The sequence below is a fragment of the Candidatus Villigracilis saccharophilus genome (genome assembly GCF_016711665.1).
This window is the reverse complement of sequence record NZ_JADJSO010000022.1, coordinates 57,672-104,448: the sequence shown is the minus strand read 5'-3', so window position 1 is coordinate 104,448 and position 46,777 is coordinate 57,672. Positions and strand designations below refer to the sequence as shown.

The 46,777-nt window shown below is 49.9% G+C and carries 42 protein-coding genes, 1 pseudogene and 2 riboswitches (1 of these 45 running past the window's edge); of the genes and pseudogenes, 22 read left to right on the top strand and 21 right to left on the bottom strand.

Annotated features, from left to right (window positions below):
• On the top strand, positions 1–1,132 hold a 1,132-nt coding region (locus tag IPL17_RS09445; protein WP_345306838.1), incomplete at its 5' end, for a methyl-accepting chemotaxis protein.
• 19 nt (positions 1,133–1,151) lie between these two features.
• Here the strand turns inward: IPL17_RS09445 and IPL17_RS09440 are convergent.
• The 10 genes from IPL17_RS09440 to IPL17_RS09395 form a co-directional block, all read right to left on the bottom strand.
• Positions 1,152–1,523, bottom strand: coding sequence for a hypothetical protein (locus IPL17_RS09440; protein WP_345306837.1), 372 nt, complete (start codon positions 1,521–1,523; stop codon positions 1,152–1,154).
• 235 nt (positions 1,524–1,758) lie between these two features.
• Entirely contained in the window at positions 1,759–2,658 is a 900-nt protein-coding gene (gene lipA / locus IPL17_RS09435) for a lipoyl synthase (protein WP_345306836.1), read from the bottom strand.
• A complete protein-coding gene (locus IPL17_RS09430; protein WP_345306835.1) occupies positions 2,613–4,091 on the bottom strand; it encodes a nodulation protein NfeD in 1,479 nt (492 codons plus the stop codon). The genes lipA and IPL17_RS09430 overlap by 46 nt, the downstream gene beginning before the upstream one ends.
• A 51-nt stretch (positions 4,092–4,142) precedes the next feature.
• Positions 4,143–4,901 (bottom strand): sulfite exporter TauE/SafE family protein, encoded by a 759-nt coding sequence (locus IPL17_RS09425; RefSeq protein ID WP_345306834.1) that lies wholly within the window; start codon positions 4,899–4,901, stop codon positions 4,143–4,145.
• A 135-nt stretch (positions 4,902–5,036) separates the two neighbouring features.
• Positions 5,037–5,792: a phosphate ABC transporter ATP-binding protein gene (locus IPL17_RS09420; protein WP_345306833.1), complete on the bottom strand. Its 756-nt coding sequence runs from the start codon at positions 5,790–5,792 to the stop codon at positions 5,037–5,039.
• Positions 5,793–5,834: 42 nt separating this feature from the next.
• Positions 5,835–6,695: a phosphate ABC transporter permease PstA gene (gene pstA, locus IPL17_RS09415; protein WP_345306832.1), complete on the bottom strand. Its 861-nt coding sequence runs from the start codon at positions 6,693–6,695 to the stop codon at positions 5,835–5,837.
• A complete protein-coding gene (gene pstC / locus IPL17_RS09410; protein WP_345306831.1) occupies positions 6,695–7,687 on the bottom strand; it encodes a phosphate ABC transporter permease subunit PstC in 993 nt (330 codons plus the stop codon). The genes pstA and pstC overlap by 1 nt, the downstream gene beginning before the upstream one ends.
• Positions 7,684–8,004: a hypothetical protein gene (locus IPL17_RS09405; protein WP_345306830.1), complete on the bottom strand. Its 321-nt coding sequence runs from the start codon at positions 8,002–8,004 to the stop codon at positions 7,684–7,686. The genes pstC and IPL17_RS09405 overlap by 4 nt, the downstream gene beginning before the upstream one ends.
• On the bottom strand, positions 7,940–8,686 hold the full coding sequence (locus IPL17_RS09400) for a substrate-binding domain-containing protein (RefSeq protein ID WP_345306829.1): 747 nt from the start codon (positions 8,684–8,686) through the stop codon (positions 7,940–7,942). Before IPL17_RS09400 ends, IPL17_RS09405 begins: the two co-directional genes overlap by 65 nt.
• Before the next feature lie 99 nt (positions 8,687–8,785).
• Positions 8,786–9,241: an Rrf2 family transcriptional regulator gene (locus IPL17_RS09395; RefSeq protein ID WP_345306828.1), complete on the bottom strand. Its 456-nt coding sequence runs from the start codon at positions 9,239–9,241 to the stop codon at positions 8,786–8,788.
• A 761-nt stretch (positions 9,242–10,002) separates the two neighbouring features.
• On the opposite strand from IPL17_RS09395, the gene IPL17_RS09390 reads away from it, so the two are divergent.
• The 8 genes from IPL17_RS09390 to IPL17_RS09355 all read left to right on the top strand — a co-directional run bounded on the left by IPL17_RS09390 (position 10,003) and on the right by IPL17_RS09355 (position 14,034).
• A complete protein-coding gene (locus IPL17_RS09390; RefSeq protein WP_345306827.1) occupies positions 10,003–10,323 on the top strand; it encodes a class E sortase in 321 nt (106 codons plus the stop codon).
• Between the two features lie 10 nt (positions 10,324–10,333).
• Positions 10,334–10,501, top strand: coding sequence for a hypothetical protein (locus IPL17_RS09385; protein WP_345306826.1), 168 nt, complete (start codon positions 10,334–10,336; stop codon positions 10,499–10,501).
• 266 nt (positions 10,502–10,767) lie between these two features.
• Positions 10,768–11,103, top strand: a complete 336-nt coding sequence (locus tag IPL17_RS09380) for a TfoX/Sxy family protein (protein ID WP_345306825.1) — start codon at positions 10,768–10,770, stop codon at positions 11,101–11,103.
• Positions 11,104–11,193: 90 nt separating this feature from the next.
• Entirely contained in the window at positions 11,194–11,343 is a 150-nt protein-coding gene (locus IPL17_RS09375) for a hypothetical protein (protein WP_345306824.1), read from the top strand.
• Between the two features lie 94 nt (positions 11,344–11,437).
• On the top strand, positions 11,438–11,638 hold the full coding sequence (locus tag IPL17_RS09370; RefSeq protein ID WP_345306823.1) for a hypothetical protein: 201 nt from the start codon (positions 11,438–11,440) through the stop codon (positions 11,636–11,638).
• Between the two features lie 51 nt (positions 11,639–11,689).
• Positions 11,690–12,835, top strand: a complete 1,146-nt coding sequence (locus tag IPL17_RS09365) for a cation:proton antiporter (RefSeq protein ID WP_345306822.1) — start codon at positions 11,690–11,692, stop codon at positions 12,833–12,835.
• A 40-nt stretch (positions 12,836–12,875) separates the two neighbouring features.
• Entirely contained in the window at positions 12,876–13,268 is a 393-nt protein-coding gene (locus IPL17_RS09360) for a hypothetical protein (protein ID WP_345306821.1), read from the top strand.
• Positions 13,269–13,431: 163 nt separating this feature from the next.
• Positions 13,432–14,034: a hypothetical protein gene (locus IPL17_RS09355; RefSeq protein WP_345306820.1), complete on the top strand. Its 603-nt coding sequence runs from the start codon at positions 13,432–13,434 to the stop codon at positions 14,032–14,034.
• A gap of 1 nt (position 14,035) precedes the next feature.
• Here the strand turns inward: IPL17_RS09355 and IPL17_RS09350 are convergent, their stop codons facing one another.
• From IPL17_RS09350 to IPL17_RS09300, 11 genes and pseudogenes are all read right to left on the bottom strand, one after another.
• Positions 14,036–14,263: a hypothetical protein gene (locus IPL17_RS09350; protein WP_345306819.1), complete on the bottom strand. Its 228-nt coding sequence runs from the start codon at positions 14,261–14,263 to the stop codon at positions 14,036–14,038.
• 184 nt (positions 14,264–14,447) lie between these two features.
• Positions 14,448–16,235 (bottom strand): M23 family metallopeptidase, encoded by a 1,788-nt coding sequence (locus tag IPL17_RS09345; protein WP_345306818.1) that lies wholly within the window; start codon positions 16,233–16,235, stop codon positions 14,448–14,450.
• Between the two features lie 260 nt (positions 16,236–16,495).
• A riboswitch (cyclic di-GMP riboswitch) is annotated at positions 16,496–16,586 on the bottom strand.
• A 79-nt stretch (positions 16,587–16,665) separates the two neighbouring features.
• Positions 16,666–16,756: riboswitch (cyclic di-GMP riboswitch) on the bottom strand.
• A gap of 243 nt (positions 16,757–16,999) precedes the next feature.
• On the bottom strand, positions 17,000–19,261 hold the full coding sequence (locus IPL17_RS09340; RefSeq protein ID WP_345306817.1) for an InlB B-repeat-containing protein: 2,262 nt from the start codon (positions 19,259–19,261) through the stop codon (positions 17,000–17,002).
• On the bottom strand, positions 19,225–19,899 hold the full coding sequence (locus tag IPL17_RS09335; RefSeq protein ID WP_345306816.1) for an InlB B-repeat-containing protein: 675 nt from the start codon (positions 19,897–19,899) through the stop codon (positions 19,225–19,227). Before IPL17_RS09335 ends, IPL17_RS09340 begins: the two co-directional genes overlap by 37 nt.
• A gap of 52 nt (positions 19,900–19,951) precedes the next feature.
• The gene (locus IPL17_RS09330) at positions 19,952–22,051 is read right to left on the bottom strand and encodes an InlB B-repeat-containing protein (protein WP_345306815.1); all 2,100 of its coding nucleotides are present in this window, start codon (positions 22,049–22,051) and stop codon (positions 19,952–19,954) included.
• 45 nt (positions 22,052–22,096) lie between these two features.
• Positions 22,097–23,289, bottom strand: a pseudogene (locus IPL17_RS09325) (InlB B-repeat-containing protein); the annotation flags it as partial.
• Between the two features lie 321 nt (positions 23,290–23,610).
• The gene (locus IPL17_RS09320) at positions 23,611–23,847 is read right to left on the bottom strand and encodes a hypothetical protein (RefSeq protein ID WP_345306814.1); all 237 of its coding nucleotides are present in this window, start codon (positions 23,845–23,847) and stop codon (positions 23,611–23,613) included.
• Complete coding sequence (locus IPL17_RS09315; RefSeq protein ID WP_345306813.1) at positions 23,810–24,277, bottom strand: MBG domain-containing protein; 468 nt, start codon at positions 24,275–24,277, stop codon at positions 23,810–23,812. Before IPL17_RS09315 ends, IPL17_RS09320 begins: the two co-directional genes overlap by 38 nt.
• The gene (locus IPL17_RS09310; RefSeq protein ID WP_345306812.1) at positions 24,219–27,758 is read right to left on the bottom strand and encodes a right-handed parallel beta-helix repeat-containing protein; all 3,540 of its coding nucleotides are present in this window, start codon (positions 27,756–27,758) and stop codon (positions 24,219–24,221) included. The genes IPL17_RS09315 and IPL17_RS09310 overlap by 59 nt, the downstream gene beginning before the upstream one ends.
• Positions 27,691–30,747, bottom strand: coding sequence for an Ig-like domain-containing protein (locus IPL17_RS09305; protein WP_345306811.1), 3,057 nt, complete (start codon positions 30,745–30,747; stop codon positions 27,691–27,693). The genes IPL17_RS09310 and IPL17_RS09305 overlap by 68 nt, the downstream gene beginning before the upstream one ends.
• 160 nt (positions 30,748–30,907) lie before the next feature.
• The gene (locus tag IPL17_RS09300) at positions 30,908–31,183 is read right to left on the bottom strand and encodes a hypothetical protein (protein ID WP_345306810.1); all 276 of its coding nucleotides are present in this window, start codon (positions 31,181–31,183) and stop codon (positions 30,908–30,910) included.
• Positions 31,184–31,957: 774 nt separating this feature from the next.
• Between IPL17_RS09300 and IPL17_RS09295 the strand changes: the two genes are divergently transcribed.
• From IPL17_RS09295 to IPL17_RS09235, 13 genes are all read left to right on the top strand, one after another.
• Positions 31,958–32,671, top strand: a complete 714-nt coding sequence (locus tag IPL17_RS09295; RefSeq protein WP_345306809.1) for a response regulator transcription factor — start codon at positions 31,958–31,960, stop codon at positions 32,669–32,671.
• Positions 32,672–33,271: 600 nt separating this feature from the next.
• Positions 33,272–33,781: a transcription termination/antitermination NusG family protein gene (locus IPL17_RS09290; protein WP_345306808.1), complete on the top strand. Its 510-nt coding sequence runs from the start codon at positions 33,272–33,274 to the stop codon at positions 33,779–33,781.
• A 47-nt stretch (positions 33,782–33,828) separates the two neighbouring features.
• Positions 33,829–35,511 (top strand): hypothetical protein, encoded by a 1,683-nt coding sequence (locus IPL17_RS09285; protein ID WP_345306807.1) that lies wholly within the window; start codon positions 33,829–33,831, stop codon positions 35,509–35,511.
• 56 nt (positions 35,512–35,567) lie between these two features.
• Positions 35,568–37,025, top strand: a complete 1,458-nt coding sequence (locus IPL17_RS09280; protein ID WP_345306806.1) for a hypothetical protein — start codon at positions 35,568–35,570, stop codon at positions 37,023–37,025.
• 2 nt (positions 37,026–37,027) lie between these two features.
• Positions 37,028–38,611 carry an oligosaccharide flippase family protein gene (locus IPL17_RS09275; RefSeq protein WP_345306805.1) on the top strand — a complete coding sequence of 528 codons (1,584 nt, stop codon included), beginning with the start codon at positions 37,028–37,030 and terminating at the stop codon, positions 38,609–38,611.
• The gene (locus tag IPL17_RS09270) at positions 38,604–39,278 is read left to right on the top strand and encodes a hypothetical protein (RefSeq protein WP_345306804.1); all 675 of its coding nucleotides are present in this window, start codon (positions 38,604–38,606) and stop codon (positions 39,276–39,278) included. Before IPL17_RS09275 ends, IPL17_RS09270 begins: the two co-directional genes overlap by 8 nt.
• Before the next feature lie 92 nt (positions 39,279–39,370).
• Positions 39,371–40,474 carry a glycosyltransferase gene (locus IPL17_RS09265; RefSeq protein WP_345306803.1) on the top strand — a complete coding sequence of 368 codons (1,104 nt, stop codon included), beginning with the start codon at positions 39,371–39,373 and terminating at the stop codon, positions 40,472–40,474.
• Positions 40,475–40,476: 2 nt separating this feature from the next.
• Positions 40,477–41,688 carry an O-antigen ligase family protein gene (locus IPL17_RS09260; RefSeq protein ID WP_345306802.1) on the top strand — a complete coding sequence of 404 codons (1,212 nt, stop codon included), beginning with the start codon at positions 40,477–40,479 and terminating at the stop codon, positions 41,686–41,688.
• Positions 41,688–43,130 (top strand): hypothetical protein, encoded by a 1,443-nt coding sequence (locus tag IPL17_RS09255; protein WP_345306801.1) that lies wholly within the window; start codon positions 41,688–41,690, stop codon positions 43,128–43,130. Before IPL17_RS09260 ends, IPL17_RS09255 begins: the two co-directional genes overlap by 1 nt.
• 12 nt (positions 43,131–43,142) lie before the next feature.
• The gene (locus tag IPL17_RS09250) at positions 43,143–44,297 is read left to right on the top strand and encodes a glycosyltransferase family 4 protein (protein ID WP_345306800.1); all 1,155 of its coding nucleotides are present in this window, start codon (positions 43,143–43,145) and stop codon (positions 44,295–44,297) included.
• Positions 44,294–45,556 (top strand): glycosyltransferase family 4 protein, encoded by a 1,263-nt coding sequence (locus IPL17_RS09245; protein ID WP_345306799.1) that lies wholly within the window; start codon positions 44,294–44,296, stop codon positions 45,554–45,556. The genes IPL17_RS09250 and IPL17_RS09245 overlap by 4 nt, the downstream gene beginning before the upstream one ends.
• The gene (locus tag IPL17_RS09240; RefSeq protein ID WP_345306798.1) at positions 45,553–46,488 is read left to right on the top strand and encodes a hypothetical protein; all 936 of its coding nucleotides are present in this window, start codon (positions 45,553–45,555) and stop codon (positions 46,486–46,488) included. The genes IPL17_RS09245 and IPL17_RS09240 overlap by 4 nt, the downstream gene beginning before the upstream one ends.
• A 25-nt stretch (positions 46,489–46,513) precedes the next feature.
• Positions 46,514–46,777, top strand: partial view of a hypothetical protein gene (locus IPL17_RS09235; protein WP_345306797.1) — the start only. Its footprint extends 264 nt past the window's final position; only the first 264 of its 528 coding nucleotides appear in the window; its start codon is at positions 46,514–46,516; the stop codon falls past the right edge of the window.

Below are 46,777 nucleotides of genomic sequence, written 5' to 3'. Positions count from 1 at the left end.
GCAATCTTTGATCCAGATGGTGGCTCAGAGCGCGAATAATTTAACTACAGCCGCAGGGCAGCTGGCTTCAGCTTCGGGACAGTCCGGAGAAGCCACCCGTCAGATCGCCATCACCATTCAGCAGGTGGCGCTCGGCATCGCCCAGCAAACCGCAAGCGTGACCAGAACTTCGGGTTCTGTCGAACAAATGGGACGCGCAATTGATGGCGTTGCCAGAGGCGCACAGGAACAAGCCAAAGCCATCACCGTCGCATCCCAGGTGGCTACTCGGATCAATAATGCCATTGAACAAGTCACAAATAATGTGCAGTCAGTCACTCGTGATTCAGCCCAGTCTGCCAGCCACTCTCGTGACGGCGCGAAGACCGTCAAGGAAACCATTGTAGGAATGGAAGCCATCCGCACCAAGGTCGGACTTTCAGCCGCCAAGGTTGAAGAAATGGGAGCACGTTCCGAAGAGATCGGCGCGATCGTCGCGACCATCGAGGATATCGCTTCGCAGACAAACCTGTTGGCGCTCAACGCGGCCATCGAGGCTGCGCGCGCCGGTGAGCAGGGTAAGGGATTTGCGGTGGTGGCAGGCGAAGTCCGCAAGCTGGCGGAACGCTCCAGCCTCGCGACGCAGGAGATCGCCGCTCTGATCAAAGGCATCCAGAAAACGGTCAGCGAGGCAGTCAGCGCCATGCAAAATTCGGCGCTCGAAGTTGAATCCGGGGTGACACGCGCCAATTCCGCCGGCAGGGTGCTTGAAAGCATCCTCAGCGCGGCTGAATCAGTGTATAAACAAGCGGAAGATGCGGGGAATGCCGCGGCAAAAGTAAGCGCGGCCGCCGGAGAACTGGTCGAAGCCGTTGATTCAGTCTCAGCTGTGATCGAGCAGAACACTGCCGCCACCGAACAAATGGCCGCCAATTCATCAGAGCTGACCCAATCCATCGAAAACATCGCCAGCGTCAGCGAAGAGAACAGCGCCGCTGTCGAGGAAGTCTCCGCCTCCACCGAGGAAGTCTCCGCCCAAGTCGAGGAAGTTTCTGGTTCAGCGACATCCCTCATGGAAATGGCGAAAGGCTTGCAGAAAGTAGTGGCAAAATTCAAACTGCCCGTGGAATTTGACAGGCAAAATAATATCTAAAAAATTATGCGCCACAGAGTTATTGGAGCAGCCATGCAATTGCGGGTTCGCGATCTCTGAAGATCCGAACCTGGAATCCCCTATTAATGCCAATGGTTTCCCAAAAATTTATCTTTTCGATCCATGAGGCAAAGGATGGAAGTAGAACAGCTTCCTTTAACACCTCTAAATTAGCCGCAATCGAAATTTCCCTTGCCAGGAAATAAAGATCGAAGATCGTATGACCGCCTGTGAGCGTTGTACAATCCGCGAGAAAACGCGTCCTGTTATGAGCATGGCCAAGATCAAGAGTTTCATGAGCCGCGCCAAACAGGTCAGTTTTGGTCATAATGCCCGAGTAGGATGTCTCAATGATCGGAAGGTCTGTGTGAACAATGATTTGCCATGGCATATAAGCACCTTTTTTGAACCCGCATCGAATTATGAATACTATTGTGGAACCAATCCCCACCAATATCGTGAAATATACAACCAACTCAAACTTTTGGCAATAAAAAATCCCTCCGGCCAAACGGCAGAAGGGATTTACTGATCCTGAACTTTTTTACTTTGTATCCGCTCCTTCCCTCTTTAAAGCCCCCATCACATGAAATTTCACAGTATTGTCAATTCCGTTCATCAGTATCTTAAAATATTCCCCGACCCTCTCTTGCACACTGAAAGCTACAATGCCCTTCTCCATACAACTTGCGATGCACCACACTCAACGCGCGGACCTGCTCCGCAGCATGATACGAAGACCGCACCAGCGGGTTCGACTCGACCCACTTGAAGCCGATCTCCATGCCAAAGGCTTTCAGCTCGGCGAATTCTTCCATCGTGTAATAGCGTTCCATTGCCAGATGCTTTTTACTTGGTTGTAAATACTGGCCGATGGTCAGAATGTCCACACCCCAACTGCGCTGGTCACGCATCACCTGTTTAACTTCATCCATTGTTTCACCCAAGCCAAGCATGATGCCAGATTTGGTCAACACTTCGGGGTCAAGTTTTTTGGCGTTGGATAATGTCGCCGCGGCCCAATCGTAATTATCCTGCGGCTGGACTGTTTTGAACAAACGCGGAACGGTTTCCACATTGTGATTCAAAATTTCAGGGCGCGCATCCATGACGATCTTCAAGGCTTCCACTGAACCTTTGAAATCGGGGATCAAGACTTCAATCGAACAGCCCGGCAGCACTTCACGAATCCTGCGGATGACCATTGCGAAGATCGGCGCACCGCCATCACGGCGTTCATCGCGGTTGACCGATGTGATGACCGCGTGCTTCAACTCCATCGATTTCACGGCTTGCGCCACACGTTCGGCTTCGCCCCAGTCCATCAGGCCGGGCTTGCCGTGTTTGATATCGCAGAAGGCGCAGGTACGCGTGCAAACATCACCAAGCATCAGGAAGGTCGCTGTTCCGCTGCCCCAGCACTCGCCGAGGTTCGGGCACATCGCTTCTTCGCACACGGTATGCAGCTCTTTCGAGCGCATCAACACTTGTAATTTTTCAAAGGTCTCGCCCGATGGCGCGCGCACCTTGATCCAATCCGGGCGGCGCAATGGGCGTGACTCTGTTTGGGCGGAGACTCTGTCTCTCGTAGGGGTAGCAGGCATAAGGTCCTTTTTGATCCGTAGGGGCGCAACAGTGATGCGCCCCTACGACATATTTTTTTCTTAACAATTAATCTTAATCCGCGTACTTCGACAACTTCAACTGAATCACCCTTACTGATGGATTCCGATTCAGCGGATTTTTCCGCGCTCCATAATTCGCTTCCCAATTGGACTTGCCCCGCCTCGCCTACAGACGTTCGGGCTGTTCCTGTTTTCCCATGCATTGACTCAACTCCGGTCTGGATCGGATTATGCTGTACACGCAGTGCCAGCAGGAGAATGCCGAAAAACAACAAGCCGAGAAAGATACCCATACCGATCACAAGCGGAACAGACACGCGCTGGAACTGAGGCGTGCCCGGTGAATTGAACAACACCAAAGCGCCAACAATAAAGGAAGCCACGCCCGCCGTGGTAAGCGCACCATGTGTCGGCGCTTTGATATCAAGGATGAACAGCACAAAAGCGATAAGCAGGAAAATGATACCGAACCAATTAACGGTCAGTACGCCCATGCCATAAACAGCCAGCGTCAGGCAGACCGCGCCGATGAAGCCAGCGAACCATCCGCCGGGGCTGGAGATCTCGATCAAAATTCCCTGCACACCGATGGCAAGCAAAAGGAAGGCGATGTTCGGGTCGGTGAGCATGAGCAGTAACTGCTCGATGAAGCTGATGTTCAGGTCTTCTGTGCGAACATCCTCTGTGTTGAGCGTACGTTCGCCGCTGTCCATTTGGACAGTAAAACCGTTAAGCGCCTGGAGCAGGTCTTCTGTATCGTCGGAAATAAAATCGATCAGTTTTACTTCAAGCGCTTCCTTGGCTGTGACCGCTTTCGCATCTTCGATCATGGCTTGAGCAAGCTCAACTGCCTGCGCGCCGCGCGCCTCCGTCAGGGTGCGGACCCGGGCTTTCATGATCTCTTTGATCTTCGTTTCCAATGTGGATTGGATATCGGAGCCGGAACTGTCGATCGGGCTGGCCGCGCCGATGGCGGTTTTGGGAGCCATGGCAGAAGCGTGTCCCGCCATGGTGATCAACGCGCCCGCGCTGCCCGCGATGGCGTCATTCGGTGAAACATAGATCACAACCGGCACAGTGCTGGCGCGGACCGCTGTGATGATCTCCAGCATGGTATCCACGCTGCCGCCCGGGGTGTTCAACTGAATGACGAGCACTTCCGCATTGCGCTGTTCAGCGGTCTCAATGCCGCGCTGAAAATATTCCAGCATGGGCGGCATGATCGGTCCGTCGGCGGTCATGATGATCGCCAGAGGTTGATCACTTTGCGCGCTAACCGATGAAAAGGAAATCAGTATCGTTAGAACAAGCAATATCTTGCGCATCTGTTTCATAATGGAAGATTATAACCCCAAAGAAAAAGCCGCCTTTCGGCGGCCTTCATTTCATGGAAATATTGTCATATAAAGCGTTCGCAAGCTTAGCGCGATGATGATGATGCCGACCGTGATCATCAAGGTCTTGACAGGCAGTCTTTGCGAAAGTTTCGCAGCGATCGGCGCCGCGATCGCCCCGCCGATCAGCAATCCCAGAATGATCTTCCAGTATTCACCAAAACTCAACGCAAAGATAAATAAAATGGATTCAGAGAATGTGACGAAGAATTCTGTGAAATTCACCGAGCCAATGGTCATGCGCGGATTCTTGCCATGAGCAACCAGTGTGGAAGTGACCACCGGTCCCCACCCGCCGCCGCCGATCGCGTCGCAAAATCCGCCAAACAAACCGAGCAGGCTGACGCGCGGTCCATGATATGCATCCATTTTGTGACGCGGCTTCAAGGTCAGCGCTTTGTAAATGATGACTCCGCCCATGACCAGCAGATACAGCGCAATATACGGCTTGATGATGTTCCCATCTATGGCTGTCAGGATGTACGCTCCAGCCACACCGCCGATGATGCCGGGCACAAGCAGGCGGCGCACCAGTTTCCAGTCCACATTGCCGAGCTTCCAATGCGAAAAGCCGGAGATGCCGGTTGTGACCACTTCAGCCATGTGTACACTGGCTGAAGCCGCGGCGGGTGGAATTCCCAAACTCAATAAGAAGGTGTTTGAACTGACGCCATACGCCATCCCCAATGCGCCATCTATCATTTGAGCGATAAAACCTACCAGAACAAATACCAGAATACCAAGGTCCATGAAAATGCGTCCTTCTCAAAATTAGAGGTTCAACTTTCGTGATGCGAGTCTCAGCGATCAAGAGGAACACATTTGTGTTCAACAGGGGGAGATTATAACCGCAAAGCAAAGGCGGCCTCTCCCGGCCGCCTAATTTTAAATCTGTCCTTCGAGATATGCTTTTGTACGCTCATGCTGCGGGTGATTGAACACTTCCTTTGCAGGACCTGCCTCTATAACCTCACCGAGATACATATAGATGACATAGTCCGCGAGGCGTTTTGCCTGCCGAAGTGTGTGCGTGACAATAACCGTTGTATATTGCTGTTTCAGGTCAAGCAAACGGCTTTCAATATTCTGCGAAGAGATCGGGTCCAGCGCGGAGGTCGGCTCGTCGCCAAGGATGATCTCCGGCTCGACAGCCAAGCCGCGGGCGAGGCAGAGGCGCTGCTGCTGCCCAATCGACAGGCTCGTGGCGGGATCGTGCAAACGCTTCTGGACTTCCTCCCATAACCCGGCGATCTCAAGATAATGACGCACCGCGGCTTTATACTCCCTGCGGTCTTTCTTCATCCGATGGATGTTCATTCCATAGACGACATTATCATAAATTGACATTGGCAGCGGCGAAGGTCGCTGGGCGAGCAATCCCACCACCTTGCGGACTTCGGTCACATCCACATCGCGGTCGTAGATATTCTGTCCATCCACCAATACTTCACCTGTCAGGCGTGTGCCGTCATTCAATTCAAGAAAACGATTAAAGGTTTTCAATAGGGTGGTCTTGCCGCAGCCGGAAGGTCCCATGATGACCGTGATCTGGTTCTTGGGAATCTCGATATTGATATTTTTTAAGGCCTGCTGTTTACCGTAATAAACGTTGAGGTCTTTTACTTGAATATGAGCATCCATAGATAGTTTATCCTTGTGTAGGGGTGAAGCAATGCTTCGTCCCTATTTGATCGTGTATTTGTTCAACCTTGCCGACAGCCAGCGTGAGCCGAGACTGACCGCAAGGACAATGATCGTGAGAATTAACGCGGCGGCGTATCCGCGCTGCTGTACCTCGGGATAAGGCGAACCGAGTTGAAAGAAAACGGCCAAAGGCAATGATGCCGTTGGGCGCATCAAAGATGTGGGAATGCGGTCTGTGTAGCCGGCGGTAAATAAGACCGAAGCCGCGTCGCCAATTCCGCGGCCAAAGCCTAACAAAATGGCTGTTGTAATTCCGGGCAGCATCTGACGCGTGACCACGCGCATTGCCACTTCGAATTTGGTCGAGCCAAGCGCGAGCGCGGCATGCTCCAGATCAACAGGCATGCGGCGGATGATTTCGTCCATGGCGCGGGTCATGATCGGAAGTTCGATCAATGCAAGGATGATGATGCCGGCCAATAGGGAAGCGCGGATGCCGAGCGCGATCATCAACGTGAATCCGAATGCGCCATACACAATGGATGGGATACCCCAGAGCACATCCAGAGACAGGCGCACATAATGTCCCCATTTTGAATCTCCTAGATAGGTTTTGAGATACAGAGCGATTGGCACACTGAAGATCATTGCCAAAAGGGTACCGCCTGATGCCAGATACAACGAGCCGAGGATGGCATTCAGGATCCCGCCGCCCTTGCCCATGTAGTACCCGCCTTCGGGGATCTTCGTGACCATGTCCCATGAAAGGGACGGCAAACCGCGCACTACAACGATCCAAAGGATCAAGCCGAGCGCGGCGGTCACAATGAACAGGGAAACCTGCATGATGATCTTCATGAAGGCTTCCACCAGATGGCGTCTTTCCCATTTCTTTTTCATTAAGCCCATTTTCGACTCCTCATTCTCTGGATCACAAGAATGGAAAGGATGTTGAAGATCAGAATAACCACCAATAAAACCAGCGCGGCGCTCAATAACGCCGCATCATACAGCGGAATGGACATCATCTCGCCGTAATTATTCGCGATGAGTGCCGGCAATGGATACGCTGAATCAAAAATTGAAGTCGGCACTTGCGGGATGTTGCCCACCACCATCAACACGGCGATGGTCTCACCAAGCGCGCGTGACGCTCCGAGCACGATGGCGGCGAGAATGCCCGGTGCGACTTGCGGCAGGACGATATTGCGAATGGTCTGCCATTGGGTCGCACCGACCGCCAGGGATGCATGCCGCAAGTCATTGGGGACGGTGGAAAAAATCTCGTACATGACCGAAATGATCAGCGGGGCGATCATGACCGCGATCACGATGCCGGCCGCGAGGATGCCAAATCCTGTCGGCTGGTTGACACTGAAGATCGAAACAGAGCCCAGCCAACGGTCAGAAAGAGGCGCGAGTACTTTATCCACAAAAGGAACAATGGCCACCAATCCCCAGACGCCATAGACCACAGGCGGGATCGCAGCAAGCAGATCCAATACTGGTTTGGCGATGGAACGCAGCCGGGCATGGGCATACTCTGCCAGATAGATCGAGGTTAATAAACAGGCTGGAACGGCAAGAACCACGCCGACGGTGGTGACCCAGAAGGTGCCGAGGATAAAAGGCCAGAAACCGAATTGCCCGTCGCTTGGCCGCCAGATATCCCCAAAGAGCAAGTCGCTTAATGGGTAGGCTTGCAGGATCGGCCACGAACGAAATAGCAGCGCAATTGTGACGATTAAAATAAGCAGGACAGGCAGTAATGTAAATGTAAAAAAACTGCGCCGCGCAAAATTATCCTGACGGGCACGGGCAACTACGGAAGGCCGGCTGAGCCGGCCTTCCGCTTTGTTTATGGGTTGGGGTGGATTGTCTATCAGGCTCATTTGAGTTTATCAAGCGACTCAGCTTGTTGTTCAGGGGTGAGCGGCACGAACCCGGCTGATTCGAGGTATTGCTGTCCATCGGTGAGGATCCATTTGATGAAAGCCAGGGATAATCCTTCGGGCTTGCCCAACGTGGCGAGGTTCTCAAAACGTGAGGGCGGCGATGGATACGTGCCGTTCGCAACTGCGCTGAAGGCATCCTCCTTGACCTTGTAAATTTCAACGGCATCGGCTTTCCCGTTGTTGTCAACATCAATGGGCGGAATGATGACGCCGGGCACAATGTTGCCATTCGACAGGTCGAAGATGCTGTTCAAATTGCCATATCCGATCGCCAGCGGATCCTTGATGACCGTATCCAAGATCGAAGGTTCGCCGTTCACGCCAATACCCTTTGAGGTCTTCCTGGGCTTTGCCGCCGGCGAATTTTGCCCATTGCTCAGCCGCGCCGGAAGAATCAGAGCGGGTGAAGACATGGATCTCATCCGTGATGGACGGGTCGCCGACCACTTCACCCCAGGTCTTGATCTCTTCGGTGATGTAGATCTTATTGAAGATCTCCTGTGTGATGCCTTTTTCGAGAAGCTGTGCCGCAACAGGGTTTTCCGAGCTGACGATCGGGAAGACCGCGTCCTTGGTGACGGATACCCAGAAGATGCCCTGCGCAGTCTCTTCATCCTTGATGGAGCGTGAGATCATGCCAATATCCACGGCACCTGCGATGGTATCGGTCATGCCCTTGCCCGCGCCGCCGCCCTGCACATCGAATTCAACATCAGGATGAAGTTTTGAAAATTCATCGGCCCAGACGGTCATCATCGGATAAAGCGCGAACGCGCCGGAAACAGAAATGACTCCGCTCAGTTGTTCTTCAGCAGGGGATTGGGCCGCGTCAGACGCAGGGACAGCTGCCGCTTCAGGAGCGGAGCTTCCGCACGCTGATAACGCCACAGCCAAAATCAGGAATACAGACAGCAATGTTAAAGTTTTTTTTCGCATATTTCATCTCCAATTTGTTTTATATACTATAAAGTCTATAGAGCTAGTATACTTTTGAAGTAAATAAAAATGCGTTCCCCATTACGCACTTCTATCTACTTATTTGATGCCGAGTTTTTTGCGGACGGCGCTTTGCCGTTTGGTTACATCCGCAAGGCTGGTGTTATCGAGAATACCGGCGATGGCATTACGCACATCACCCATCACCAGCCGCAGGCCGCAGGTCTGCTCATCGGGACAGCCGCATGGCTCATAAGACATCTGGCTGACACACTTGATCGGAGCAACCGGACCGTCCAGGACGCGAAAAATCTGTCCGAGCGTGATCTCACTGGAGGACCTGGCCAGGTAATACCCGCCGCCGACGCCCATTTTGCTGTGGAGCAAGCCCGCGTTCTTGAGCGCAAGCAGGATCTGCTCAAGGAACTTGGCTGAGATCTGCTCGCGTTGAGCGATCTCCTTGATCTGCACCACAGGCATGGCATTCTGCTCGACAGGTTCCGCCAGAACGATCATCGCCCGTAAACCGTATTCACCGCGTTTGGAAAGTCTCACTCAATCTCCTAGTAATACAATAGACTTTATTGGACATAATCATAATTCAGCGACTGAATTATGTCAAGAAGAATTAGCCGCCTGTGTTAGCCCAAAGCTGAAACCCATCCAGCAAAAAAATTTCTCACTTGAATCGCCACTTCCCTGCGGTATAATCCGCACGCTATGGCAAGACGAAAAGCGCCTGAAGAACTCTCCGTTGAAGAATTGCGCCGCCTCCTGGTGGAGAAACGGCGCGGCGCGCGCAAAGAACGTTTAGAACATTTTCGTCGAACCGGGCGTGTTGTGACAGTTGCGCCGGACATGTCTGATTTTGACTCACAGACACAGTCATCCGCGCCGGTAGTCGATACTGCAGATGCAGGCGGATCAGCGCTTGAACCAGCTCCCACCAACCCGCGCCGCAAATGGATGGATCGCATCCTGCTTGGTGTGGAAGTGCTGGCCGTCATTGGCTTGGTCGCAGTGCTATTGAATGGACTTTGTCTGCTTCGTACTCTTAACACAGAAGTCGCCGCTGCGCTTAACCCCGTAACCGCCACCCCCACTCCGTTGATCATGGCTGTAGTTTTGCCTTCGGGTCATGTGCCTCCAGACGAGCAGGGAAATACGCGCCCTAATGAGGCGGAAATCCCTGAACACCTGCGGCCGATGGTGCAGTCGCTCGCGAACATTCCCATCCCCACTGCGGCTCCAGATCAGGGAATCCGAATTCAGATTCCCGCCATCAACATTGATGCCCCTATCGTTCAGGGAGATGGATGGGAGCAGCTCAAAAAGGCGTCGGTCAATACGCAGGTTCCGCCGACCCTGGCACAGATGGAAATGTGGTACTCTCAGCGCATAATGACGTCTATGGTGAGATATTCCGCTACCTGGATAAACTCGCTCCCGGCGACCAGGTTATTATCTCTACCCGCCAACGCCAGTATGTGTATATCGTAGATCGAACAATATTGGTGGAACCAACCGCTGTGGAAGTGATGGCATCCACAGGCTCACCGACCGTGACTTTGATCTCATGTTATCCATATCTTGTTGATACACAGCGCATTGTTGTCTTTGCGCGATTACAAAACTAGGAGAAATAAAATGGCTAAGAAAAACAAAAGACCTGCAGCAGCCCGAATGGCGACACCCGCCGCGCCCGTGGAATTCAATCCCGATTATTCCAATGTCAAGAAAGACCTTTCCCGCATTGGCATTCTCGCAGGAACTTTCTTTATCGGCCTCATCGTTCTATCTTTCTTTGTAAAGTAGAAATTTTAGGGTGTACGCAAAAGAAGGAATATTCTGCGTACGCCCTAAAATGTTTCCATAATACTCGCAACGAAATAAAGCGTGTCGTCTATCTGGTTCGAATTGCGTGTTGACACCTATCTAGAGTTCAATAAAACCAGACAGAACGCGGTCAAACAGTTGTTCAAGGGCGGAGTCCAAGAATGCCATGTGGGAAAACATGGGAATATTGTGCCATATGTTTGAAAATCAGTCAGGGTGTGCGCATCATATTTCAGGAGCATAAAATGGCATCTGCTCAAAGCACTGTGGATTTTCTTGTCGGCCAAATGTTGGGGGCAGGAGAAATTTCCCATAAAAAAATGTTCGGCGAATACGGGATATACTGCAACGGAAAAATGGTCGCCTCAGTCTGTGATAACAAACTTTTTATCAAGCCGACTGCCCGCGGAAGAGCGTATATTGGGGAGGTCGTGGAAGAGTCACCCTACCCTGGTGCGAAGCCGCATTTTTTGATCTCCAACGAAAAATCAAAAAATGGGCATTGGCTGGGTGAGTTGATCAGGATCACAGCCGAAGAACTTCCCGTGTCAGTAAAAAAGAAAAAAGCCGGCACATCCTAAAACAACCACCCGCATGGGTGCTATAATGATAAACATACTTTCGTGAAGTTTCCCCATTAATATGGAATTAAATTCCAGAAGGATAAACCGATGCCAGCAGTGAATTATCAATACGAAAAACGCAAAAAAGAATTGGAAAAGAAAAAAAAGAAAGCTGAAAAAGATCGCCAGAAAGAGATCAAAAAGAACAGTAACAAACCCAGAGAGACTCCGCCCCCACCTGTGGCTCCTGAAAAATAGACTTGCAACATGAAGAGCTAACGAACAACCTCCCTCACAAACATCTGCAAGGGAGGTTGTTTTATTAAACGTATAATTCAATGGGAGCATCCCCATGAACAAAAAAATGATCATGATTGATTGGACCCATTCTGGCACAGGTGCAACAAAAATAGAACGAGCAATCGTTTGGACTTTTGGAATGTTTGGCGCAGTTATACTTGCTCAGGATGTACTGGAGGGTGTGACTGCCAACTCCCTGAATAACTGCAAACATTTTTATCATTCACCACTCAGCCTGAAGAAACAGGAGTGAATTGAATATGAATCGTGAAACTTCCCTTCTCGCAACGATGCCGTCAGCCTTGTGTTTGCCTTCGGCGGATTTATTGCGGTGCGCTGCGCTCCTGCGATTATTGGTTATCTGTTGGCCGGGATCATCGTTGGGCCTTTTACGCCGGGCTTTGTTGCTGATTCCAAATTGGCGCTTGAACTGGCTGAGATCGGTGTCATCCTATTAATGTTCGGGGTTGGGACTCATTTTTCAGTCAGGGATCTGATGGCTGTACGTGCTATTGCTTTGCCGGGGGCGCTCTTGCAGATCGTAGCAGCCACGATCTTTGGAATAGGCATATCCAGGCTGTGGGGTTGGACATTGGGAAGCGGATTAGTCTTTGGTCTGGCATTGGTTGCAAGCACGGTCGTTTTGTTAAGAGCCATCGAAGCACAGGGGAGGCTTGATCTGCAGGATGGTCGAATCGCGATTGGATGGCTTATCGTTGAAGATATTGTCATGGTGCTGGTGTTGGTGCTTTGCCGGTTTTCTCTTTTCGCTGGGGGTATTCCTTTAGAGACCATGGCGGCTCAAAATATCTGGGTCACCATTGGCGTAACATTGGGCAGGATCATTTTATTTGTAGCCATCATGCTTGTTGCAGGACGCCGTTATTTTCCCTGGTTGTTACAACGCGTGGAGAAACTAGGTTCTCAGGAACTATTTACGCTCGCTGTTGTCACACTCGCGCTCGGTGTGGCCTTTGGTTCAGCTTACTTTTTTGGTGTTTCTTTCGCGTTGGGCGCATTCTTCGCGGGAGTGGTCATTAATGAATCAGATCTCAGTCATCGGGCAACGCATGATCTGCAGCCCCTACAAAACGCATTTACCGCTTTGTTCTTTGTTTCAGTTGGCATGTTATTTGATCCTGCTATTTTGATCCGCGAGCCTTTGCAGGTATTGACTGTGCTGGCAATCATTGTGATCGGGAAATCGCTCGCGGCATTTTGGATCGTGCGCCTGTTGAAGTATCCTCTGGCTACCGCCTGGACCGTTTCGGTTGCCCTGGCGCAAATTGGGGAATTTTCCTTTATCCTGGCCGGGCTTGGCTGCAGCTGGTTTACTTTCTCAAGACGGGCAGAGCCTGATCGTTGCCGGCGCCTGCTTTCGATCACAATCAATCCACTGCTTTTTTATTTGGCATCCAAACGGAATCTAGTGACGACCAGATCATTATAAATAATCTGATTTGAAAGATCATATTTGATAGGAGTGATCTATGAAACGTTTGATCCTCATCTTTTCGATGCTCGCTTTATTTATCTTTCCTTCAGCAGTTCAAGCGGATGTGGCTCCGCCAATCAATCCACCGGGTTCAAATCTGCAGCCGGGCACAGAGTCCACCCAGGTGAGGATGGTGGCGGAAACTGTTCTGGTCGATGTGCAGAAGGATCTTGATCTTCGCAGTTTGGGCAATGCCATCGTCACCGCAGACTTCACCATGCGCAACCTCGGCAATGATCCCGAGAGCATGGCTGTCCGATTCCCGATTGCCGCACAGAATGGGCGTTTCGAGTATCCCGAGATCGCCGATTTGAAGATCTCTGTCGACAGGAAAAGATCGAGTATCGCCGCACCAGCTTTCCTGATGAAGGAGACCCGAGCCAAATGATCCCCTGGGCTGAGTTCGATATTACCTTCCCGCCCGGGCAGGACGTTTCCATTCAAGTCAAATACGAGTTGAATGGTTCGGGATATGCCCCTTACACCGCCTTTACTATATCCTCGAATCGGGTGCGGGCTGGAAGGACACCATCGGCAGCGCGGATATTATTTTGCGACTGCCTTATGAAGCCAGTCCGCAAAATGTGGTGATTGGGCTGCAGATCGGATGGGCGGAAACCACGTCCGGAGGAGTTTTTCAGGGTAACGAGGTGCGCTGGCATTTTGATAACTTTGAGCCTGGTCCACATGAAGCCATTCATAACATGGAGTTCGCGCTCGTAGCCCCATCAGTTTGGAACAACCTGCTGATCACACGCGCAAATGTTACCAAGTCTCCCAATGACAGCGAAACCTGGGGACAACTTGGAAAGGCTTACAAGTCCATATTCTTGATGCATAAATATTATCGGGAAGATGACGCAGGAAAGGAACTTTACAAATTGGCTATTGAAGCCTACGAAAAGTGTCTCGCGCTCAACCCCAAGGATGCGCAATGGCATGCCGGTTTTGCCGACCTGCTTGCCAATCATGCTTTCTGGAATTCTTTTTTGACCAACCCAACTATGGATGTTTACCGTGCATTCAATGAAATACATACGGCACTCGAGCTGGCGCCGAAGGATGCCAAGGTTCTGGAGATCGCAGAATCAATTTATTTAATGTTCCCAGAGGGAATGATAAAACTGAAAACGGATACAATTTCCCGTGGCTGACTCAAACTCCCACTCCGCTTCCTGTCACCCTGACAATTGCACCTGCTGAAAGTACAGTTGCCGCCTCGGCTGTAGATGCAACGGCAACTCTTGTTCCGCGTGTTACGAATACGCCCCTGCCCATCTCGAGCCCTAGTAAAAACGAAACCACACCTTCGCCAAAAGCAACCCCACCCTGCGGGGCAGCAGCACTGGCTCCGCTAACAGCGATTGGCGTATGGTTGGTCAATAAACGCAGGCTGCAGCATTAAACCAGAGTCTGCTTACGCTCTAATAGATATTTCAAAACTCATTCACGATAAGAAATAAGGCTTAACCACAAAGATCCAATATTTTAAGAGAATAGACATGGCTAGACCGAACAAAGGCGATAGCCATGTCTACTAATTCCTATAAATAATTATCCGTACTTGTTACTGAATCCCAGCCCAATTCCCGGAAATCGGCATGTCGCCAGGATTCCCCAGTGCGAAGACCAGGTCAGCAAAGCCAATCGTATTACTGTTCCTCAGCATAAACACCCCATTGCGATAGACCCCGATCGTATCAACCCCATCATTATTCCAATCACCAGTCACAGGTTGGTCGCCCTTCAACCCGTAATTGAGCGCAACATCCGCAAAGCCGCTGACGTTCGCGTTTTTCAGGAAAATCACCCCATTATTCGGACGAAATACTCCGGTGGTATCCAAACCATCGCCATTCCAATCGCCGACAATGCCCACATCACCCGGGTTACCAAGGAGAAAGGTCGTATCAGCATCTCCTGTGGAATTGCTGTTGCGCAACAAAAACTGACCGTTGTGATAGACCCCAATCGTATCAACACCGTCTCCATCCCAATCCCCGGCAATCGGTTGATCGCCTGCCTGGCCGAAAGAAAACACAATATCTGCGAAACCCAATGTATTTGAATTACGCAGGTAGAAAGTACCGTTTCGATAGACGCCGATCGTATCTGTTCCATTACCATCCCAATCGCCCACTACAGGATAATCTCCTCCCAATCCATAATTTATGACGACATTCGCGAATCCGTCAGTATTACTATTTTTCAAGTACAAGGCTCCATTGGCTGGCCGAAAGACTCCAGTCGCATAATTTGTGATGATTGGAGATGCAGGCAGTGCTTCGCTAAGCAGCAAATTGTTATTAATGTCCTTTTTTACGCCTGCTTTCTCGAGCCACATATAACCAGGATCCGTATCATAACTCCAACGGCCACTATGAACATACCATCCCGAGAGAGGCGTGCCATTAATCGCAACAAGCGCTCCATTGTGCTTAAGAGTGAAATGAACGTGAGGAACAGATGATGCACCGCCAGAGCATGTGGCTTCTGCAGGTGTATTTGCGACCACACCTATTTTGTCATTTTGTTTAATTGAACCTGAAAAGCTTTGTATGTTTTCAAGATGATAATAAGTTGTCTCCCACCCATCTGCATGTAAAATTTTAAAATAACACGCAGAAACTTGGATCGGAATTCCTGCAGCGCTTGCAACTATCCAGGTATTGCTTGTATCAGATCCCCAGGAAAGACCTCCAGGATAGAAATCCAAAGAAGAAGCATCCCGGAACGTGCAATTTGTATTAGTGATACATCCGCTGTTATCATGAACGCCCCCAAATCTCCATGATGTTCCCTGCAGATAGGGGAGTTGTAATAAGTTATCCGGTGCGACTGGCATTCCCGATTCCGCAGACAGGCTTACAAGGTTGTTTTCATCAAGCGGACTATTATTTCCAAATAATCTTGCATAAGTCTGGTAAAAGCCATTGGCTTGGCTGTTATCCAGTATCAATGATATGTTTTTTTCATTCATTGCGGCAAGTCCCGCGATGATCGCATAGGTCCCCGCATTGGTGCCTGATGCTACACTGACAGTATACCCATCCGAAGTAACAAAAGATTCCAGAGACCGCTGTGAAACAGACAGCGGAGAGTAGGAATAAAGATGCAAATAATAAGCCTCTGTCATTTTATTTGACAGGTATTCAACCTGAGAAATAAAATGACCGGCATCCAAACCAAAAGCATCTTCCAATTTTTCAGCATTGGGATTGGAAATTAATTGGGAATGAATTTCCAACAAGGTCAGATAAATTTTTGGGTTTATACTGAAATATTCCGAGCGGCCATATAGATCATCAGCATATACCAACAGGTGAGGAGCATTGGTGCTAAGGTAAGATTTCAAACTAAAATCCCCCACATTAGGTCCGTACACAAACTCGCCATCTGACAAAATTATGCTTGCAGCTAAACCGGAATTATCCTTCGCTTGAACCCCCTCAGGAACCGCAAATGCGCAGAACAAAATGCAAATTAATAATGAGCTGGTGAAAACTACATTTTTGAATTGACTGATTTGATTCCTGGATGTCATGAAAATATTCCTTCATATGAGCATCCAGATCTTTTGCATTTTTGAAATGTAAGCAATCTCGACTGCTCGTTTTCGGCAGCTTGGCGATCATGGCTGTGCGAACTCAGCTTTAGACCCATAGCTTTGCGTTCCTGCTTTTCAACAGGTTTGCGATTTATCGATACGATAGACTCTTAAAGTTCAAATAAAAACGGATCTGACTTTTGCCAGATCCGCGAATGGAAACACAAAACATGTGGTTTTCAGCGGTCTGGCGATCCTGGTTGTATGTCAACAACTTTAGACCCATGACTTTGCGTCCCTGTTTTTCAACAGGTTTGCGATTTCATTAACATTTATCTGTTTTTAGTTTAGCACATCCTTCAGGTTTTTCACTTTTCAAATCAGAAAAGTCACCCCATATTATTGTAAGGTAACTGCAGGCATAATCATGTTTGTGGAATACGTCTTGTAGAGGCCTCGATACACGCAGTCTCAGCCAAAAAAACTTTGAACTCACAATTAAAAAGAACATGGCTATGCTCCCCGACAGCATAGCCATGTTTCTCGTTTTTACAAAATTCGATCAGTATATTTTATGGGATCCCATCCCAGTTGCCTGAGATCGGCATATCACCGGGGATGCCCAAAGCGAATACTATATCTGCGAACCCTATCGTATTGGAATTCCGCAGGTAGAAGGAACCGTTTCGATATACCCCAATGGTATCAATTCCATCATCGTTCCAATCGCCGATCACAGGTTGGTCATTAGCCAAGCCATAATTTAGCGCAACGTCTGCGAATCCGCTTACATTTGTATTCTTCAGGAAGATCACACCATTGCTTGGGCGGAAGACCCCGGTGGTATCCAGACCGTCACCATCCCAATCCCCTGCAATGCCAACATCGCCCGGGTTTCCAAGATAGAAGCTCGTATCCGCTGGCCCCGCAGAATTGCTGTTGCGCAGCAGGAATTGGCCGTTGCGATAGACACCGATTGTATCAGTGCCATCCCCATCCCAGTCCCCAGAAACCGGCTGATCACCTGGAAGACCAAAGGCGAACTCCAGGTCAGCAAAACCAATGGTGTTGGAATTGCGCAGGTAGAAAGAGCCGTTGCGATAAATTCCAATCGTATCTGTTCCGTTACCGTCCCAATCTCCTGTTATAGGATAATCTCCTCCCAATCCATAGTTAATGGCGATATCTGCAAAGCCCGTTGTGTTGGCATTCTTCAGATACAAAAGCCCATTACTCGGCCGAAAGACTCCGGTTGTATCTCCACCAGAACCCAAGCCGCCGGAACCATTATTGATCACAAAGTCTCCAGCTGCCGCGTTGATCAGGCTATTGTAGTTGGCACTATCACCCGCCACGAAGTCTGCTGTGATGGCATATGTGCCGATAGCTGTTGGCACGGTTGCAGATCCATTATATTTAATATTGCCAACCGTACCCGCAACTGAGCCAGTCACAATCGCCGCTTGTGGAGTGGCATTAAAGACGACCGGCGAATTCGTTACAGATAATGTCGGCGTGGCTTTGTTGATTGAAAAAGAACCAGCAACGGCATTCGTCAGGCTGTTATAAGCGGTCGGATCGTTTGGCACGAAATTCGCTGTGACCGTATAGGTGCCGGCATTGGTCGGCACGGTTGCGACGCCATTATATTTAATATTGCTAACCGTACCCGCAACTGAGCCAGTCACAGTCGCCGCCTGTGGAGTCCCGTTGAAGATAACCGGCGAATTTGTTACAGACAAGGTCGGCGTAACTTTGATCAGCGTGTAATTGACACTAGCTGAATGAGCATGGGCAGGCATGGTGATCGTGTTTATGTTGGCAGTACTGGTGTCATTATTGGTGCCAGTCCAACTGCTGATCTGCCAACCGGAGGTTGGTACTGCCCCGCTCAAGCTAATGGATGCAGCGGTAAGATATTGACCTGCGGCACAACCGGTTGAGTTAGCGGGAGTTGCGACAGGATCTGTACCTTGCCCGGTATGGCTGAGAGCCAGCGCATAACATGTGGGAGGCAGAGCGGTCCACTTGGCATACAGTGTGATGTCTGCGCTGAAGGAGTAGCTCGCGCCATTAGCGTAGTTCGTGCCTGTGCCATTCGCGAGAGTGTTCCAGCCCGCGAAGGTGTAGCCTGTGCGTGTGAAGGTATTGAGCGTCAGGGCGGTCGGGACATTCGCAACCTGCGGAGCCATCGTGCCAGTCCCACCGTTGGCGTTGAAGGTCACCGTGTGCGTCGGCAGAGTTGTCCACTTGGCATACAGCGTGATGTTCGCAGCCGGCATGGTTGTGAAGGTGTATGCCGTGGTGAGACCTGCATCGCTGTACCAGCCGCCGAAGGTGTTGCCAGCCTTGGTCGGAGCTGTCGGAGCGCTGACCGCCGAGCCGAAGGGCTGGGTGATCGCAGTGACCGCCGAGCCGCCATTGCTGTTGAACGTGATGGTGTAGCTGTTGGCTGTCCACTTGGCATACAGCGTGATGTTCGCAGCCGGCATGGTTGTGAAGGTGTAGGCCGTGGTGAGACCCGCGTCGCTGTACCAGCCGCCGAAGGTGTTGCCAGTCTTGGTCGGGGCTGTCGGAGCGCTGACCGCCGAGCCGAAGGGCTGGGTGATCGCACCAACCGCCGAGCCGCCATTGCTGTTGAACGTGATGGTGTAGCTGTTCACTGTCCACTTGGCATACAGTGTGATGTCTGCGCTGAAGGAGTAGATCGCGCCGTCAGCGTAGTTCGTGCCCGTGCCATTGGCGAGGGTGTTCCAGCCCGCGAAGGTGTAGCCTGTGCGGGTGAAGGTATTGAGCGTCAGGGCTGTCGGGACATTCGCGACCTGCGGAGCCATCGTGCCAGTCCCGCCGTTGGCGTTAAAGGTGACGGTGTGATCGGCAGGTGTCCACTTGGCATAGAGGGTGATGTCTGCGCGAAGGAGTAGATCGCGCCGTCAGTGTAGTTGTGCCTGTGCCATTGGCGAGGTGTTCCAGCCCGCGAAGGTGTAGCCTGTGCGGTGAAGGTATTGAGCGTCAGGGCGGTCGGGACATTCGCGACCTGCGGAGCCATCGTGCCAGTCCCCGTTGCGTTGAAGGTCACGGTGTGTGGCAGAGCGTCCACTTGGCACGGTGTGTGCGGCCAAGGTGTGCCGTGGACCGCTGTACCAGCCCGAAGGTGTTGCCAGCTGGTGGGCTGTCGGAGCGCTGACCGCCGAGCCAAGGGCTGGGTGATCGCACAACCGCCGAGCCGCCATGCTGTTGAACGTGATGGTGTGCTGTTCACCGTCCACTTGGCATAGAGGGTAATGTCCGAAGCCGGCATGGTTGTGAAGGTGTATGCCGTGGTGAGACCTGCGTCGCTGTACCAGCCGCCGAAGGTGTTGCCAGTCTTGGTCGGGGCTGTCGGAGCGCTGACCGCCGAGCCGAAGGGCTGGGTGATCGCACCAACCGCCGAGCCGCCATTGCTGTTGAACGTGATGGTGTAGCTGTTCACTGTCCACTTGGCATACAGCGTGATGTCTGCACTGAAGGAGTAGCTCGCGCCATTAGCGTAGTTCGTGCCGTGCCATTGGCGAGGGTGTTCCAGCCCGCGAAGGTGTAGCCTGTGCGGTGAAGGTATTGAGCGCCAGGGCGGTCGGGACATTCGCGGCCTGCGGAGTCATCGTACCAATCCCACCGTTGGCGTTGAAGGTCACCGTGTGCGTCGGCAGAGTTGTCCACTTGGCGTACAGCGTGATGTCTGCTTCGAAAGAGTAGAGCGCGCCGTCAGCGTAGTTGATGCCTGTACCATTCGCGAGAGTGTTCCAGCCCGCGAAGGTGTAGCCTGTGCGTATGAAAGTATTGAGCGTCAGGGCGGTCGGGACATTCGCGACCTGCGGAGTCATCGTACCAGTTCCGCCGTTGCTGTTGAAGGTCACCGTGTGCGTCGGCAGAGCGGTCCACTTGGCATACAGTGTGATGTCTGCGCTGAAGGAGTAGCTCGCGCCATTAGCGTAGTTCGTGCCTGTGCCATTCGCGAGAGTGTTCCAGCCCGCGAAGGTGTAGCCTGTGCGTGTGAAAGTATTGAGCGTCAGGGCGGTCGGGACATTCGCAATCTGCGGAGCCATCGTGCCAGTCCCACCGTTGGCGTTGAAGGTCACCGTGTGCATCGGCAGAGTTGTCCACTTGGCATACAGCGTGATGTCTGCGGCCGGCATGGTTGTGAAGGTGTAAGCCGTGGTGAGACCTGCATCACTGTACCAGCCAGCGAAGGTGTTGCCAGCCTTGGTCGGTGCTGTCGGAGCGCTGACCGCCGAGCCGAAGGGCTGGGTGATCGCACCAACCGCAGAGCCGCCATTGCTGTTGAAGGTGATGGTGTAGCTGTTCACCGTCCACTTGGCATACAGCATGATGTCTGCTGCCGGCATGGTTGTGAAGGTGTAGGCTGTGGTGAGACCTGCGTCGCTGTACCAGCCGCCGAAGGTGTTGCCAGTCTTGGTCGGTGCTGTCGGAGCGCTGACCGCCGAGCCGAAGGGCTGGGTGATCGCAGCAACCGCCGAGCCGCCATTGCTGTTGAACGTGATGGTGTAGCTGTTCACTGTCCACTTGGCATACAGGGTGATGTTCGAGGCCGGCATGGTTGTGAAGGTGTAGGCTGTGGTGAGACCTGCATCGCTGTACCAGCCGCCGAAGGTGTTGCCAGTCTTGGTCGGTGCTGTCGGAGCGCTGACCGCCGAGCCGAAGGGCTGGGTGATCGCACCAACCGCCGAGCCGCCATTGCTGTTGAACGTGATGGTGTAGCTGTTCACTGTCCACTTGGCATACAGCGTGATGTCTGCTGCCGGCATGGTTGTGAAGGTGTAGGCTGTGGTGAGACCTGCGTCGCTGTACCAGCCGCCGAAGGTGTTGCCAGTCTTGGTCGGTGCTGTCGGAGCGCTGACCGCCGAGCCGAAGGGCTGGGTGATCGCACCAACCGCCGAGCCGCCATTGCTGTTGAAGGTGATGGTGTAGCTGTTGGCTGTCCACTTGGCATACAGGGTGATGTCTGCGCTGAAGGAGTAGCTCACGCCGTCAGCGTAGTTCGTGCCTGTGCCATTCGCGAGAGTGTTCCAGCCAGCGAAGGTGTAGCCTGTGCGTGTGAAGGAATTGAGCGTCAGGGCGGTCGGGACATTCGCGATCTGCGGAGCCATCGTGCCGGTTCCGCCGTTGCTGTTGAAGGTCACGGTGTGATTGGGCAGAGCCGTCCACTTGGCATAGAGGGTGATGTTCGCAGCCGGCATGGTTGTGAAGGTGTATGCCGTGGTGAGACCTGCATCGCTGTACCAGCCGCCGAAGGTGTTGCCAGTCTTGGTCGGTGCTGTCGGAGCGCTGACCGCCGAGCCGAAGGGCTGGGTGATCGCACCAACCGCAGAGCCGCCATTGCTGTTGAAGGTGATGGTGTAGTTATTCACGGTCCACTTGGCATACAGGGTGATGTCTGCTGCCGGCATGGTTGTGAAGGTGTAGGCTGTGGTGAGACCTGCATCGCTGTACCAGCCGCCGAAGGTGTTGCCAGTCTTGGTCGGTGCTGTCGGAGCGCTGACCGCCGAGCCGAAGGGCTGGGTGATCGCAGCAACCGCCAGCCGCCATTGCTGTTGACCGTGATGGTGTAGCTGTTCACCGTCCACTTGGCATACAGGGTGATGTTCGCAGCCGGCATGGTTGTGAAGGTGTAGGCCGTGGTGAGACCCGCGTCGCTGTACCAGCCGCCGAAGGTGTTGCCAGTCTTGGTCGGTGCTGTCGGAGCGCTGACCGCCGAGCCGAAGGGCTGGGTGATCGCACCAACCGCAGAGCCGCCATTGCTGTTGAAGGTGATGGTGTAGTTATTCACCGTCCACTTGGCATACAGTGTGATGTCTGCAGCCGGCATGGTTGTGAAGGTGTAGGCTGTGGTGAGACCTGCGTCGCTGTACCAGCCGCCGAAGGTGTTGCCAGTCTTGGTCGGTGCTGTCGGAGCGCTGACCGCCGAGCCGAAGGGCTGGGTGATCGCACCAACCGCCGAGCCGCCATTGCTATTGAAGGTGATGGTGTAGCTGTTCACTGTCCACTTGGCATACAGGGTGATGTTCGAAGGCCGCATGGTTGTGAAGGTGTAGGCTGTGGTGAGACCTGCATCGCTGTACCAACCGCCGAAGGTGTTGCCAGTCTTGGTCGGAGCTGTCGGAGCGCTGACCGCCGAGCCGAAGGGCTGGGTGATCGGAGCAACCGTCGAGCCGCCATTGCTGTTGAACGTGATGGTGTAGCTGTTCACTGTCCACTTGGCAAAGAGGGTGATGTTCGCAGCCGGCATGGTTGTGAAGGTGTAGGCTGTGGTGAGACCTGCGTCGCTGTACCAGCCGCCGAAGGTGTTGCCAGTCTTGGTCGGGGCTGTCGGAGCGCTGACCGCCGAGCCGAAGGGCTGGGTGATCGGAGCAACCGCCGAGCCGCCATTGCTGTTGAACGTGATGGTGTAGCTGTTCACCGTCCACTTGGCGTAGAGGGTGATGTCTGCGCCGAAGGAATAGACCGCGCCGTCAGTGTAGTTGGTGCCCGTGCCATTCGCGAGGGTGTTCCAGCCCGCGAAGGTGTAGCCAGTGCGGGTGAAGGTATTGGTAGTCAGGGCGGTGGGAACATTCGCGATCTGCGGAGTCATCGTGCCAGTCCCGCCGTTGGCGTTGAAGGTGACAGTGCGGAAGGACGTTCCCGTTAAATTCAACTCAATACTGGTTCCGCTTTGCCATAGAGCAGTCTGATCAGCTACATAACTGCCAATATAGAAAACAACGGTATCTCCTGGAACACCGCCTTGAACACCTGCAATATCAGGGTCCTCGCCAGGCACATCAAAAAAGTAAACTGAGTCCCCAGCATATAAAATCGCCTCCATTGAAGCATATTCAACTCCGTTAATACGAGCTGAAATAACGGTGCCAGCAGGCACATCTGCTCCATCCAGCTGACCGTTCCCCTAAAACTGGAGGGCGCGGAGGGGCGGCAAATGCCGTCGCAAAGTTGCTGAGTGTAAGAGCAATGGCTAGAAATAAGGCGGTGAAGATATGTTGAATTTTCATTTTTCACCTCTTATGGATCGATCTAATTTCTTCCAGTTGGTTGTGTCCATTTTGTTTGTGTGTTTGGCATCACATCTTCTTTTGGGTAAGGTCAGGTATGTTTGACAATTGCCCCTGACCTTACCGAAGATATGCATTTACTCAGCTAAATACTCAACGCTCCACGTGTGATTCGCATTGACTTTGACCCAGTAACCCCAACCTGGCAACAATTCGGTTAAGCTGTTTAGGAAGGGCGGCATGTTCGCGTCGAACAACTTCCATGGGACAGCATCGTCTGCATCATACGCATACACAAGTGAGAAATCGGTGCCGACGCCGTTGTCACTCAATGCCTCAGGCAGTGGACGATTTACCCCGGATGGGTAGGCCACCAGGTTCCAGCCACCGGCATTGGTATATAAGTTGATGTTGGTTGTTACTGGAACAAGGCCAGTTACCTCCAAAGTATCTGCGGCTGTCATCGTACATCAGCCAGTTGTTACTGGAGCTTGTTGCATCCCAGGCATAGACCAGGTCGTAATTGCCATCAATACTGGAGAGGACCGTCGCGATATCTGTGTTAGTTGGGTGGACATTGAATGAAACCAGATTCCAACCGACTGTGAGCGGTATGCTATGTGTGGCTGGCAGAATGACCAATGTTCCATTTGCTGTACCGGTGTAGTTCAGATCGGTAACTGTGGCGGTCACAGCATAGCTGCCAATATTGATCGGAGCGGTTGCAGAACCATCGTAGGTGAAGCTAACAGTCAGTCCCGCCTGGACTGGTGGTGGCAGTCGCCGACTTGGGTGTGCCATCATAAACCTGTGTCAGACCGCCAAGGGTTACAGTAGCGGGGGCTTTGTTTACGGTTACAGTCTGGCTGCCGTTGCTGGTGAAGAAGTTTGGATCTCCGGCATAAGTGGCCGTGATCAAATGTGAGCCGCTGCCCACAGAGCTGGGCGTATAAGTCACAGAGCAGGTGGCGGTTCCGTTGGAGCCCGAGAGAGCACACGGGCTGGTGACAAAGCTGCCGCTGCCGTTCGTGGTCCAACTGACATTTCCTGTGGGGGTCTTGTCACCCGAGCCGCGCACGACGGTGGCGACACAGGTGATGTTTGAGCCATAACTAACGATTGGGGTTCCCGCGCCACAATTTACGGTTGTGTTGGAGCCGACCATTGTCACTGTATAGGTGACGGAGATTTTCATGTAATCTACATAGGCAATTCTGTTGACTCCACTGACGACAGAGAGAGCCACACCAAAATTATTGGCATTGATTTCTGCGGGTGTCCAGGTGGTTCCCCAAAGATCGGCGGTTGTGCCGTATATGGCGGCAATGGGATTAGGTGTCGGCCATTCCGTTCCGGTTGCGGCTTTATTGTTCCCGATCATGGCACCTGCCTTCAGCAGTCTGACAGTGCTATCACGCACATCAATATAGTCGGGTCTGGTACCGCTTTCATGGCGTCCGATGGTGACCACAATCCCATTAATGACTGCATCTGCAGGAATGGCAAAGCCATAATTGGTACCTTCCAGATAACCGGAACTTAGGACACTGCCTGTGAGAGAGGCACTTGCATAACTGGTGTCATCAGCAGTGATGTAGCCAGGGTTAACCCAATCGGCTGTTCCTGTAATTGTTACATTGCCGCCTGTCCCAGCATTTGTAGTCGGGGTGGTGATTCCTGTAATCGATGGAAGAGTAGTGAAACTGACATCCTCTCCATACGATGTGCCAGCCACATTTGAAGCATAGGCACGGACATGGTACAGCAAGCCTGGTGTAAGACCCGTGATGCTGCTCGTGAAGGTGCCGGTGATGGAGATATCACCATCTGTGGTCTTGCTATCTGCGAGGGTGGGGGCGGTGGATGTGCTCCAGACAACGCCATGCTGGGTGGGATTGGGCACACCGAGCGCTGTGACATTGCCATTTCCGATGGCGTTGGTGGTCCCAATGGATGTGACAGCTTGTGTGGTTACCGTAGGGACAATCAGAGCAGTGAATGTGAGATCCTCGCCGTACGATGTGCCTGCTGCACTGGTAGCATATGCACGAACATGATATATCGTTCCAGGTGTTAGGCCGGTGATGGCACTTGTAAAGGTGCCAATCTCACTGACCGGACCATCCGTGGTTTTGCTATTTGCTATAGTGGGATTGGCTGTGGTTGCCCAAACAAAACCATGTTCGGTCGGATTGAACGAACCCAGAGCGGTGATATCGCCATTACCTGTAGCGGTCGTAGTTGTAATTTCGGTGACTGCCTGAGTGATGACTGTTGGCGCCAGGAGAGTGGTGAAAGTGACATCCTCGCCATAGACAGTACCTGCTGTGTTGGTGGCATAAGCGCGGAGGTGATACAGCGTCCCAGGTGTCAGGCCAGTGATATTGCTCGTGAAGGCGCCGGTCACAGAAACACCACCATCTGTGGTTTTGTTATCTGCGATGGTGGGATCGGCATTAGTGCTCCAGACGACTCCATGCTGGCTGGGATTGGGCACACCGAGCGAGGTGACATTGCCATTGCCTGTGGCAGTGGTGGTCATAATGTCCGTAACCGCCGAAGTGCTGACTGAAGAAACATGAGCAGCAGTGAAAGTGACATCCTCGCCGTAAGATGTGCCAGCCACATTGGTGGCATAAGCGCGGAGGTGATACAGCGTCCCCGGCGTTAGGCCGGTGATGACGCTGGTAAAAGTACCTGTCGCACTCACCGAACCACCTGTGGTTTTGTTATCATCAGTTGTCGGGTTGGCCGATGTGCTCCAGACCACACCATGTTGGGTCGGGTTTGGCAGACCCAGGGCCGTGATATTGCCATTGCCTGTGGCGGTTGTGGTTGTAATGTCGGTAACCGCCAGGGTGGTGACTGTAGGCGTAATGAGGGCAGTGAATGTGATATCCTCGCCATATGCGGTGCCGGCTGTGTTGGTGGCATAAGCACGGACATGATACAACGTCCCGGGTGTCAGACCAGTCATGGAACTGGTAAAGGCACCGGTTGCACTGACGGGACCATCTGTGGTTTTGTTGTCTGCGATGGTGGGATCAGGATTTATGCTCCAGACGACACCATGCTCTGTGGGATTGGGCTGACCTGTTGCAGTGATGTTACCGTTCCCATTGGCAGTTGTGGCCATAATGTTAGTCACTGTCTGAGTAGTGACCATAGGCATTGACTGCCCTAAAGGCAAAAACTCATAAGCACCGCGATCATCGTAATCCCGCACGCCAGCGCCGGTATTCGGAGTAGCCGGATCGTCCACGCGGGCGTTTCCATCGATATCGGAGACCGGTTGGCTGGGAGCATTGGAGTTGGCGCTATCAATCGCCGGTGACCCGGGTTGTGGGTAGTAATTGCCGAAAATTCCGAGACCTACATAAGGCACCCCAGTTTTTCGCAGAACAGACGGGACTGGATCAACAAATTTTGGATCCCCTTCCAACCCATGTATTTCTTGTGTAGGCACGGCAGCCTGAAAATCCGCCAGAGAGAGATAGCTGACATCATTCCAGATAAGCTGATAAGCGGCGCTCTCACGGTTGTAGAGGTTGTAATCGAGAGTGGTCCCGCTGATGGAAGCCGAGTCTACGCGCAGATTGCCGGCAAAAGAACCTGCCGGAGGAGTAAACCCGTTTCCAGCGCTGATATTGTTGATTAACGTTGTATGGTGTGAACCCGTACTGGCTTCACCTTCAACGTTTATACCAGTCGTACCATTCCCATGCACCGTATTACCCACAATGGTGTTGTTCGGCGAATTGTTGATGTCAATACCGTGATCGCCGTTTTCGTAGCTCAGGTTTCCAATGACTAGGTTGTTGGTGGACTGCACGCCAGTGGAGGAATTCACATAGATATTGATCCCACTATCCTCATTGCTATAGGTAACATTGTTGATAATGGTGTTATAGCTGCTGCCGGTCGTCTCGATCCCGGCTGCATCGCTCTCGACAATCGAGAAATTGGAATATGAGAGGTTGTTACTGACCAGGTTGTTATTGCTGTTGTTGAGCAGCCGGATGCCAATACACGTATTATGATCCGTGGTATTACCGCTGATCGTGGAGTAGGTGGTGGCCTTCAAATAAATGCCCTGCTCATAGGGGTGAGTCGTTGAAGTAGCACCAGCGTAGGTAACGTGGTTATTCGTGATGGTGAGGTAGCTTGAACTATCCGCGTAGATGCCTTTAGTACCAGTTTGAGTGATGTTGAAACCGTTAATGACGATATAGCTCTTGGATGACAGCGCGAAACCTGGGTAAGCAGTGAAAGGTGAAACAGTCATTTGAGGTTGTCCGGTCACCGTAACGCCGGGATCCCCCAGTAGGAAATCGGATTCCGTCAGCGCCGTTATTCCTTGGATAGACCGTCTCTGCATAAGTGCCGTGGATGACATGCACTATCTGGCCAGCAGTTGCAAGATATGCGCCTCTTCCAATCGTACAGAATGGAAGGGCGAACGAACCTACTTGACCAACGTCTGTGCAAGCCGGATTCGTCTTGTCGACATAGTAGACGCGGGCGGTGGTTGTACTGTAATCCTGGACAAACTGGTTTGAAGTCAAATTGGTATATGTACGAGTGGCGGGTCTGAACCCAAAACCTGATAAGGAAGGTGTGACCATGCCAGACCAGTTATAAGGAACCTCGAAACTATACAAGCCGGCTTCATCCGTGGTAACAGTCTTGGGTGTGCCATCCGTGTAACTGAGGGTGACACCTGCCAGGCCGGCGTTACCGGAGATGGTAAAGGTGACGCCTGTAGTGGTGTAGTCTTGCGCAGTTTGATCGGCAAGCACATTGGCATAGGTCATGCTGGTGGGCGAGAAGATATAGCCGGCCTTGGCAGGCGTGACCGTGCCAGACCAGTCGGTGGGAACCTGGAAACTGTACAGGCCGGCGCCATCCGCCGTGACAGTCTTGGGTGTGCCATTTGTATAAGTGAGAATGGCGCCTCCAACTCCCGCGTTTCCGGAAATAGTATGAGCAGTCACGGTTAGGCCCACGGTGGCAGTCGCGCTATCTACTGTTCCATCGTTGACCTTGAACGTGAAGCTGTCTGGCCCCGAGTAGTTTGTAGCGGGCGTGTACGTCCGGTTCGCGCCGCTGCCACTCAAGCTGCCATGCGCCGGATCATCCACAATGCTGTAAGTTAAGAGGCTGCCCTCCACATCTGTGCCGGTCAGGGTCAGGTCGATGGATGTGTTCCAGGACAGGCTGACAGATTGGGCATCGGCAACGGGTGCATCATTAACTGGATTAACAGTCAGCAGGAAGGTGTCGCTGGTGGTGACTGTCGAACCGTCCATCACGGAGACTGTAATGGTGGCAGTGCCGCTCTGGTTGAGGGCGGGCATGATGCTGGCGGTTCGGTTTGCGCCGCTGCCGCCCAGGGAAATATTTCCGTTCGGCACAAGGTCCGTATTTGATGAGGTGGCCGTGACGGTCAGGTAAGCCGCGGTGGTTTCCAGATCACCGACAGTGAAGGGGACGGCGCTGGTGGCGGTGTCTTCATCCGTGGTCCGGTCGGTGATGTCACTGATCGTCGGTGCTGTGTTTGTTTTGGAGAAAGTATGCGACCAGACTGGCAGGGTTGTACCTACCTTATATATGTTATATGTGAACGAGTCGCCGTCTACGCTGATGGTCGCAAAGCCCTGTGAGTTATCCATATCTGGATATACATAATCCATTCGATCCGGGTAAACATACTCGTTGTAAGTTCCGCTGCCGGAGGGGGAAGTGATGAACTGCTCGTAACTTCGGGTTAGTCCCGCGACGCGGGTATTATCCATATGCGTCCACCCTAAAACATGTTCGTGGCCATGAAAGGTTGCAGTAACAATTGGGTGATCGTTGATGATGGTCATCAGGTTCGGAGGCGTGCAACCAGCGTCCGCTCTGCCTGAGCATAAAGAATGTACGCTTGTCACAGGATATTCCGGCCCGTGGAAGAAAATAAACGCGTGCGTTAATCCCTGTCCCTCGGCATACGTTAGGCGGGAATTGAGGAAGTCCATTTCGACTTGTTCCAAGAAATCAATATCTCCCGGAACATCCAATCCAATAAAGATGGAATTTCCATAATCGAAACTATAGTTCAAATGGTCCGAGGAGGAATTGAGCGCTGTCTTATTGGTCACATATGGCGGCAACACTTTTATATTCGGGGCCGTTTCAAAATAATTTTCCCACAAGGCCGCGCTTCCTTCTACATTATTATCGGAATTGCCTCTGACCAAAAAAGTTTTATTAAATACGTTCGCGGTTTTCAGCACGTTGATCATCGGATTTATTTGGGTTGCAACGAATCCGGTATCCTGCAGATCTCCGTTGTAAAGTATCAACGCGGGATTGAGGTTTTTAATTTGGTTGACGGTGGCAGTAAAGTAGGCTGTTTCCGCCTGCCCATCCCCCATGGATGCAAAACTAAAGGCTATCGGCCTGGCGGTGTAGTTTTGATCCACCTGACCTGTAACTACATTGGTATAAGCCCTATTGCCTGGCACAAAGGAAAAACCGGTCTTGGAAGGTGTCACCGTGCCGGACCAGTTGTTGGAAACTTGGAAGGAATACACGCCAGAACTATCCGCAGTGGCAGTCTTTGGGGTGCCATCTGTGTAGCTTAGTGTCGCCCCGCCGACACCCGCGTTACCAGAGATGCTTGGCGTGGCCGCTACGGCAGTGTAATTCTGATTGACCTGGTTGGATGTGACGTTGGCGTAACTTCTATTGGCAGGCGTAAAGGAATAGCTGGCCTTGGAAGGTGTGACCGTGCCAGACCAGCCATGTGGGATAGTGAATGAATAGTTCCCCGTGGTGCCGTTCGCAGTCGTTGAGCCGCCAGTGTAGGTGATGGTTGCACCAGCACCAGCAGTCCCAGTACTGCCGCTAATCGTGTATGTGACCGGCGTAGCAGAGTAATTCTGATTGGTCTGGTCGGAACTGATATTGTAATTTCTACTGGAAGGTGAGAAGGTATAGCCCGTCTTTGAAGGCGTAACCGTGCCATTCCATTCCCCAAACCAACCATATGTGACCTGGAACGAGTAGTTCCCCGAGGCATCCGCGGTCATTGAGCCATCGGAGTCGCTGCCGCTGCCATTCCATGTGATGGTTGCTCCCGCTACACCTGCGTTACCACTGATCGTGTCAGGTGAGGCGGCATGGGCCGGTGTAACTCCAACGCCAGCCAGGAGCATGGATAGGATCATTAAACTATAAATGACCCGAAGGCTGATTACAGCTAGTGATGTGGTTCTTTTAGTGTGCATGACGTTCCCTCCCGAGAATCGTATTCATTATAAAAATCTTGAACAACATGGAGTATGTTCCTTAACTAATAGGTCGTTATTATTTTTTACAACTTATGATTCGAACGATCTGTATCATTTGGCCTTATCAACATGTGATCTGGGCTTAAATCTCCTGGCTTTATTTTGGTAAAAGTGTTCCTGTTACTACTTTCAATACATCTGCCGCCTTGCGAAGATTGCTCAGTGATATATCGTGGTCATTGAAATTATCAAAATTCTCATATTCACCACGCCAGATCTTTATGGCGGTAGGTTCGCTACAACCCCGTTTTCGCATTTCCCCAACAAATTCATCGAATGACATTTTTATCTTTTCAGCCAACTGTTGAACAACACTGTCCACCTTGGTTGGCATATCTGCCTTTCCAGTTAAATTTTGAGAGAGATCATCCATACTGTTCCTCACACAATAATTTCACATAAGGAAATCTAAAAAGAAGTTGTGAATTGAAATTGCAAATTACTGAAGAATTGTTTATTAAATTTTATTTCGAAAGCAATGTGAAAATTGACACAGCCACACTTTACCCCCATAAATCTTTTTGAATCTTTGATCTTTATTTGAATTATTTTGAGACAAAGTTGAGTTATTCTGTCAGGTACAGGGTTTCATCTCCCATTATTGGCAGACTGTATTTCCCCCAAGTTATGCAAGTGAAAAAATAGTGATATCCCCATTCTTGATACTAGTGGATATCTCTTCATAAAGCAGTGGGGATTTTCAGTTCAGAGGCCTGGGAAATTGTTAAGGTTTTGAAATCAGATCTGAGCAACCGCATCAGCGATTTGGCATTGCTATCGCCCAGTAATTTTCAGCCTATAAACACGCTGAATGCTTCACAGAAAGTGAGCGCCACAAAAGACACCTCGGCTGGCCGAGGCACAAGTCATAAAACGGCATGCTTGAAAAATTCAGCATATTACGATATACTTTGTGAAATAATACACAAAAAAATGAGCCCAATAAGATATCGGGCCACACTGGACGAGGGTGGATATCAGTTTTTTTGGAGGCTTTTTTTGAGACACAGAATGATGTTGAACTCTTGAAGAAATCTACATCCCCTGATTTTTTGCACATCCCACATTTCTCCCTGTTGAGACTTGCAGACAATAAATTAGAGTCGTACAATATTATTCAACAAAATTTGATGGAAGGGAATATCAATTGAATAAAAAATTACTTGTGATTGATGATGACCCTGAACTTGGAAAACTGGTTGAAACAGTTCTAAAACCCCTTGACCTCATCATCTATCAGGCATATTCAGGGGAGGACGGACTAAAACAGGCATACACGATTCACCCAGACATCATCATCCTCGACATTATGATGCCTGATTTGGATGGATTTAATGTTTGTTCGCGTTTGCGCGAATTATCCAGCCTGCCGATCTTGATGTTAACTGCGCGCACTAATGCAAACGATATATTACATGGCTTCAACGTGGGAGTGGATGATTTTTTAAGAAAGCCGTTTAACAAGAATGAACTCGAGGCACGTATACGCGCGCTGCTCAGGCGTTCAAACAATCAAAACAACAGCGAAATCTCATATATTAACGGTTACACAGACCCTGTACTGGAAATTGATTTTTTATCCAAGAGCGTTAAACTTCAGGGGAAGATCATTGACCTTTCCCCCAAGGAATATGACTTGCTGGCATATTTAGCGCGAGAACAGGGGAAAATCGTATCACATCACCAACTGATGCGCGAGGCATGGGGGGAACTGTACATCAACGACTCAGCCGAAACTTCCCTCTACATATATTATCTAAGAAAAAAAATCAAGGATGGCAAACACGGGCATCAATATATCCGCACGCTTTGGGGGCGAGGATATTGGTTTGCGCCACGAAAGGATGATATGGTTCCGTGAAAATAGAGGCTTCAAACAAACGGGGGGCAGTACAGTGTATCTGATAGAGTAGCTCAACTTTATCTCAAAATAATTCAAATAAAGATCAAAGATTCAAAAAGATTTACGGGGGTAAAGTATGTCTGCATCAATTTTCAAATAGCTTTCGAAATAAAATTTAATAAACAATTCTTCAGTAATTTACGATTTCAGTTCACAACTTCTTTTTATGTTGCCATAGCAAACATATAAATCAAGGAACAAATATGAGCAGTGTCGTTCAACAAATGGCTGAAAAAACAAACATGTCATTCGATGAGTTTGTCGGAGAAATGCGAAAACGAGAGTGCAGTGAGCCCACGGCCATAAAGATCTGGCGTGGTGAATATGAAAACTTTAAGAATTTTAATGATAACGATATGTCACTCAGTAATCTTCGGAAAGCCGCGGATGTATTGAAAGTAAAAACTGGAAACCTCCTGCCAAATTAGGAAAATCCAGGTATTCAAACCAATAATTAATCTGCAAAATTCCATTCCCGGCGTAAGCCATTATCCGGCACAGTCAAAAATGGCGAGCGGCGATGTCGCGAAGAATCAACATCAAGGAAACTCAATATCCATGGAACAGTGGTATGTGGCTCATAGCAAACCAAGAAACGAAGATCTGCTTTGGAAGCAGTTCCACTTGCGTAACTTCGAGTCTTATTTTCCTTGCTTAAAGACTAAAACGGTAAACCCGCGCGCACGACAAGTCCAGCCGTATTTCCCAGGTTATTTGTTTGTCCATGTCGATTTAGAGAAAACAGGCAGGTCAGTACTTGAATGGATACCCGGCGGAGCTGGACTTGTATCATTTGGGGATGAGCCGGCCTGCGTACCTGACAGCTTGATATTTGCGATCAAACAACGGATCGAACAATTGGAAAGAAACTCCGCAGAATACAGTGGTTTATTTAACAAAGGTGATACGGTCCACATTCACAACGGTGTCTTTAGCGGCTATGAAGCAATTTTTGACGGGCATCTTTCTGGAAATGACCGAGTACGTGTTTTATTATCCCTGCTGGACAATAGACAGATCCCCATTGTATTGCCCGCAGAGAGTATTTGCCGCCTCGATCCAAGCTAGTCCAAACACGGGGACAAAGTAATTGCATTACTAAACAGTCAACTGACATGGATATTGTCGGAAGGGCGGAGCACTTCCAAAACAGGTCAAATATGGACACTCGAAAGCTAAAATTAGGACTGCTGCTTGATTCATTCGATGTGCCCGCGTGGGTGCACAGTATTATCCAGCGCATCACGAATGAAAATTCTGGCGAGTTCGCCCTGGTGATAATAAATGATGACACCGCCAAGCCTAAAAGAAAAGATCAAAGTGCGAGCATTTATTCAATCTTGAATCTCATTGACGAAAGGCTATTTACCAAACAACCGGATCCTTTTGCCCTGAAAGATGTTGAAAGTCTTCTGGCGAATATTCCGATCATCAAAGCACTTCCAGTAAAGAATAATAATATTTCCTCTCTAAGCGAATCAGACACAATAAAAATCAGGGAATATCAACTGGACATATTGATACAGTTCGGATTCCAAGGGTTGCAGCTCGAAAACCTAAATGCAGCCAAATATGGAACATGGTTTTACTATCACGGCGATGACAGGATCATGAAAAACGGTCCGCCGGGCTTTTGGGAAGTTGTTGAGAATTGGCCGGAAACGGGTTCTGCATTGCTCTCTAGCGGGGGGATATTTTCGGCGAATCGGGTTTTGTATCGATCGCACTTTTTAACATATCCTCTATCCCCGGCCCGACATAGAAGTTATTACTTCTGGGCGGCGGCGTCTTTTTTACCCAGGCAGATTCGCCTGCTGCACCACCTCGGCAAAGAGAGGTTCTTTCACGAAACAGAAAAATTTAACACAGCTCTTCTGCGGGACATCAAAATTTATGAAACACCATCGAATCTCTTAGCGGCAGCATCGTTTGCAAAAATCACATTCAGGCTTGTAAAGGAAATAATCCAGCGTTTTTTTTATACGGGCCAATGGTTTTTATTATTCAGTTTTAAACAGGATGTTTCTGGAAACTTCGGTGAGTTCATCAGATTACAGCCATCGAAGGATAGATTCTGGGCTGATCCGCATGTGGTTCAAACAGACGACCGGTATTTCATTTTTATAGAAGAGTTTTTACAAGCGAAAAACAAGGGTCATATTTCTGTGATCGAGTTGGATGAATCTGAAAACTGGAAGGCTCCCATTAAAGTTTTAGAGACGGATTATCATTTATCAAATCCGTTTATTTTCAAATGGAACGACAAATTTTTCATGGTTCCAGAGTCGCGGGCAAACAAAACCATTGACCTGTATGAGTGCGTCGAATTTCCATATCAATGGATCTTCAAACAGCACCTTATGGAAAACATCTCGGCTGTAGATACAACACTTGTCAATTATTCTGAAAAATGGTGGCTTTTCACTGCAATTGCGGAAAATGCCGCAGCCGCGCCAAATGTTGAGCTGTTTCTATTTTCTTCGGATGACCTCTTCAGCGGCAAATGGAGCGCGCATCCACGAAATCCAATTATTTCTGATGTCAAAAGCGCCAGACCTGCAGGCAGTTTGTTCGTGGAAGACGGGAAATTATTTAGACCGTCGCAGGATTGCTCGAAAGCATATGGATATGGCTTTGATTTGAATGAAATAGAGGTCCTCTCAGAAACAGAGTACTGCGAAAAAAAGATAATATCCATCAGACCGAATTGGGACAGAAAAATCGAGGCAACACACACGTTCGCAAATTGCGGGAATTTAACCGTGATTGACGCATTTACCCGGACTTCAAAATATTGAATAGCGGGTCGATATGTCGGGGTGGAGACCATGATAAATACAGGGCATCGAAAACAATGGAAGAACAAGTTAAGCTCGACCTGATTGTTAAACTTTGCGACACTCTTAATACAAAAAAAATTGGGTATTGCCACTGGAAAAGCAATACTTTTCTAAATCGCTCGACCAGCGGCGAGAATGATCTTGATCTGCTGGTAAGCAGGGTTCATGCTCAGAGTTTCACAGAAATCCTATACGACATTGGGTTTAAAGAATCCCTGCCTCCCGGGGAAGAGGAGTTGCCTGGTGTGCGAGACTATTATGGTTACGATCAAAAAACTGGGAAATTGATCCATGTCCACGTGCATTTTCAATTAATCCTGGGGAACGACCTTTCCAAGAACTACCGCCTGCCGCTCGAACAGGTTTACCTTCAGTCCTCCATTCAACGGGATTTATTCCGCGTCCCGGCGCGCGAATTTGAACTTGTGGTCCTGGTCATACGTATGGTACTGAAACACTCAACCTGGGATTCTATCCTCATGCGGCATGGCCAGCTCTCCTCTTCTGAGCGGCGTGAACTAAATGACCTGTCTACTAAAGAGACTCTGGCGAAGGCGAAAAGAGTATTGCTTCACCTGCCAAGCCTAAGCCAGAATTTGTTTGACCTCTGTTTGCAATCCATACAACCAGATTGCCCCTATGGGACACGCATCAAGGCGGGTGGGCAATTACAAAAGGCAATGCGGACTTTTGCACGGCGCCCGCAATGGGTCGATATCATTTTGAAGTTCTCTCGCAGGGTGTGGCTGCCTATTCGTCGGCGTGGATTCAAGTATGCACCCAAAAGCCGTTTTGCGAATGGCGGTCTATTCATCGCCATCGTCGGCGGGGATGGCGCTGGCAAAACCACACTCATCGATGAATTATATAAATGGCTCTCAGAGAAACATGAAGTCAAAAAACTTCATATGGGAAAACCAGTATGGTCATGGGTAACAACCTTTATTCGGGGAATATTAAAGATAGGCACGCTTTTACGGCTCTATCCATTTGAAGGGGATGTCTATGAAGAATCACTACAAGCGCACGGTATGCCCTGGTTCATTAGGGCAGTCTGCACCGCCCGTGACCGCTACTTGACCTATATTCAGGCGCGTAAATTCTCATCAAATGGAAATCTGGTGTTATGTGACCGTTATTCGTTTCCTGGCTTTATGAAAATGGACGGGCCTCAATGCGAGGATGCCCTGGCGAGTTCAAAAAACACAAATTGGTTATTACAGTTTCTCGTAAACAAGGAAAAATCTTATTACCAGCAAATACGACTTCCTGATCTATTGATCGTTCTCAAAGTGGACCCGGAAATTGCTGTTCAGCGAAAAGTGGAAGAAACTGAAACATCAGTTCGGGCGCGTTCTTCAGAGGTGTGGGGCCTGGGCTGGGAAAAACTATCAGCTTTTGAAGTTGATGCCAACAGGTCCAAAGAAGATGCGCTTTCCAAGGTCAAGGCTATCGTGTGGGAACATCTATAGTTATGTCAACAATCACCCGTCCCATGAAATTCATCTCAGGCCTGTTATCCGACAAAGGATTAACCAAAAAGGCTTATCTAAACGCTATCACAGTGGTGCTTGAGTATGGCGCAAGTTTGATCGTTGGTTTTCTCATTACACCATTGATGGTTGCCGGATTGGGAAATTATTTATTTGGGATGTGGCAGATTCTAAACCGCCTGATTGGATATATAAATCCAGTCAGCGGCCGCCCTGGATTTGCATTGAAAGCGACGCTCGCCAACCAGCAGGCATCGACAGATTATGATCAAAAACGTCGTTATGTCGGCAGCACATTGATCATTTGGATATTATTCCTGCCGGTTCTTATAGCCATTGGCGGAACAGTCAGTTGGTTTTCACCTTACTGGCTGCAGGCGCCGTCAATTTATATTTGGATCATCCGTGTGGCTGCAGGCCTGCTTGTTTTGAACACGATCGCGAACACGCTGGCTTCCATACCGCAGGTAACTTTACAGGGTGAAAACCTGGGATACAAGCGCATGGGGATGTCAGTGATCCTTGTTCTTACCGGCGGATGTTTCACCTGGCTGGCTTTATATTTAAAAACAGGGATCATTGGTGTTGCAGCAGCCGCCGTCATATCAACTCTTACAACTGGTTCGTTTTATCTTTGGGTCGTAAAAAGCCATACCCCGTGGTTTGGAATGGCAAAGCCGCGGCTTGCTGATACTCGTCAAATGCTGGGACTGAGTTGGTGGTTCATGGGCTGGAATTTGGTAACGACCCTGCTGCTGGCCAGTGATGTTGTCGTGCTGGGACTGCTCAACTCGGTCGAGTCTGTCACCAATTATTCACTGACCAAATACATCCCTGAAACTTTGATCGGTATCATCGTCATCATTATTTTTGGGATCATGCCCGGGCTTGGAAGTATTATTGGAACGGGAGATTATCAAAAGGCGATCCGTTTGCGCGACGAGATCAACTCATTCATCTGGCTGGTGGCGACAACCCTGGGCGCTTCCATTCTGATCTGGAACAGGGTGTTTATTGGGCTATGGGTGGGCGCGGACCATTATTCCGGGTCGATTCCCAATCTATTAATTGTCGTGGCCGCGACGCAGCTAGCCCTCATCCGAAGCGACGGCACTATCATTGACCTGACTTTACGCCTCAGTCAAAAGGTTCTTCTCGGGCTGCTCTCGGTCACAGTATCCATTGCAGCAGCAAGTATCATGGTCGGCGTCTTAAAACTGGGGGTTGCAGGGTTGTGCCTCGGCATTATGGGAGGACGACTAATTATCAGCGTCGGCTATCCCATCTTGATCAGCCGTTTCCTAGGCGTTTCATTATCCTCTCAATTAAATCGCTTGTTTCGTCCGGGGCTCGTCACAATCCTGCTTTTTTCGACTACAGCAGCTTTGGATAATTTAATCTCAAGTACAGTCGAAAGGGGTATCACGGGTTGGCTCATGTTCATTCTCTCCGCAACAGGCACAGGTATCTTCTTCCTTTTGATATCGTTCTTTGCCGGCTTATCAGGCGACCAGCGCAGGCACATGTTACGCCGTGTTGAGACAGTGATGAAAACACATGAATAACGATTCCGCATCCATAGTGGAGATCGTTGGCCCGGCGGGTGCCGGTAAAACGACTTTGTGCCAGGCATTGTGCCACGCCAGGAAATCCATTCACATGGGTAATTTTCCTGATGTTCGAAAAATATCATATGCGCCTTTTTTTTTCTGGAACGGTCTTCAACTATCCCCCACCCTTCTCCACTTATCCCGGCACAATGACAGAAAACTTACCCGCCGTGAATTCGCATGGCTGTCCATTCTCAATGGGTGGTCTGGCATCCTGCAAAGGGATTTGAAAAAAAATAAGACCATCATGCTCGATCAAGGACCAGTTTATTTATTGACTGAGACAAAAGAGCTCGGCCCTGAATATTTGCGAGCGCCTCAGGCTAAAAAATTATGGCAGACCTTATATTCCCGTTGGGCTGAGACATTGGACATGATCGTCTGGCTGGATGCTGCAGATACAGATCTGGTGAAACGAATCCGCTCCCGCGACAAGGAACATATTGTCAAAAACGAATCAAATGAAACCACATTTAAGTTTCTTGCCCGCTATCGCGAAGCCTACGAGCGCACGATCTACAATTTAGAAATAAATCATATGGGTCTAAAAATCCTCCGATTTGACACAAGCCAAGAATCACCGCAAGAAATAGCGGACCAGCTTTTGTTTGAATTTCAATAAATTTGGATCTGGATAATTTGCCGCCCATAAAAAGATCAAGCTCTTCCCCATCAGCAGTCAGATAGATACCAGAGCAACCTGGTAAAACCAACATGAAAAAATCAAAAGAACGATTGGCACTTTTTTTACCTGGCTTATATGAAGGCGGCGCCGAGCGCATCGTTCTTAATCTTGCAAAAGGGATTTCCGAGCGCGGCTATGCAGTTGATCTGGTACTGGCGCGGGCTGAGGGGCCTTACATGTCCCAGATTCCCGATGCGGTCAGGCTTGTGGATCTGAATGCACCGCGTGTACTGAGTAGTGTCCCGGCTCTGGCCAAATATATTCAGCAGGAACGCCCAACTGCATTGCTTTCTGGAATGTTTGCCAATGTAATCGCTCTTTGGGCGCGGCGCATATGCAGTGTTCCTTGTCGAATGGCGATCATCGAACATAACTCGCTGTCTTCGATTGTCAACAGTAAAAAAGATTTGCGCTGGCAGTTGTACCCAAAGTTAGCAAAATGGTTTTACCCCTGGGCAAACAATATCATCGCCGTTTCAAACGATGTCGCAGATGACCTGGCAAGAGTAACCAATATCCCCCGTCATCTGATTCAAGTCATTTACAACCCGATCGTGACGCCAGATTTACAAAATAAATCTGAAGTTCCATTGGAACATCCCTGGTTCAAGGAAGGCGCGCCTCCAGTGATTCTGGCCGTCGGACGTTTGACAGATCAAAAAGCGTTTGATGTATTGATCCGCGCTTTTTCACTTGTGAATAAAAAACACCATGTACGCCTGCTGATCCTGGGCGAAGGGGAAAACCGCTCAGATCTTCAATCTTTGATCGATCAGCTTGGACTGGAGCAGGATGTGAATTTGATGGGATTTGTGCAAAATCCATATCAATTTATGGCACACGCCTCTATATTCGTACTTCCATCCCGATGGGAAGGTCTGCCAACTGTTTTGGTTGAAGCGCTATATTTGGGATTACCCATCGTTGCCACAAATTGTCCCGGAGGGACGAGGGAAATCTTGAAGGATGGTCAATTCGGCAGAATGGTCCCAGTGGATGATCCTCTCGCTTTAGCGGAAGCAATTCAAGGGACAATAAATGTCCGCCGTTCTACTCCTGCCTCTGAAAGCTGGCAGCCATTTCATTTGGATTTTGTCGTGGATCGTTATATCAAATTGCTGCTTGGAACATAACAATGCGTCGGATCACCTATTGGCTTGCGATCATTCTAATTTTCATCGTTCCCTGGGAAGATAGCTTTTCGGTAACGACATTGGGATCACTAGCCAGACTCATGGGGCTCATCGTTGCCGTATTCTGGGCGGCAACAATGCTGGTGGAAGGAAGATTTCGGAAACCGCATCTTTTTCATGTGCTGGTATTGGCATTCTTTTTCTGGAATTTCATAAGCATTTTTTGGAGTTTGGATCCAGAAAGTACGCTTCAACGCATAAAAACCTACAGCCAGATATTTCTCTTGATGCTAATCTATTGGGAAGTATTCCAAAAACCATCGGAATTATTGAGCGGACTTCAAGCCTATATTTTCGGCACTTATGTACTGATCGCGAGTACGATCTACAACTATATAATTGGCAATGTGGCAGTTGCGTACGAAGGGCGGTACAGCGCCACCGGCGTGAACGCTGTTGATCTGGCTCTGATCTTAATGATGGGTCTGCCCATTGCAATGCAATTGTTTTTCACAACCGGGCAAAGTAAAAAGGGGACAATCTTGAAGCTGATAAATTTGTTTTATATTCCTCTGGCTATTTTTTCGATTATTCTGACCGGGAGCCGCACTTCCCTGATCGCGGTCATCCCGTTTGTCATTTATCTCGCGACTACCCAACAGATCAAATTTGACCGCAAAGTCTTGTTTTTTGGAATTCTAACGGTCTCATTCCTGATACTGCTTCCCTTTATCCCGTCCATGGTCATTGACAGGTTGGGGACGCTGGGCGCATCAATCGAGGCGGGAGATCTTGGCGGCAGGGTCGATTTATGGCGGCAGGCCCTTTTGGTGTTTTCCAATCACCCGATTACAGGAAACGGCAGCGGCACACTGGATTCGGCCATCGGCTCGGCGGCGCATAATACCTTTGTGTCGATCGCCGCCGAGACAGGTTCGATTGGATTCATTTTATTTTTTGCCATCCTTGCAGTGGTCTTTTTCCAGGCGATGAATGTTCCGAATGGAAATGCGGGGCTTTGGGTGGCGATCTTTCTGACATGGGTCATAGGTGTTTGTTCGCTATCCTGGGAGTTCAGAAAGCTCACCTGGTTATTCCTTAATTTTATTGTTATTGAAGGAAGTTTCGCTCACGAGCAGCTACGCGCAGTGCATGTCAAAATTGAAATAAAGCGTTTTTTCAATGCACCTGCCATCAAGGCAGAGGGAGATTAATGTTAAACAAATCGAAGGTTGATTTGTTTCTGACGCTCGGGTTTCTAATATTGCATTCAGTGGTTCTAACAGGTTGTTTACCGGTTCCAAAACCTGTTGAAGCCACTTCTCAAACATACACACTTCCGGCATTTCCAGGTGCTGAAGGATTTGGGTCCATGACCAAAGGCGGACGCGGCGGAATGGTGTTCGAGGTGACCAACTTAAACGACTCTGGTCCGGGGTCTTTACGAGCAGCCATCAGCGCAGAAGGGCCGCGGATCGTTATCTTTCGCAATGCTGGAACAATCGAACTTGAATCTAGCCTAGTGATCGCCAATCCAAATATCACCATAGCGGGGCAGACAGCCCCGGGGATGGGCATCACATTACGCAGCATCAATTCGGAAGTTGAAGCGCTGATCAAGATCGAAACCCATGATGTAGTTGTTAGATTCCTAACCTTACGGGCAGGGCCGCCTTCAGCAGGGGATGCAATGCTGATCCTGACGTCCGATGCTCACGAAACATACAATGTGGTTATTGACCATAACTCGTTGAGCTGGGCTGTTGATCGGAATTTGACAACCTGGTATGACGTCCACGATATATCCATTCAATGGAATATTTTTTCCGAAGCATTGAACTGCAGTATCAATCCCAAAGGTTGTCATAGCAAAGGGGTTCTGCTAGGGGGGTACGCGAGTGATGAGAACAAGAATAAACCCGGCGCGAATAATATTTCGTTTCATCACAATTTGATGGCCCACAATGGGGAGCGCAACCCGTATATAGAAGCCAGCGGAATAATCGATGTCGTCAATAATGTTGCCTACAATCCTTTTGGCACTTTCAGTCACATTGACATGGTTGATCAACTGGCTCCGGATTTGGTGAATTTCATCGGGAATATGTATAAACCCGGGCCGAACACTGAAATGAAGTATGGCATTCGAGCGCTAAATGCAGGCACGCCAGGCGCGGGAATTTTTGTTCAGGGAAACATCGGACCTCGCCGCGAGAATAACAACCTGCCGGAGATCAATATCATTGACCCCGACTCAAGAAAGTTTGTTGTATCCAAGCCGTTTCCCGCGGAAATGATCACGACGGTCACAGCCCTTCAAGCGTATGATCAGGTACTGTCTGGCGCGGGTGCAAATATGGGGCTGACTTGTGAAGGGATATTTTTCTGGCGGCAGGATGCCATTGATGCGCGCATCATCAGTGATGTTAGGAATGGCACCGGCAAAATAATTGATGATCCAGCCGAGGTTGGAGGCTGGTTAACCATTGAGCCCGCCGCACCTTGTGGAGATTCAGACCATGATGGAATGCCGGACGCATGGGAACAAAAATACATCTTCGATCCTGCCGACCCATTAGATGGTTCCAAAGACGCAAACAGGAACGGATATACAAATTTTGAAGAATTCTTAAACGGTACAGATCCGCTTCATTAGGAAAAACAGACAATGCAAATTATCGAATCCAAACAGAGAATCAAGGCGCAAACAGCCACCACAGTTAAGAGGTTGCTATTCGTTGGCCCAAAACCGCCGCCGATCGGTGGTTCACCGCTGACCGTACAAGCCATGCTAGCTGAGTTGGTTTTATACCCGTCTATCCAGGTAACGTTAATCAACACATCGCCAGCATTGGATGTTAGAAAAAAAATGACCGGGTTTAACTTCGAGAAGGTTATCCGGTCAATGCTCATCCTGCCAAAATATGTTTTGGAAATTCCACGCAACGATGCCGTGCTGGTATTCGCCAACGACCTGTTCGCAATCACTCTCGCGCCTTTCCTTCTATTTTTGGCGAAGCTTTTTCATAAACCCTTTTACCTCAAACCTGTCGGCGCAGGTCTGGATCTATTCATTAACGCACAAAAGAAAATATTTCGAGAATACCTGCTTTTTGTCCTACGAGCTGCCGATGGCATCTTGACTCAGACCAAGTTGCTCAAGAACGACCTAAATAAACTTGGCTGCATGAATGCGCATTATCTGCCGGGTTGCCGTCCATTGGCAAAAATTAACCAATCACCAAAACAAGGTTCATCTGAATTTCGCATAATCTTTCTAGGTCACATCACAAGACTTAAGGGGCCGCTCGTTTTACTCGATGCTTTAAAGATCGTCACAGAAATGAGCGACGAACCTGTGAGCTGCGATTTTTTTGGTCCCATCCATGACGAAATACACGATGAGTTTATAAAAGGATTGAACTCAATTCCCAACGCCCATTATTGTGGTGTTGCTGAAGCGGGAGCAGGTCCGCAGCTGATCTCACAATACGACGCGCTTGTATTGCCAACTTACTATGACACCGAAGGACATCCCGGTGTGCTGATCGAAGCCATGCACGCGGGAGTTCCAGTGATCACGACACAAGTCCGCACCTTTCCGGAATTGATCACGCACGGGGTCAATGGATTCCTTCTTCCAACTCAGGATAGTGATTTCCTGGCTCAGGCCATCATTTTATTGGCGGTTGACCCGGAGTTGAGAAAAAGAATGGGAGAGGCAAATCATCTAAAAAGCCATGAATTTTGTGCGGAAAACGTAGTGGGGCAACTACTAAAGATCGTTTTTCCAGACTTGCTTGCAGTGAGGCATGCATCATGAAAATTCTTTTTATGGCGCAATGTTATGCCCCTGAAAATATAAGCGCGGCAGTCCTGATCACAGACCTTGCCGCTGATCTTGCAAAACGCGGGCATCAAGTCACAATCGTCACAGGCGCGCCGAATTATCCGCAGGGGCGAATCTTTAAGGGATATCGCAACAGCCTGTATGCAGTCGAGGTATTGGATGGTGTGCGTGTTATCCGTACCTGGAGTTTTATTTCACCTTCAAAGAAATTCTGGTCACGGCTGTTTCATTATGGGACCTACAGCGCGACCGCCTTTTACGGTGGATTGTTTGCAGGCCGGCCGGATGTGATCGTCAGCTACTCCCCCCCGCTTCCTCTCGGACTTTCGGCCTGGCTGCTCAGTCAAATCTTCCGCGTGCCCTGGGTGCTTCAAATCGAAGATCTTTACCCGGATGCCGCAATTGCAGCGGGTGTGATGACGAATAATTGGGTTGTTAAATTTTTTCTTGGGATGGAAAATTTTCTTTACAGGCACGCGGAAGGCATCTCTGTCATCTCAAAAAATTTTCGGTTAGCCTTACTTGCAAAGGGAATTCGAAACTCAAAGATAAAGACCATTCCAGTTTGGGCCGACCCTGATGAAGTGCAGCCCATGCATAAACAAAATGATTTTAGGCACGAGCATGGGCTCGACGATAAATTCGTTGTGATGTACTCGGGGAACATCGGCCTGACATCCTGTCTTGAAGATATTCTCCATGCGGCGGAAATACTTCAGAAACAAACTGATATTCAATTTGTAATCGTCGGAGAGGGCGTCAAAAAGCAGGCACTCGAAGCAGAAACAAAAGCAAAAAAATTACCTAACATTCTATTTCTTCCTTATCAGCCAAGAGAGAAATTTCCTCAAATGCTAGCTGCCGCTGATGTCGGCCTTGTCACGCTCAACGCGGGAGCAGCCCTCTCTTCACTGCCCAGTAAAACATTCAATGTGATGGCAAGCGCGCGGCCGATCCTCGCGGTCACCCCGTCTGGAAGTGAGGTCATGCAGATCGTGGAAGAAGCAGGCTGTGGGTGGAATATTCCGCCTGAGTCGCCTGAAAAACTGGCAGATGCCATCACCCAATTAAAAGAGCGCCAGGCCGAGATGATCCAAATGGGACAAAATGGACGCGCCTGTCTTGAGAAGAAATATTCCCGCAATCATTGTGTGGATGCCTATGAAAAAATGTTAACTGCCTTATATGACCGAACCCATTTGGACGCTGCTCACGCAGGAGAAATATTATGAACGCTGAAGTTTTTGCAGAATGGCTGCGCCGGCAGGGACATCGGGTATTTCGTACAACCAGTAGTTACTGGTACGATGCGGGGCCGCGCGTACTTCAAGCATTTCCTTTTCACTGGCTGATCACGCCGGATGAAAAAGAGATCCGTGATCTGATGCTGGAACATGGAATTGCAGCCTTACGTTACTCAACACCGCTGGAGTTCCCAAACGGCATAGTAAGTTATCACGTTGTTCTTAAGAGGCCATATAAATTTGAGATGCTGAGATCACAGGCGCGCAATGGCGTAAAGCGCGGGCTGGAAAATTTTAAAGTTGAACAAATTTCATTTGAACGATTGGCCACCGAAGGGTGGGTTTTACAGCAGGATACATTAATGCGGCAGGATCGACTGCGAAGCATGACCAAGCAAGAATGGGAGCGCCTGTGCCGTTCTGCGGAAGGTTTGCCAGGTTTTGAGACATGGGCGGCGATCTCAAATAATGAACTGGCGGGCGCGGTCATCATCTGCCGTATTGATGACGTGTTCAACGTGCCTTATGCGATGAGTCACAGTCGCTTCCTGGCTGGCCATGTAAATAACGCCGTCTTTTTTACGGTCAGTTGTGAAATGTTAAAACGGGATGGCGTGAACAGCATCTTCTTTACAGTGCAATCTCTGGACGCCCCGGCGAATGTGGATGAATTTAAATTCCGCATGGGCTTTGAACCCAAAGCTGTGCGCCAGCGGGTGGATTTTCACCCCTTCCTGAATCCATTTGCTAATCCAACGCTTCACAACTTGAGCAAGAAACTGCTCCAGCACGACCCATCCAATCCCACGCTCGCAAAAGCAGAAGGCATGCTGCGTTTCCATGTGAAAGGCAGACACCGTATTACTGAACAGGAATGGCCTAAATGCCTGACGACAGAGCATGAAACCGGAATAAGTTGATCTGTGAAATTTAGAAGGAGAAACAATGTCAAATTTTGATGGATGCCAGCTTCCTTGTGTGCCAAAATTTTCAACAGGGGCCGCACGCCTGTCCGCGCAATCAGGGATCGGACGTATAAAACAATTATTGGCAGTTCCGTGGAACCGCCATGTAAAGAAATGGTTGAAGCGGGCATATTACACATCCATCCGCCGGAACGGAAACGCGCCTCAACAGGCAGCAGTTAAAGATTTCGCTCCTGCAATCCCATTTGAACAGGGAGACTTGATACGCGTGCGTTCGAGCGAG

Bases quoted from the DNA above. Each gene is read 5' to 3' on its own strand.
- IPL17_RS09440 (WP_345306837.1), bottom strand. From the start codon at position 1,523: ATGCCATGGCAAATCATTGTTCACACAGACCTTCCGATCATTGAGACA.
- IPL17_RS09430 (WP_345306835.1), bottom strand. From the start codon at position 4,091: ATGAAACAGATGCGCAAGATATTGCTTGTTCTAACGATACTGATTTCC.
- IPL17_RS09425 (WP_345306834.1), bottom strand. From the start codon at position 4,901: ATGGACCTTGGTATTCTGGTATTTGTTCTGGTAGGTTTTATCGCTCAA.
- IPL17_RS09420 (WP_345306833.1), bottom strand. From the start codon at position 5,792: ATGGATGCTCATATTCAAGTAAAAGACCTCAACGTTTATTACGGTAAA.
- pstA (WP_345306832.1), bottom strand. From the start codon at position 6,695: ATGAAAAAGAAATGGGAAAGACGCCATCTGGTGGAAGCCTTCATGAAG.
- pstC (WP_345306831.1), bottom strand. From the start codon at position 7,687: ATGAGCCTGATAGACAATCCACCCCAACCCATAAACAAAGCGGAAGGC.
- IPL17_RS09400 (WP_345306829.1), bottom strand. From the start codon at position 8,686: ATGCGAAAAAAAACTTTAACATTGCTGTCTGTATTCCTGATTTTGGCT.
- IPL17_RS09390 (WP_345306827.1), top strand. From the start codon at position 10,003: ATGGGAGCAGCTCAAAAAGGCGTCGGTCAATACGCAGGTTCCGCCGAC.
- IPL17_RS09385 (WP_345306826.1), top strand. From the start codon at position 10,334: ATGGCTAAGAAAAACAAAAGACCTGCAGCAGCCCGAATGGCGACACCC.
- IPL17_RS09380 (WP_345306825.1), top strand. From the start codon at position 10,768: ATGGCATCTGCTCAAAGCACTGTGGATTTTCTTGTCGGCCAAATGTTG.
- IPL17_RS09375 (WP_345306824.1), top strand. From the start codon at position 11,194: ATGCCAGCAGTGAATTATCAATACGAAAAACGCAAAAAAGAATTGGAA.
- IPL17_RS09370 (WP_345306823.1), top strand. From the start codon at position 11,438: ATGAACAAAAAAATGATCATGATTGATTGGACCCATTCTGGCACAGGT.
- IPL17_RS09360 (WP_345306821.1), top strand. From the start codon at position 12,876: ATGAAACGTTTGATCCTCATCTTTTCGATGCTCGCTTTATTTATCTTT.
- IPL17_RS09340 (WP_345306817.1), bottom strand. From the start codon at position 19,261: ATGGCTCCGCAGGTCGCGAATGTCCCGACAGCCCTGACGCTCAATACC.
- IPL17_RS09315 (WP_345306813.1), bottom strand. From the start codon at position 24,277: ATGATGGCACACCCAAGTCGGCGACTGCCACCACCAGTCCAGGCGGGA.
- IPL17_RS09310 (WP_345306812.1), bottom strand. From the start codon at position 27,758: ATGACTGTTTCACCTTTCACTGCTTACCCAGGTTTCGCGCTGTCATCC.
- IPL17_RS09305 (WP_345306811.1), bottom strand. From the start codon at position 30,747: ATGCACACTAAAAGAACCACATCACTAGCTGTAATCAGCCTTCGGGTC.
- IPL17_RS09300 (WP_345306810.1), bottom strand. From the start codon at position 31,183: ATGGATGATCTCTCTCAAAATTTAACTGGAAAGGCAGATATGCCAACC.
- IPL17_RS09290 (WP_345306808.1), top strand. From the start codon at position 33,272: ATGGAACAGTGGTATGTGGCTCATAGCAAACCAAGAAACGAAGATCTG.
- IPL17_RS09285 (WP_345306807.1), top strand. From the start codon at position 33,829: ATGGATATTGTCGGAAGGGCGGAGCACTTCCAAAACAGGTCAAATATG.
- IPL17_RS09280 (WP_345306806.1), top strand. From the start codon at position 35,568: ATGGAAGAACAAGTTAAGCTCGACCTGATTGTTAAACTTTGCGACACT.
- IPL17_RS09275 (WP_345306805.1), top strand. From the start codon at position 37,028: ATGTCAACAATCACCCGTCCCATGAAATTCATCTCAGGCCTGTTATCC.
- IPL17_RS09270 (WP_345306804.1), top strand. From the start codon at position 38,604: ATGAATAACGATTCCGCATCCATAGTGGAGATCGTTGGCCCGGCGGGT.
- IPL17_RS09265 (WP_345306803.1), top strand. From the start codon at position 39,371: ATGAAAAAATCAAAAGAACGATTGGCACTTTTTTTACCTGGCTTATAT.
- IPL17_RS09260 (WP_345306802.1), top strand. From the start codon at position 40,477: ATGCGTCGGATCACCTATTGGCTTGCGATCATTCTAATTTTCATCGTT.
- IPL17_RS09255 (WP_345306801.1), top strand. From the start codon at position 41,688: ATGTTAAACAAATCGAAGGTTGATTTGTTTCTGACGCTCGGGTTTCTA.
- IPL17_RS09250 (WP_345306800.1), top strand. From the start codon at position 43,143: ATGCAAATTATCGAATCCAAACAGAGAATCAAGGCGCAAACAGCCACC.
- IPL17_RS09245 (WP_345306799.1), top strand. From the start codon at position 44,294: ATGAAAATTCTTTTTATGGCGCAATGTTATGCCCCTGAAAATATAAGC.
- IPL17_RS09240 (WP_345306798.1), top strand. From the start codon at position 45,553: ATGAACGCTGAAGTTTTTGCAGAATGGCTGCGCCGGCAGGGACATCGG.